At 53.3% G+C, this 49,844-nt stretch carries 46 protein-coding genes, 1 tRNA gene, 1 pseudogene and 1 riboswitch; of the genes and pseudogenes, 2 read left to right on the plus strand and 46 right to left on the minus strand.

The window, feature by feature from the left end:
- Nucleotides 1–18: 18 nt before the first annotated feature.
- From H8S44_RS10400 to H8S44_RS10435, 8 genes are all read right to left on the minus strand, one after another.
- Nucleotides 19–789 (minus strand): cyclase family protein, encoded by a 771-nt coding sequence (locus H8S44_RS10400; RefSeq protein ID WP_186873619.1) that lies wholly within the window; start codon nt 787–789, stop codon nt 19–21.
- 283 nt (nt 790–1,072) lie between these two features.
- Entirely contained in the window at nt 1,073–2,083 is a 1,011-nt protein-coding gene (locus tag H8S44_RS10405) for a GGGtGRT protein (protein WP_158364324.1), read from the minus strand.
- A gap of 19 nt (nt 2,084–2,102) precedes the next feature.
- Nucleotides 2,103–2,795: an iron-sulfur cluster assembly scaffold protein gene (locus H8S44_RS10410; protein ID WP_158364323.1), complete on the minus strand. Its 693-nt coding sequence runs from the start codon at nt 2,793–2,795 to the stop codon at nt 2,103–2,105.
- 229 nt (nt 2,796–3,024) lie between these two features.
- Nucleotides 3,025–4,434, minus strand: a complete 1,410-nt coding sequence (locus H8S44_RS10415; RefSeq protein ID WP_186873620.1) for an NAD(P)/FAD-dependent oxidoreductase — start codon at nt 4,432–4,434, stop codon at nt 3,025–3,027.
- Nucleotides 4,435–4,485: 51 nt separating this feature from the next.
- A riboswitch (purine riboswitch) is annotated at nt 4,486–4,581 on the minus strand.
- Between the two features lie 68 nt (nt 4,582–4,649).
- A complete protein-coding gene (locus tag H8S44_RS10420) occupies nt 4,650–5,396 on the minus strand; it encodes a TraX family protein (RefSeq protein WP_186873621.1) in 747 nt (248 codons plus the stop codon).
- Nucleotides 5,393–6,058 carry an acyltransferase gene (locus H8S44_RS10425; protein ID WP_186873622.1) on the minus strand — a complete coding sequence of 222 codons (666 nt, stop codon included), beginning with the start codon at nt 6,056–6,058 and terminating at the stop codon, nt 5,393–5,395. Before H8S44_RS10425 ends, H8S44_RS10420 begins: the two co-directional genes overlap by 4 nt.
- Entirely contained in the window at nt 6,055–8,142 is a 2,088-nt protein-coding gene (locus tag H8S44_RS10430) for a DNA topoisomerase (protein WP_186873623.1), read from the minus strand. Before H8S44_RS10430 ends, H8S44_RS10425 begins: the two co-directional genes overlap by 4 nt.
- Nucleotides 8,143–8,165: 23 nt before the next feature.
- Nucleotides 8,166–9,080: an RluA family pseudouridine synthase gene (locus tag H8S44_RS10435; RefSeq protein WP_186873624.1), complete on the minus strand. Its 915-nt coding sequence runs from the start codon at nt 9,078–9,080 to the stop codon at nt 8,166–8,168.
- Between the two features lie 110 nt (nt 9,081–9,190).
- Between H8S44_RS10435 and H8S44_RS10440 the strand changes: the two genes are divergently transcribed.
- Nucleotides 9,191–10,510, plus strand: coding sequence for a tRNA(Met) cytidine acetate ligase (locus H8S44_RS10440; protein ID WP_186873625.1), 1,320 nt, complete (start codon nt 9,191–9,193; stop codon nt 10,508–10,510).
- Here H8S44_RS10440 and H8S44_RS10445 read toward each other — a convergent pair.
- The 31 genes from H8S44_RS10445 to miaA all read right to left on the minus strand — a co-directional run bounded on the left by H8S44_RS10445 (nt 10,497) and on the right by miaA (nt 39,581).
- Complete coding sequence (locus H8S44_RS10445; RefSeq protein ID WP_186873626.1) at nt 10,497–11,150, minus strand: HAD family hydrolase; 654 nt, start codon at nt 11,148–11,150, stop codon at nt 10,497–10,499. The genes H8S44_RS10440 and H8S44_RS10445 overlap by 14 nt on opposite strands.
- 10 nt (nt 11,151–11,160) lie before the next feature.
- Nucleotides 11,161–12,525, minus strand: coding sequence for a PFL family protein (locus H8S44_RS10450; RefSeq protein WP_186873627.1), 1,365 nt, complete (start codon nt 12,523–12,525; stop codon nt 11,161–11,163).
- Between the two features lie 18 nt (nt 12,526–12,543).
- Nucleotides 12,544–12,813, minus strand: coding sequence for an ACT domain-containing protein (locus H8S44_RS10455; protein ID WP_186873628.1), 270 nt, complete (start codon nt 12,811–12,813; stop codon nt 12,544–12,546).
- An 87-nt stretch (nt 12,814–12,900) separates the two neighbouring features.
- A complete protein-coding gene (locus H8S44_RS10460) occupies nt 12,901–13,698 on the minus strand; it encodes an MBL fold metallo-hydrolase (RefSeq protein ID WP_186873629.1) in 798 nt (265 codons plus the stop codon).
- Nucleotides 13,695–14,327 (minus strand): dephospho-CoA kinase, encoded by a 633-nt coding sequence (gene coaE / locus H8S44_RS10465; protein ID WP_186873630.1) that lies wholly within the window; start codon nt 14,325–14,327, stop codon nt 13,695–13,697. The genes H8S44_RS10460 and coaE overlap by 4 nt, the downstream gene beginning before the upstream one ends.
- Nucleotides 14,328–14,354: 27 nt before the next feature.
- A complete protein-coding gene (gene polA / locus H8S44_RS10470; RefSeq protein ID WP_186873631.1) occupies nt 14,355–17,042 on the minus strand; it encodes a DNA polymerase I in 2,688 nt (895 codons plus the stop codon).
- Complete coding sequence (locus H8S44_RS10475; RefSeq protein WP_186873632.1) at nt 17,039–17,368, minus strand: anti-sigma factor family protein; 330 nt, start codon at nt 17,366–17,368, stop codon at nt 17,039–17,041. Before H8S44_RS10475 ends, polA begins: the two co-directional genes overlap by 4 nt.
- A 199-nt stretch (nt 17,369–17,567) precedes the next feature.
- Nucleotides 17,568–17,650, minus strand: a tRNA-Leu gene (locus tag H8S44_RS10480).
- Nucleotides 17,651–17,816: 166 nt separating this feature from the next.
- Nucleotides 17,817–18,752 carry an RluA family pseudouridine synthase gene (locus H8S44_RS10485; RefSeq protein WP_186873633.1) on the minus strand — a complete coding sequence of 312 codons (936 nt, stop codon included), beginning with the start codon at nt 18,750–18,752 and terminating at the stop codon, nt 17,817–17,819.
- The gene (lspA, locus tag H8S44_RS10490) at nt 18,745–19,257 is read right to left on the minus strand and encodes a signal peptidase II (protein WP_186873634.1); all 513 of its coding nucleotides are present in this window, start codon (nt 19,255–19,257) and stop codon (nt 18,745–18,747) included. Before lspA ends, H8S44_RS10485 begins: the two co-directional genes overlap by 8 nt.
- Nucleotides 19,254–20,360, minus strand: coding sequence for a 3-dehydroquinate synthase (aroB, locus tag H8S44_RS10495; protein ID WP_186873635.1), 1,107 nt, complete (start codon nt 20,358–20,360; stop codon nt 19,254–19,256). Before aroB ends, lspA begins: the two co-directional genes overlap by 4 nt.
- 28 nt (nt 20,361–20,388) lie before the next feature.
- A complete protein-coding gene (locus tag H8S44_RS10500) occupies nt 20,389–21,144 on the minus strand; it encodes a YlmH family RNA-binding protein (protein WP_186873636.1) in 756 nt (251 codons plus the stop codon).
- A gap of 4 nt (nt 21,145–21,148) precedes the next feature.
- On the minus strand, nt 21,149–21,664 hold the full coding sequence (locus tag H8S44_RS10505; protein WP_186873637.1) for a cell division protein SepF: 516 nt from the start codon (nt 21,662–21,664) through the stop codon (nt 21,149–21,151).
- A 26-nt stretch (nt 21,665–21,690) separates the two neighbouring features.
- Nucleotides 21,691–22,389, minus strand: coding sequence for a YggS family pyridoxal phosphate-dependent enzyme (locus H8S44_RS10510; protein WP_186873638.1), 699 nt, complete (start codon nt 22,387–22,389; stop codon nt 21,691–21,693).
- A gap of 17 nt (nt 22,390–22,406) precedes the next feature.
- Nucleotides 22,407–23,876, minus strand: coding sequence for an HlyD family efflux transporter periplasmic adaptor subunit (locus H8S44_RS10515; RefSeq protein WP_408609382.1), 1,470 nt, complete (start codon nt 23,874–23,876; stop codon nt 22,407–22,409).
- A 75-nt stretch (nt 23,877–23,951) separates the two neighbouring features.
- Nucleotides 23,952–24,371, minus strand: a complete 420-nt coding sequence (locus H8S44_RS10520; RefSeq protein ID WP_186873640.1) for a twitching motility protein PilT — start codon at nt 24,369–24,371, stop codon at nt 23,952–23,954.
- Between the two features lie 132 nt (nt 24,372–24,503).
- Nucleotides 24,504–24,899 (minus strand): methylglyoxal synthase, encoded by a 396-nt coding sequence (mgsA, locus tag H8S44_RS10525; protein ID WP_186873641.1) that lies wholly within the window; start codon nt 24,897–24,899, stop codon nt 24,504–24,506.
- A gap of 15 nt (nt 24,900–24,914) precedes the next feature.
- The gene (locus H8S44_RS10530) at nt 24,915–26,021 is read right to left on the minus strand and encodes an FtsW/RodA/SpoVE family cell cycle protein (RefSeq protein WP_186873642.1); all 1,107 of its coding nucleotides are present in this window, start codon (nt 26,019–26,021) and stop codon (nt 24,915–24,917) included.
- A gap of 22 nt (nt 26,022–26,043) precedes the next feature.
- The gene (gene minE, locus H8S44_RS10535; protein ID WP_178038175.1) at nt 26,044–26,325 is read right to left on the minus strand and encodes a cell division topological specificity factor MinE; all 282 of its coding nucleotides are present in this window, start codon (nt 26,323–26,325) and stop codon (nt 26,044–26,046) included.
- Nucleotides 26,326–26,343: 18 nt separating this feature from the next.
- Nucleotides 26,344–27,129 carry a septum site-determining protein MinD gene (gene minD, locus H8S44_RS10540; RefSeq protein WP_186873643.1) on the minus strand — a complete coding sequence of 262 codons (786 nt, stop codon included), beginning with the start codon at nt 27,127–27,129 and terminating at the stop codon, nt 26,344–26,346.
- A gap of 70 nt (nt 27,130–27,199) precedes the next feature.
- Nucleotides 27,200–27,892 carry a septum site-determining protein MinC gene (minC, locus tag H8S44_RS10545; RefSeq protein WP_186873644.1) on the minus strand — a complete coding sequence of 231 codons (693 nt, stop codon included), beginning with the start codon at nt 27,890–27,892 and terminating at the stop codon, nt 27,200–27,202.
- Nucleotides 27,893–27,903: 11 nt separating this feature from the next.
- Complete coding sequence (locus tag H8S44_RS10550; RefSeq protein ID WP_243167559.1) at nt 27,904–30,771, minus strand: penicillin-binding transpeptidase domain-containing protein; 2,868 nt, start codon at nt 30,769–30,771, stop codon at nt 27,904–27,906.
- 35 nt (nt 30,772–30,806) lie between these two features.
- A complete protein-coding gene (mreD, locus tag H8S44_RS10555; RefSeq protein WP_186873646.1) occupies nt 30,807–31,376 on the minus strand; it encodes a rod shape-determining protein MreD in 570 nt (189 codons plus the stop codon).
- 4 nt (nt 31,377–31,380) lie between these two features.
- Nucleotides 31,381–32,247, minus strand: coding sequence for a rod shape-determining protein MreC (gene mreC, locus H8S44_RS10560; RefSeq protein ID WP_186873647.1), 867 nt, complete (start codon nt 32,245–32,247; stop codon nt 31,381–31,383).
- A 12-nt stretch (nt 32,248–32,259) separates the two neighbouring features.
- Nucleotides 32,260–33,267 carry a rod shape-determining protein gene (gene mreB / locus H8S44_RS10565; RefSeq protein ID WP_186873648.1) on the minus strand — a complete coding sequence of 336 codons (1,008 nt, stop codon included), beginning with the start codon at nt 33,265–33,267 and terminating at the stop codon, nt 32,260–32,262.
- Between the two features lie 29 nt (nt 33,268–33,296).
- Nucleotides 33,297–33,998, minus strand: a complete 702-nt coding sequence (radC, locus tag H8S44_RS10570) for a RadC family protein (protein WP_186873649.1) — start codon at nt 33,996–33,998, stop codon at nt 33,297–33,299.
- Between the two features lie 71 nt (nt 33,999–34,069).
- Nucleotides 34,070–34,321, minus strand: coding sequence for a DUF4321 domain-containing protein (locus tag H8S44_RS10575; RefSeq protein WP_186873650.1), 252 nt, complete (start codon nt 34,319–34,321; stop codon nt 34,070–34,072).
- A 120-nt stretch (nt 34,322–34,441) separates the two neighbouring features.
- A complete protein-coding gene (locus H8S44_RS10580; protein ID WP_186873651.1) occupies nt 34,442–36,061 on the minus strand; it encodes an NAD(P)/FAD-dependent oxidoreductase in 1,620 nt (539 codons plus the stop codon).
- Nucleotides 36,058–37,299 (minus strand): BaiN/RdsA family NAD(P)/FAD-dependent oxidoreductase, encoded by a 1,242-nt coding sequence (locus H8S44_RS10585; protein WP_186873652.1) that lies wholly within the window; start codon nt 37,297–37,299, stop codon nt 36,058–36,060. Before H8S44_RS10585 ends, H8S44_RS10580 begins: the two co-directional genes overlap by 4 nt.
- 52 nt (nt 37,300–37,351) lie before the next feature.
- Nucleotides 37,352–38,635, minus strand: coding sequence for a methionine gamma-lyase family protein (locus H8S44_RS10590; RefSeq protein WP_186873653.1), 1,284 nt, complete (start codon nt 38,633–38,635; stop codon nt 37,352–37,354).
- Nucleotides 38,628–39,581, minus strand: a complete 954-nt coding sequence (miaA, locus tag H8S44_RS10595) for a tRNA (adenosine(37)-N6)-dimethylallyltransferase MiaA (RefSeq protein ID WP_186873654.1) — start codon at nt 39,579–39,581, stop codon at nt 38,628–38,630. Before miaA ends, H8S44_RS10590 begins: the two co-directional genes overlap by 8 nt.
- A gap of 158 nt (nt 39,582–39,739) precedes the next feature.
- Here miaA and H8S44_RS10600 point away from each other — a divergent pair, with 158 nt between their 5' ends.
- Nucleotides 39,740–40,702, plus strand: coding sequence for a Gfo/Idh/MocA family protein (locus H8S44_RS10600; protein WP_186873655.1), 963 nt, complete (start codon nt 39,740–39,742; stop codon nt 40,700–40,702).
- Nucleotides 40,703–40,738: 36 nt separating this feature from the next.
- Here H8S44_RS10600 and deoC read toward each other — a convergent pair whose 3' ends face one another.
- From deoC to H8S44_RS17020, 7 genes and pseudogenes are all read right to left on the minus strand, one after another.
- Nucleotides 40,739–41,437, minus strand: a complete 699-nt coding sequence (gene deoC / locus H8S44_RS10605) for a deoxyribose-phosphate aldolase (protein WP_186873656.1) — start codon at nt 41,435–41,437, stop codon at nt 40,739–40,741.
- 61 nt (nt 41,438–41,498) lie between these two features.
- Entirely contained in the window at nt 41,499–41,693 is a 195-nt protein-coding gene (locus H8S44_RS10610) for a DUF6472 family protein (protein ID WP_186873657.1), read from the minus strand.
- On the minus strand, nt 41,690–43,099 hold the full coding sequence (locus H8S44_RS10615) for a glycosyltransferase (protein ID WP_186873658.1): 1,410 nt from the start codon (nt 43,097–43,099) through the stop codon (nt 41,690–41,692). The genes H8S44_RS10610 and H8S44_RS10615 overlap by 4 nt, the downstream gene beginning before the upstream one ends.
- 12 nt (nt 43,100–43,111) lie before the next feature.
- Nucleotides 43,112–45,163: a DNA mismatch repair endonuclease MutL gene (mutL, locus tag H8S44_RS10620; RefSeq protein ID WP_186873659.1), complete on the minus strand. Its 2,052-nt coding sequence runs from the start codon at nt 45,161–45,163 to the stop codon at nt 43,112–43,114.
- A 4-nt stretch (nt 45,164–45,167) separates the two neighbouring features.
- Nucleotides 45,168–47,774: a DNA mismatch repair protein MutS gene (mutS, locus tag H8S44_RS10625; RefSeq protein ID WP_243167561.1), complete on the minus strand. Its 2,607-nt coding sequence runs from the start codon at nt 47,772–47,774 to the stop codon at nt 45,168–45,170.
- A gap of 28 nt (nt 47,775–47,802) precedes the next feature.
- On the minus strand, nt 47,803–49,551 hold the full coding sequence (pyk, locus tag H8S44_RS10630; RefSeq protein WP_330593573.1) for a pyruvate kinase: 1,749 nt from the start codon (nt 49,549–49,551) through the stop codon (nt 47,803–47,805).
- Nucleotides 49,552–49,725: 174 nt separating this feature from the next.
- Nucleotides 49,726–49,844 (minus strand): annotated as a pseudogene (locus tag H8S44_RS17020) (transposase); the annotation flags it as partial.

Below are 49,844 nucleotides of genomic sequence, written 5' to 3' on the forward strand. Positions count from 1 at the left end.
AATAAAATTCCTCCTGATTTAGTCTTCGGGACAGATTGCAAAACATCTTGCCGGGAAGCCGGTACCGTCTTTCAGCTTTGGGAATGCACATACGATCATGGCTCCCACGGCCGGTACCTGGTCAAGATTTCTCATAACCTCGATCTGAATGCGGTCGGTCTCCAGGATGTACTGCTCACCCGGGTACGGATACGCGTCTTCTTTGGTGGTTACATAACTGGGATCTGTATCTGCGGGCTCATGCCCGATGGCGCCGATGTTACGCTCCTCTACCAGCCACTTGATGGCATCTACACTCCAGCCCGGGTAATGAGGATTGCCATTCTCATCTGGGTTGTCCAGGTTAGACTTCTTATACCAGTCGGAACGGAATGCCACGAATGCGCCTTCCGGAATCCTGCCGTTCTCGCTCTCCCACTTCTCCAGGTCTGCTACAGTCATGGTGAACTCGGCGTTCTCCGCGCACTCTTTGGACTTATCTACGACTACCAGAGGATATACCAACTCTTTTACGGTGATTTTGCTCATGTCACGACCGTCCCCCCAGAAATGAAGGGGTACATCTACATGGGTACCGTACTGGCTGGCTACGCTGTACTGGATACATCTCATGGGAGCCATCATGTCGTCCGGAGTTCCTTCTCTATAGTCGAACAGGAGCTTTCCCTCCAGCGGTTTGAAACCGTACCAGTGGGGAGTCTCCGGGCTCAGCTCATGTGTCAGATCTACCCATTTGTAACCTGTCCCTTTTACTTCTTTCACAAAATCCCATAATTTAAGGTTTGCCATATTATTATCCTCCTTTAATTAAAAAAAGTCAATACAAGACCTGTTCACCTTGTCCTCTTTGGTCTCCATTGACTCTTATTTTTTCACTATGTAACTATGTTTTTTATAGTTGCTTTACTATACCACAGGATTGTTTTTTTGTCAATACCTTATTTTATATATAGGAATTATAGGTTTGACACTTTAATGTGACACGGTGTTTCCTATAGACAAAAAAGAAAGCACCCACCAAAACTCTCCGGTGAGTGCCTTCTTACTTTATCTGTCGTTATTCAGCTTTTATTTAGAACTTGCCAGCGTCGGCTGCTTCCTGAACAGCTACTGCAACTGCAACAGTCATACCAACCATCGGGTTGTTACCAGCGCCGATGAGACCCATCATCTCTACGTGAGCCGGTACGGAGGAAGAACCTGCAAACTGAGCGTCAGAATGCATACGTCCCAGAGTATCGGTCATACCGTAGGAAGCCGGTCCTGCTGCCATGTTGTCCGGATGAAGGGTACGTCCTGTACCGCCGCCGGATGCTACGGAGAAGTACTTCTTGCCTGCCTCCAGGCGCTCCTTCTTGTAAGTACCTGCTACCGGATGCTGGAAACGGGTCGGGTTGGTAGAGTTACCGGTGATGGATACGTCTACATTCTCCTTCCACATGATAGCTACGCCTTCCGGAACGCTGTTTGCGCCATAGCAGTTAACCTTTGCGCGAAGTCCCTCGGAGTAAGCCTTGCGGAATACTTCCTTAACCTCGTTGGTGTACGGATCGTACTCAGTCTCAACGTATGTAAATCCATTGATTCTTGCGATAATCTGAGCAGCATCCTTTCCAAGACCGTTCAGGATAACACGCAGCGGCTTCTGACGAACCTTGTTTGCCTTCTCTGCAATACCGATAGCGCCCTCTGCTGCTGCAAAGGACTCATGGCCTGCCAGGAATGCGAAACACTCAGTCTCCTCTTCCAGAAGCATCTTGCCCAGGTTACCATGTCCCAGACCTACCTTACGTGTATCTGCTACAGAACCCGGAATACAGAAAGCCTGAAGGCCCTCTCCGATAGCTGCTGCAGCGTCTGCTGCCTTGCGGCAGTTTTTCTTGATTGCGATGGCTGCGCCTACGATGTATGCCCAGCAAGCGTTCTCAAAACAGATCGGCTGGATGCCCTTGATCTGGTTGTATACGTCCAGGCCTGCATCCTTAGTGATCTTCTCAGCTTCCTCGATGGAAGCGATGCCATAGCTGTTCAGAACAGCGTTAATCTTATCAATACGTCTTTCATATGATTCAAATAATGCCATTTTTCATCTACCTCCTCGATTACTCTTTACGCGGGTCAATGATCTTAACCGCATCTGCTACACGGCCATACTGACCTTTCGCCTTTTCCCATGCAGTGTTCGGGTCATCACCCTTCTTGATAAAGTCTGTCATCTTGCCAAGAGAAACGAACTGGTATCCGATAATCTGGTCTTCTGCGTCCAGAGCGATGCCTGTTACATAGCCCTCTGCCATCTCCAGGTAACGGGGTCCCTTCTTCAAAGTACCGTACATGGTACCAACCTGAGAACGAAGTCCCTTTCCAAGATCCTCCAGACCTGCGCCTACTGCAAGTCCATCCTCAGAGAATGCGGACTGGGAACGTCCGTATACGATCTGCAGGAACAGCTCACGCATAGCGGTATTGATAGCATCACATACAAGGTCTGTGTTCAGAGCCTCCAGTACAGTCAGGCCCGGCAGAATCTCGGACGCCATAGCTGCGGAATGGGTCATACCGGAACATCCGATAGTCTCCACCAGTGCCTCCTGGATCACGCCTTCCTTTACATTCAGGGTCAGCTTACATGCTCCCTGCTGCGGTGCACACCAGCCAATGCCGTGTGTAAAGCCGGAAATATCTTTAACTTCCTTCGCCTGTACCCATTTTGCTTCTTCCGGAATCGGAGCGGCGCCATGGTGTACGCCCTGTGCTACCGGACACATCATCTCGACTTCATGTGAATAAATCATTTTAAAACTCCTTTCAGAATGGATTAATAGCGACCCGGGGTGGCTTAAGTCCCGCATTGTCGCATTTGGTTATATTTTCGCACATTCTGACGGATTCGTAAAGTCCTTTTTTCATAAAAAACACAGGAGCCATGAAAAATATTGCAAACGGCCCGCCGGAGTTCTCCCGGCAGGCCGCTTTTCTTCTGCAGTTCTTCCTTGTATCTGAATTTTCTGTAACTGAAGTTTCTCACTTCTCTTCTGCCAGCTTCCGTCCCATGAGCACGCCCATGACAGAAGCCATCATCAGACCTCTGGTCCATCCGCTGGAATCACCCAGGCAGTACAGGCCCTTGACGTTGGTCACAAAGTCCTCGGTCATCTTGATCCGGTTGCTGTAGAACTTAAGCTCCGGAGAGTACAGCAGGGTCTCATTGGCCGCAAAGCCCGGTACCACATGATCTACAGCCTGGATAAAATTGATAATATTGGTCATGGCACGATAGGGCATGGCCGCGGTAATGTCACCTGCCACCGCATCCGGCAGGGTAGGCCGCACGTTGGACTGGGACAGTTCCTTCTGCCAGGTTCTTTTGCCGCTTAAGATATCTCCGTAGCGCTGCACCATAATCTTTCCGTCTCCCAGCATATTCGTCAGCTCGCCCACTTTCTGTGCGTAGGCGATGGGCTGGTTGAAGGGATAGGTAAAGTTATGGGAACAGAGAATCGCCAGGTTTGTGTTATTGGACTTCAGATCCTTGTAAGAATGTCCATTTACCACCGCCAGATCGTTGTCGTAGTTCTCCTGACTTACAAAGCCTCCCGGATTCTGGCAGAAAGTACGCACCTTATTCTTAAAAGGCAGGGGATAGCCGATGAGTTTGGACTCATAGAGCACCTTATTCACATCCTCCATGATCTCATTACGGACCTCTACTCGCACGCCGATATCCACGGTACCCGGCTGATGGGCGATATCATGCTGCTCACAGAGCTTCTCCAGCCAGTCTGCGCCCTTGCGGCCGGTGGCCACGATGACGTGATCCGCGTAAATCACCTGCTGGTTCGTTCCCTTGCCGGAATCCTCGATGACTGCGCCCTTGCAAACCTCATCCTCCACGATGAGATCGCTGCAGTGGCTGTCAAAAAGGATCTCCACGCCGTGCTCCAACAGATACTGCTCAATGCGGAAATAGATCTCCTGGGCCTTCTCGGTTCCCAGATGGCGAATGGGACAGTCCACCAGCTTCAGGCCCGCCTGGATGGCGCGCTTCCGGATATCCTTAACCTCTTTTTCATTGCCGACGCCCTCCACATGGGTATCCGCACCGAACTCCAGATAGATTTGATCCGCGTAATGAATGGTCTCCTGAGCCAGATCCTCACCGATGAGGGCAGGCAGATCGCCGCCCACCTCATAGCTTAAGGACAGCTTTCCATCAGAAAAAGCGCCTGCACCGGAAAATCCAGTCGTAATATTACAATAGGGCTTACAATTTACACACTTCTTCGTCTTTGCCTTGGGACAGGAACGCTTCTCCACCGACTTACCCTTCTCCACGATGGTGATAGTCTTTTTACTTCCCTTTTTCAAAAGCTCCAGGGCGGTAAAGATACCCGCCGGTCCTGCTCCGATAATCAATACATCTCTTTTTGCCATGTAAATACCTCCTTTTACCCACAAAAAAACTGCCCCAGCAGATGGTATACTTCTCCCTTGCGGGCAGCTTATAGTCAACTGTTACGGCAGTTTGTAGAAACATTCATCCAATTATGAATTTATATAAGTCCGAACCTTTTCTATTCTAACGGATCCTGCGTAGTCCTGTCAAGTGTTTTCCCAAAAAAGACAAATGTCTTTTTTGCAGACACTCTTTATAGAATCCACGGAAACAGGTACCGGCCAATGAGCCAGAACAGCAGCAGGTGGGCCGGATAGAACACATAGAAGAAATACCGGTTCTGCCGCCCCCTTTCTCCATTATAGAGAAATAAAATCAGGAAACCCGGTACTGCCCAGAGCTCCATCCTTGCTTCCAGAGCCAGGATCGCCAGAGATAAAAAAGCTGCCAACGGGCGGTTCTCCCGGAGCAGATACATGGTTCCCACCACCAGTACGCCGGCTGCTCCATAGTCGGTATGCAAAAGCTCCGCTGCCAGGGCCGCTGCCCCCAGGGCCGCCATACCCTTCCACTCCCGGCCCGGGTTCTTCTGAAAGACCAGAATCACCAGAAGCCCCAGAGCCAGGGTAAAGAACACATTCTGATGTTCCCACCAGGGCACCTGGTTCCGGAGGGCCAGATCAAAGGGCAGCTCTGAAAGAAGAGCAAAGAGCGCCAGCCTCTTCAGATAGGACTCCCCGCTCCGGGTATGTACCGCTCCTTCCACCAGAAGAAAACAGAACACCGGAAAAGCCGAACGGCCCATGATTCTCAGGATCTGATCTGCCTTCCACCAGAAAGCCGGATCGGAGACCATGCCTGAGGCCGGAGAGTTCCCGTAGCCATTCAGCAAAAATACCTCCAGAAGGCTGGCTCCCACATGATCCAGCGTCATCACCAGAATGGCGAACCATTTCAGGACACTGCCCGGTAGCCCTTTTGCCCGCGCCGCGTTCTTCATCGCTTCTTCGCTACCTCACCCTGCTTTTTATAAATAGAATGGGCCGGAACCACTCCCCGCACAGAGGACAGAGGATAAATATTTGTATGGGGACCGATGACCGTACCCGGATTCAGCACGGAACCGCAGCCCACCTCCACCTCGTCGCCCAGCATGGCGCCGAATTTCTTAATGCCGGTCTCAATATCTCCTTCCGGTGTGTGTACCTTTACCAGAAGCTTGTCGGATTTTACATTGGAGGTGATGGAACCTGCTCCCATGTGAGCCTTATAACCCAGAATGGAATCGCCCACATAATTGTAATGGGGAACCTGTACTTTATTGAACAGGATCACGTTTTTCAGCTCAGTGGAGTTTCCTACCACGGCTCCCTCTCCCACCAGGGCGTTGCCACGGATAAAGGCGCAGTGACGTACCTCGGCATCCTTACCGATGATGCAGGGTCCTGTAATGGAAGCGGTGGGCGCCACCTTGGCGGAGCGGGCGATCCAGATATCTTCTCCCCGCTTCTCATACTCCTCCCCGCTTAAGGTCTCTCCCAGCTCCAGGATAAAGTCATGAATCTTCGGCAGAGCCTCCCAGGGATAGGTTACGCTCTCCAGCAGGGGCGCCGCCTGGGTCTCACTTAAGGTGTACAGTTCCTTTACTTCCCATGTCTTCATTTCTGCTTCGTCTCCTTTTTCTCTGTTTTCTTATTTTTCTGTTTTTTTACTGCTTTTGATTCTTTCTCATTTTTCGGATTTTTATAAAACCGGGCCGCCGCGTCAAAGCAGGGTCTGAGAGCCCGCCGGTAATCCGCAGCCAGAACGGCCCGGGTCTTATCTGTAATATATTTTTCCAGCTTCTGCATATAGTACTCTTCGGTGATGGCTCCTTCCGCCATCTGGGTCAGTCCCTTTTCCCAGCTGGCCGTCAGTTCCGGATTCAGAAGCCCGTAGACAGAGGCCCGCACCACATCGAAAATCATTTCCCCCAGCAAAGTAGGCGTAATGATCTGAGTTTTTTTGTTCAGGGCAATATATTGGTTATTCACCAGTTTTTTCAGGATCTCCGCCCGGGTAGCGCTGGTTCCGATGCCGCTGCCCTTGATCTGAGCCCGCAGCTCCTCGTCCTCGATGAGCTGGCCCGCGTTCTCCATGGCCAGAATCATGGAACCGGAATTATACCGTTTAGGCGGAGAAGTCTCTCCTTCTTTGATATGGAAGCCGGATACTTCCACCTGATCGCCTTTCTTCAGCGCCTTTAAAAGTTCCAGAAACTCCGCGTCCACCCGCACGTCCTCGGTCTCCTCATTGTCCTGGTCGCTCTTTTTCTTTGCCGCCTCGGAAGCTGCCTGGGGCAGCACCCGCAGATACCCTTCGTTCAGAAGCACCTTGAAGCCGGAGAAAAACCGTTCTCCCCGCACCTCGGTTACCAGCTGTACCTTCTGATACTCGGCTGCCGGATAAAAGATGGCCAGAAATCTCCTTGCAATGACCTCATAGATCTGCTCGGAAAGCGGGTTCAGACTCCGAAGGGCTCCTAACCCCTGACCGGTGGGCACGATGGCATAGTGATCGGTGATCTGCTTGTCACTCACATACCGGGTCTTTGCGATACCCTTCCAGGCTGTTCCGTTCAAAACCTCATTTGCATACTCTGACAGCTTTCCATAGGAACGCAGACCCCCGATGTTTTTATAGATCTCCTTGGCCACGGCGGTGGACAGGACCCGGGCGTCGGTTCTGGGGTAAGTGACCAGCTTTTTCTCGTACAGCTCCTGCACCACCCGCAGAGTCTCGTCGGGGCTTAATTTAAACCGCCTGGAACACTCATTCTGAAGCTCCGCCAGATTGAATAGCAGGGGCGGATTTTTTTTCTCCTTCTTGCGCTCCATGCCTGCCAGTATCGCCCGGATCGGCCTTTCTTCCGTCAGATAATGAATCAGTGCTTCCGCGTCCTCTTTTTTCTGATAGCCGTTCTCCTTATAGAGCTTCTGGGGCGCGCAGAATGGGGAACTGGATACGGCCCTCCATTCGCCCTCGAAGCTTCTTCCATGGAGTCCGAAGTCTCCCAATACCCGGTAAAAGGGTGTCTTCACAAAGTCACGGATCTCCCGCTCTCTTCTCACCACCATACCCAGCACGCAGGTCATAACACGACCCACAGAAATAACGGTATAACGGGTGTTCAGATAGTTTGATATCACGTCACCGTACTTGAGACTTAAAAGGCGGGAAAAGTTAATCCCCATCAGATAATCCTCTTTGGCCCGGAGATAGGCTGCGCTGGCCAGGTTGTCATACTCAGACAGGTCTTTGGCCTCCCGGATTCCCCGCAGGATCTCCTCCTCGGTCTGGGAATCAATCCAGACCCGGCGGCGCTCCTTGCCCTTCACGCCTGCCATCTGCTCCACCAGTCGATAGATGTATTCTCCCTCCCGTCCCGAGTCGGTACAGACGTAGACAGTATCCACATCCGGCCGGTTCAGAAGGCCGCTTACGATGGCGAACTGCTTTTTCACCGAGGGAATCACCTCGTACTTAAACTCCTTCGGCAAAAAGGGCAGAGTGGACAGGCTCCACTTTTTCAGTCTTTCGTCATAGACCTCCGGATAGCTCATGGTCACCAGATGTCCCACGCACCAGGTCACCACGCTGTCCTCCCCCTCCAGGTAGCCGTCCCGTCTGGCCGTCTGCAGTCCCAGGGCCTTGGCGAATTCCTGGGCCACGCTGGGTTTCTCTGCAATATATAATGATTTTCCCATAACTCCTCGCTTTCTCAACGGCTCTATTTTACCATAGCTTCCACAAGTCTGGCAATGTCTTTCGGCAGGGGTGCATCCACCCGGATGACTTCCCCGGTGAAGGGCTGACGGAAGGTCAGGGCTGCCGCGTGCAGGGCGGTTCTGCCGATTCCGGACTCCTCCCCGCCTGTTCCGTACAGAGGATCCCCCGCCAGAGGGCAGCCTTTTTCTTTCAGATGGACCCGGATCTGATGAGTGCGGCCTGTCTCCAGCCACAGTTCCACCAGGGCCCGGTTTTCTCCCTTTTCCCGCACCCGGTAATGGGTTTCGGCCGATTTTCCATCCGGAACCGCTATCATGCGGGTCTTATCCTCCGGATCCGGGGCCAGGGGAACACGAATCTCCCCACTCTCCGACTCCGGGATCCCTTCCGTCACTGCCAGATAGATTTTCTTTAAGGTTCCCTGTTCCCTCTGGGCCGTCAACCTGCCTGCAGCCATCCGATTTTTGGCTGCCAGCACCACGCCGGAGGTGTCCTTATCCAGGCGTCCCACAATGCGGATAACGCCTTTCTCACCTTTTTCCCCCAGATAGTACATCAGTCGACTGGCCAGGGTGTCCGCCTCAAAGGTTCTCCTGCCCGCCGGGTGAGTCTGGATCCCCGCCGGCTTATTCACGACGATTACATCGGCGTCCTCATACAGCACCTCCAGGGGCTCCCGGCTGGCTGAAAGCTGAGCGGAGCTTTTGTTCCCGTTCTCCGTCCGCACCTCCACCAGCTGGCCTTTTTTTAACCGGGCTGTCACCTTTTTCTGTTCCCCGTCCACGCAGATTCCGCCCGGCAGAAACTTTGCCCGACTGATTTCCTTCTGGGTCAATCCCATGGCTGCCCGCAGGAAATGCTGCAAGGTACTATCTTCGTATTCTTCTGTCACATACCGGCTGATTTTTTTCTGCATCTGTGTTCTCCTGATCTCTTTCTGCCGCTCCCGTCCTCCGGAGCCCTCCGCGCTTTTGACAGTCCCTGCCCCCTGTGATACACTGAATAAAACGATACAGGGAGATTTTTATGAAAACAGTGGGAATCATCGCGGAATACAATCCTTTTCACAAAGGGCATGCCTATCAGCTCCGGAAAGCCCGGGAGCTCTCCGAAGCCGACTATGCGGTCATCATCCTGAGCGGCGACTTCGTCCAACGGGGCTATCCGGCCCTGGTGGACAAATACGTCCGGGCGGAAATGGCGCTCCGTTCCGGCGCGGATCTCGTTCTGGAGCTTCCGGTTCCCTACGCCACAGGCAGCGCCGAGACCTTCGCCAGGGGCGCCGTCTCCGTTCTGGAAGAGCTGGGCTGTGTGGACACCCTCTGCTTCGGAAGCGAAGTCGGAGATCTGTCCCCGCTTATGGACTACGCCCGGCTCTTTGAGGAGGAACCGCCTCTCTACCGGGAGCTTCTCCAGTCCTTCTTAAAGCAGGGCATAAGTTTTCCTGCTGCCAGAAGCCGGGCCGCCGAAGAGTACCGGAATACCTTTGAACGGATTCTCCCCTGCTCCGCCGCAGACGCGGACTGCAGACGGGAGCCTTCCCTTCTGGATTCTCCCAACAATATTCTGGGCGTGGAATACTGCCGGGCGCTCCTGCACCGGAACAGCTCCATCCGGCCGCTGACCCTTCGCCGGGAATCCGCCGGTTATCATGATCTCAATCTGGATGCTTCCATGGCCTCGGCCTCGGCCATCCGCTATGCCATCATCCAGGGCCTTTCCGGCTTTCCGGATGCCGACTGCCGCAAGGAGGCAGCACCGCTTCCTGCCTCTATCTGCTCCCAGCTGCCTGAGGACTCGGCCGCTCTTCTGGAGCAGGTTCTCCGTGAGGCCGGACCGGTCAGTCTCTCCGACTTTTCCGCCCAGCTTTCCTATCGGCTTCTCTCCCTGTCCCGGGAAGAGCTGGCTGCCATCCAGGACGTGGGGCAGGAACTGGCTGCCCGCATTTACAAAAACCGGTTTGTCTTTACCGATGCGGAGGCTTTCGCAGATCTCATCAAAACCCGCCAGATCACCCACACCCGGGTCACCCGGGCCCTGTGCCATGTTCTCCTGGGTCTCACCCAGGCAGATCTGAACAGCCGTAAAGCCGCCGGCTATCCCGTGTATCTGCGGCCCCTGGGCTTCCGGAAAAGCGCTGCCCCCCTGCTCTCGGCCATCAAAGAGAAAAGCGCCTCGCCGCTTCTTGTCAAAGCGGCAGACGCCTCTTCTGTCTTATCCCCGGAACAGTCCGCCCTGTTTGAACAGGATCTGTTTGCCGCGCATCTCTATGAATCCGTAAAGGCCAGCCGCAGAAAGCAGCCCCTGGTTCACGAATATACCCGTTCGCCGGTTATTCTGCCTTAACCGCGTCAAAATCCGCGAAGGAAAGGATATCCTCCACTTTCTCCACCTGATAGGTGGACTCGATTCCTTCGGGACGGAGACAGCCCCAGAGCACCAGCGCCTGGTCTACCCCCGCACTGCGGGCGCATTCCATATCATAACAGGTATCCCCGAAATACAGAACCTCTTCCCTCGCCGCTCCCGTCTTTTCCAGATAAGCCAGCATGGGATCCGGAGCCGGTTTTCCCTTCTCGGTATCGCTGGAGGTAATGACGGTCTCAAAATAGTTCCGCATACCGTTCCTGGTAAAATGCGCGTCATATTCCTCCTGCAGCTTGGAAGTAATCACGCCCAGATGAATCCCCTTCTTCTGAAGTTCTGCTATCACCTCGCGGATGCCCTGAAACAAGGGCATACCCAGCTTTTCCGCATAGACGTCGTAATGCCTGATCCACTCCTGGGTGGCAGCCATGGGATCTGAAAAGCCCAGCTTTTCCATGGTGGCTACACCCGGAATCCCAAAGGAGAATACCAGATCCTCCAGCGGAATCACTTCGCCACGCAGATCCTTTAGGGTCTCCTGCAGGGACTGCATGTTTACCGGCGCCGAGTCGATCAGCGTTCCGTCAATATCAAAAACCAGATGTGTATACTTCTTCATTGGTTCCTCCCTAATTTTTAAACGAATGAATCGGGGCCGGAATTCTGCCCCGGCGGCTCACAAAGGCCTCACAGGAGAACTGGTTCACCGGCATAATCGGCGCATAGCCCAGAAGGCCGCCGAACTCTACAGTCTCACCCACACCTTTTCCGATGACCGGAATCAGCCGGACAGCTGTGGTCTTCTGATTGATCATTCCGATGGCCATCTCATCCGCAATGATGCCGGAAATGGTGCTGGCTTTGGTGTCACCCGGAATGGCGATCATATCCAGACCTACGGAGCAGACACAGGTCATGGCTTCCAGCTTCTCGATGGTTAGGGCGCCTGCCTTTACTGCGTCGATCATGCCCTGATCCTCGCTGACCGGGATGAAGGCTCCGCTTAAGCCGCCCACATAGGAAGACGCCATGACGCCGCCTTTCTTTACCTGATCATTTAAGAGGGCGAGGGCTGCCGTGGTACCCGGCGCTCCGGCGCGCTCCAATCCAATCTCCTCCAGAATCTCCGCCACACTGTCGCCGATGGCCGGCGTGGGAGCCAGAGAAAGATCAATGATGCCAAAGGGAATCCCCAGCCGTCTGGAAGCTTCCTGAGCCACCAGCTGGCCCACACGGGTCACCTTGAAGGCAGTCTTCTTGATGGTTTCGCAAAGCACCTCGAAGCTCTCGCCCCGCACCTTGCTCAAGGCATGCTTTACCACGCCCGGTCCGCTGACGCCCACGTTGATGATGGCATCTGCCTCGGTGACGCCGTGAAAAGCGCCCGCCATGAAAGGATTGTCATCGGGAGCGTTACAGAATACCACCAGCTTGGCGCAGCCCAGGGAATCCTGCTCTTTGGTGTACTCGGCGGTCTTTACCACCATTTCTCCCATAAGACGCACTGCGTCCATATTCAGGCCGGTTTTGGTGGAGCCCACGTTGATGGAGCTGCAGACCCGCTCGGTCTTTGCCAGGGCCTCGGGAATGGAGCGAATCAGATTCTCCTCCCCTTTGGTCATGCCCTTGGACACCAGTGCGGAATAGCCGCCGATGAAGTTCACGCCCACTTCCTTGGCTGCCCGATCCAGAGTCTCCGCCAGGGTCACATAGTCCTCCGGCTTCTTGCAGGCCGCCTCGCCGACGATGGCGATGGGAGTCACGGAAATACGCTTGTTTACAATGGGGATTCCGTAGTCGCACTCGATCTCTTTTCCGGTCTTCACCAGATCTTTGGCTACGGTGGTGATTTTATCGTAAATCTTCTGATTCAGACGCTCCAGATCGGAATCAATACAGTCCATCAGGCTGATACCCAGCGTGATGGTTCGCACATCCAGATTGTCCTGCTCAATCATCTGATTGGTTTCTTTTACCTCGTATAAGTTTATCATGACTGCTCCTTTCACCTGTCAGATCCGGTGCATTTTATCAAAAATTTCTTCCTGCTGGCATTTGATCACCACGCCAATGGTTCCACCCAGCCCGTCCAGTTCCCGGACCAGCTTTTCAAAGGACTCCGCCTTTTCGGTATCCACGATCATCATCATGTTGAAATAGCCCTGTACGATGGTCTGGGAGATATCCAGAATATTCACGTTATTTTCTGCCAGGTAAGTACATACCTTTGCGATAATGCCTACAGTATCCTTTCCTACTACAGTGATAATGCTTCTTTTCATAACATCCTCCTTGTGAACGTAATATAATAAAAATATGATAAAATGAGAGCGGCTCTCACTTTTTCCACAATCTGACCCGCCTGGATTTCAGACTGCCACGCAGGCGGAACGTTCCTCTCTGCTGGCCACGCTTAAGGGCAGCTCCTCCGCCCGATAGGGACTTTCTCCCAGCAAAAGCTCCAGCTTAACCGTCTCATAGGCCAGCTCCGCGTAATTGTTCTCTTTGCTGAGATGTCCTAAAAAAATCCCCTTCATATTCTCATGCAGCACCTGACACAGAAGCTTTCCGGCCGTCTCATTGGAAAGATGGCCCCGGTCTCCGGAGATTCTCTGCTTCAGGTAGTAAGGATAGGCTCCCACCTCCAGCATGTGAATATCATGGTTTGCTTCAAGCAATAATACATCAAGATCCTGCAAATGGTCAATAGTGTAATCCGTATAAACTCCCAAATCTGTGGCCACCGCCATCTTTTTTCCGCCGCATTCCACCCGGTAGGCCACCGGCTCCGCCGCATCGTGGGAGATGGTAAAAGGGGCTATCTCCAGATCTCCTATCTGAAAATTCTCATCTGCATGAATCTCATGAAAAAGCCCTTCCTCGATCTTTCCCAGGTTCGTCATGGCCTTTACAGCCGCCGTGGTACCCGGCGTGGCGTAAATGGGAAAGCCGTATTTCCGGGCAAGTACGCCCAGTCCTTTGATATGATCGGAATGTTCATGGGTCAACAGGATACCGTCGATGTCCTGCCCGGACAGCTCCAGACTGTTCAGTCCTGCCTCCACCCGTTTTCCGCTGATTCCCGCATCAATCAGAATATGATGCTGTTCGGAACCTATGTAAATACAGTTTCCGCTGCTTCCGCTGGCAATACTGCACATTCTCATCTGTCTGTTTCTCCTTTCTCCTCCAGGAGTCTGTCTATCTGCCCGTAAACCTCTTCCTTGGTGCCGTTATTCTCAATGACCCGGGCGCAGTGCTTCCGGTATTCCTCATCGGGCTTCTGGTTGGCGAAGATAGCGTCGATCTTCTCATCCGAATAGCCGCGGGTCTCCTTTAAACGGGCCCGGCGTACTTCTTTTTCTGCGGCGATGTACCAGAACTCGCTACAGATCTCCTCGTAATGATCCTCGATCAGAAGAGCAGCCTCCACCACAAAGAGGCGGCAGTTTCCCTTTGTCCGCTCCTCTTCGATGGCTTCCCGGATCCACTGCTTCACCGCCGGGTGCATAAGCCCGCTCTGCCATGCCAGTTCCTTTTCGTCTGAAAATACGATCTTCGCCACTGCAGCCCGGTCCAGGGTTCCGTCCTCCCGGATCACCCCTTCGCCGAAGTGCTCCCGGATCCTGCAGAAGCACTCTGTCCCGGGCTCCATCAGAAGATGGCCTACCTCGTCTGCCTCCACGACGCGCACTCCCGGCTTTTCTGCCAGATACTTCAGCACAGCGCTCTTTCCTGCACCCACTCCGCCTGTTATTCCGATTACTTTCACCCCGGCTGCTTCCTTTCCTCTCATCTTTCTGGTTATTGTCCTGCTTTTATCCTAATGGGCCTCGTACCAGTTTTTTCCCTGCTTCATATCAATCTCCAATGGCACGGACAGCTCCGCCGCGCCGCACATTTCCTCGGCCAGAATCGTTTTCACCCGTGTAAGCTCATTTTCCCGTGCCTCGATCAAAAGCTCATCGTGTACCTGCAGCAGCAGTCTGGATGCCAGTCCTTCCTCCCGCAGCCGCCGGTCCACTCGAATCATGGCGATTTTAATAATATCCGCCGCGGTTCCCTGGATGGGCGCGTTCATGGCCACACGCTCTCCGAAAGAACGCTGCATGAAATTCGAGGACTTCAGCTCCGGCATGGGACGTCTCCGGCCAAACATGGTCTTCGCGTACCCTTCCGTCTTTGCCTCCTCCACGCACCGATCCAGGAACTCCTTGATCTTCGGATAAGTCTCAAAGTACTTCTGAATATACTCCTGAGCTTCTTTCCGGGTGATACTCAGATCCTGGGAAAGTCCGAAGGAACTGATACCGTATACAATACCAAAGTTCACGGCCTTGGCGTTCCGCCTCTGCAGATCCGTCACCTGATCAAAGGGAATATGAAATACCTGGGACGCTGTCAGTCTGTGAATATCCTGTGCCTCCCGATAGGCCTTGATCAGATTCTCATCTCCGGACATGTGGGCCAGAACCCGAAGCTCAATCTGGGAATAATCCGCATCCACCAGCACGCAACCCTCCGCCGGGATAAAGACCTTCCGGATTCGTCTGCCCAGCTCCACGCGAATGGGAATGTTCTGGAGATTCGGCTCCGTACTGCTTAAGCGTCCCGTGGCCGTGATAGTCTGCTGGAAGGTGGTATGAATCCTCTGATCTGCTCCGATGTAGCCCGCCAGGCCGTCTGCATAGGTGGACTTCAGCTTGGTTAACTGTCGGTACTCCAGGATATCTGCCACGATTTTGTGTTCCGGCGCCAGCTTCTCCAGCACTTCCGCTGAAGTGGAGTATCCGGTCTTGGTCTTCTTGCCGCCCTTCATGCCCATCTTTTCAAATAAAATCACTCCCAGCTGCTTGGGAGAGTTGATATTGAAGGTCTCGCCTGCCTCTTCGTAGATCTGCTTCTCCAGCTCTCCGATCCGCACAGCCAGCTCGTCTCCGTAACTCTTCAGGGCTTCTGCGTCCACCCGGACACCTTCCCGTTCCATACCGGCCAGGGTAAAGACCAGCGGCATCTCCATATCCCGGTACAGCCTCTCCATACCTGTCTCCTGAAGCTTCTCCTCCAATACCGGTGCCGCCTGATACAGCACATAGGAAGCATAGCCCGCATAAATCCTATATGCCTCCGGATTTTCATCCTTCACCTTCGTAAGCTTGTCCTTACCAAACAACTCGGTTCTGGACGGAATGGTTAGCGCCAGGTATTCCTTTGCCAGCTCCTCGGTTCCGTAGCTGTCCTTCAGGGGATTCAGAAGATAGGCCGTGATCTCTTCGTCCGAAAAGGCATTCTGATGCTCCAAACCTGCCAATCTCTGTATCTCTTTCTGTCCTTCCCCGTCCATTCGGCTCTCCAGATACTTGAGTGTCTCCTTCAGGCCCAGACAGCTGATATGCTGTGCCTCTGCCAGCACCCGGACCAGTCTGCCCAGCAGCCAGTTCTCTGTCACAAAGCCCTCCACCGGGATGATAAAGGTCCGCTCCTGGCCCAGGGTCAGGGACAGGGACAGAAGCTCCTCACCCTCTCTCTGGAGAGCAAAGGCCAGGCGCTCCGTCTGTTCCGCCCTGGACAGCAGGTTCTCCGCCTCGCCCAGGTCCTCCACCAGACGGAAGGACTTCTCGATCTTTTCATTGGCCGGGGCTTCCACAGAAAACCGGGACAGCATATTTTTGAACTCCAGACGCTTCAGGAAGCTGTAGGCCTCCGGCGTGTAGATATCGCCCAGCTTCGCTTTTTCCCAGTCGTAATCATAGTCGCAGTCGATATCAATGGTAGCCAGCTTCTTGCTCATCTCGGCCATATCGTAATGGGTTTTCAGAGCCTCCTTTGCCCGGTTGGGTTTAATCTCCTCCACATGCCTGTAGGCATTCTCGATGCTTCCGAACTGGACGATGAGGTTCGTGGCGGTCTTCTCTCCGATCCCCGGCACGCCGGGAATATTGTCCGCCGTATCCCCCATCAGAGCCTTCAGCTCGATGATCTGAAGGGGCGTCACCTGATACCGATCGATGACGTCCTGAGTGTGGTAGTTCTCTGTCTCCGTCACACCGCCCTTGCTCTTCGGAATCCGGATCCGGATATGCTCAGTGGCAAGCTGCAAAAGATCCCGATCACCGGACAGCACCGTCACCTCCAGCCCTCTGGCCTCGCTGCGCTTCGCCACGGTACCCAGCAGATCGTCCGCCTCCAGTCCCGCCTTTTCCATGGTCTCGATGCCCATGGCATGGAGCACGTCCTTCAGCACCGGCACCTGCTCATGGAGCTCCGCCGGCATGGGCTTTCTGGTCCCCTTGTAAGCGTCGTACATTTTATGCCGAAAAGTAGGTGCCTTCACATCAAAAGCCACCGTCAGATAGTCCGGCTTTTCTTCGTCCAGCACCTTAAATAATGTATTCAGGAATCCATAGATGGCATTGGTATGCAGCCCCTCGGAATTCGTCAGATCTGTTACTCCGTAAAATGCCCGGTTGATGATGCTGTGACCATCCACCAGAAGTATCTTTTCCCTCATATTTTCCATATCTCCATCACTATAATCGCCACCAGGGCTGCCATGGCCAGGGCCTGGGTCACCACATAATAGACGTTAAACAACAATCTTCCCCGAACCCGCTGCTCTGATGCGTGCAGCGCCTCCTGCAGAAGATTGTGCATATCCTGTCCTTCATTCTCGCCGTCCAGCTGAGACAGGCCCGCATACAGGGTATAATAAATCTCCAACTCCTCATAGCAGCTCTTACAGCTGTACACATGCTCCAGAAACGGCCCCAGCTGCCGGTCCGTCAGTTCGTCATTGATATATGGCATAATCATCTGCTCGACTTCCTTGCAGGTCATAGGCCCTCTCCTTTCCAAAAACAAAAGCCGCGGACAGCTCTGTTTCACTTCCGCGGCTCACAGACTAGGGTTATTATAGCACATGGGGGGAGGGTTGTACAAGGTTACTTCTTTATCAAGTCAGAATCCTGTGAAATAAAACATCACCCATGAAATTCCCATGGGTGATGTTTCTTAAAGGCTCTTGAAAGTATTTTAATGCCGGCGGCGGGACTTGAACCCGCACGCGGTTACCCGCAACAGATTTTGAGTCTGCATCGTCTGCCATTCCGACACGCCGGCTTGTGTTGCTGTGAACTCCAGCAACTTACTTATTTTATCATAGCCATCCTTAAATAGCAAGGAGAATTTTTCGATTCTCACACGATTCTCACCCGCAGGCAGTTGGCTTCCCTTTTCCATATCTGGCTTTTCCTGCCTGCTCCGCTTCCATGGCTCTGCGGAGGTCTTATCTCCCGCTCTGCTTCCGCAGCTTCTGAAGCAGTTCCTCGAAATATGCGGGCAGCGGTGCCTCGAACTCCACGTACTCGCCGGTGGTGGGATGCTGAAAGCCCAGAACCATGGCGTGGAGGGTCTGGCCTTCCAGATGGAAGGGCGACTTGGTGCGGCCATAGACCTCATCGCCAAGCAAAGGATGGCCCAGGCTGGCCATGTGGACGCGGATCTGGTGGGTCCGGCCTGTCTCCAGCCGGCACTCGATATAGGTATAGGAACCGAAGCGTTCCAGCACCCGGTAATGGGTCACAGCCCGTCTGCCACCCTGGCGGACGATGGCCATCTTTTTCCGATCCTGTGGATGGCGTCCCAAAGGCGCGTCTACAGTGCCCTCGTCCTCTTTGAGATTGCCGCAGACGATGGCCCGATACCTCCGGGTAATGGTGTGCTCCTTCAGCTGCTCTGCCAGAGCATTGTGGGCTTTATCGTTTTTGCAGACCACCAGCACGCCGGTGGTGTCCTTGTCGATCCGGTGTACGATGCCCGGGCGCAGCACGCCGTTGATGCCGGAAAGACCGTCTCGGCAGTGATACATCAGAGCATTCACCAGTGTGCCGCTGTAATGGCCTGCCGCAGGATGAACCACCATATCTTTTGGCTTATTCACCAAAATCACGTCCGCATCCTCATAGAGGATATCCAACGGAATATCCTCCGGCAGAATCTCCGGCTCCTCCGCCTCGGGAACGGTCACCTCAATCTGCTCTCCGGCCAGAGTTTTTGTTCCGTTCTTCACAGGCTTTCCCTTCTGAAGCACAAAGCCCTCTCCGATAAGCTTCTGCAGATAGGATCTGGTCAGATCCGGCAGCTTTTCCGACAGATAACGGTCGATCCGCTGTCCTGCCTCGGAAGGCTCCACCTGAAACGACAGCTTATTTTCCTCACTCATGCGGTTTCCTCAGGCTCAGAAAGCCAAGCTCGTCCTCTTTGTATACAAACAGAATCGCCGCGGCCAGAAGTACCGCTCCCACGGTCACGTAGCAGTCTGCCACGTTAAAAATAGGAAAATCAATCAGCTTGAAATACAGGAAGTCCACCACATAGGAATGCTGCATTCGGTCGATGAGATTCCCCACGGCGCCTGCGCTCAGCAGTACGCCCACCAAACGCAGCAGGCGGAACCGCCCGGTCACAGGCATCCGATTGTAATAAAAGGCCAGCACCACCAGCACCAACGCGGTGCAGAGCAGGAAGATCCCTTTCTGTCCCTGAAGGATCCCGAAGGCCGCGCCCCGATTTTCCAGATAATGCAGTTCAAATACGCCGTCCAGGATGGGAACAGCCGCCTGTCCCATCAGATGCCGGACCGCCAGCAGCTTGGTCCACTGGTCAAGCGCTACCAGCAACACTGTCCCAATGAGACCTGTCAGATTATATTTTACACGCTTTGTCATTCTTTTTCCCCTAATATCCACTGAATTGCGTCCAGAAGCTCCTCGTCGGTCACAGTCCGATCCACGTAGGCGTCTCCCGTCCGGCGAAGCAGGATAAACTTGATACTGCCCGCGTCCATCTTCTTATCGGACTTGGTGGTCTTAAGAACCGCCTGCGCATCCAGTCCTGTGGTTCCCGTGGGAAGCCCGTAGATCCGTAATCCCTCACAGATACGCTCCAGTTCTTCCTTTGTAATCATTCCCCGGCGCATGGAGAGATAAGCTGCTGCCGCGGAACCGATGGCTACGCACTCCCCATGCAGAAACTCAAAGTTCTTCAGCTTCTCCACCGCGTGACCAATGGTATGACCAAAGTTCAGAAGAGCCCGGTCACCCTGCTCTGTGGGATCCTCCTCCACCACGGCCCGTTTCACCTTGCAGCTTTCCTCTATCATGGTCAGCAGAGCATCCATATCCAGGCCGCAGACAGCCTTTTTTTCATCCAGAAGCCACTGGAAATAGCCCTCATTCTTAATCAGGCCATGCTTCAGGATCTCTGCCATACCGGAAGCAAACTGACGCTCCGGCAGAGTCTTCAGCACCGAGAGATTCATATACACCAGGCGGGGCATATGGAAAGCTCCCACCATATTTTTGTAGCTGTCGAAATCCACACCGGTCTTTCCGCCGATGCTGCTGTCCACCTGGGAAAGCAGGGTAGTAGGAATCTGGATAAAACCGATGCCCCGAAGATAGGTGGCCGCCGTAAAGCCGGTCAGATCCCCGACCACACCGCCGCCCAGAGCTGCCAGCAGATCCTTCCGGTCAAAATGCTCCAGAATCAGATGCTCATAGACACCTCGGACTGTATCCAGGGTCTTGTGCGCCTCTCCCGCGGGAATGGTGTACACCGTTACCCTTCTGCATACCTTCTCCAGTTCTTTTTTCACCTGATCCGCGTACAGCGGGCCCACCTGGCTGTCTGTCACGATACAGATCTTTCTGCCCTCCACCTGTAACGCGCAAACCTGCTCTGCCAGCTCCTCAAAGCTCTGCTCAAGCACGATGGAATAACAAAATGCTCCGTCCTTCCGAACCGGAAGAACTCTGCCCTTTTCACTCATAGTCTGCTCCTCTTTTCCGTCTGTTCTCTCAGATATACCGCTGCAGTATCACGTACTCCCGGCCCTTTCTGGACTGTCCGCCGCCTCCGGCGTAGCGGAACCTTCCCATGCCCCGCACGGATACCAGATCACCCTCCTTTGGTTCATAGCCATTGGAAGTCACCAGTCTGCCGTTCACGAATACCTTACCACCCTCGATGAGACCGGTCAGGCTGCTCCGGGAAGCCCCGAAAGCCAGCGCCAGAAGCCGATCCAGCCGCACCGACGCCACGGTTCCCGTGATTTCCTTATACTCCGGCTCATAATCAAAGTCTCTGGCCTCCACCCGCTCCACAGTCACGCTGGTATGACGGATCCGGGTCAGATTCTCACAGATAAAGTCCGCCATCCGCTCCAGGCAGAACAGATAGGTCGCTTCTTTCCCCACCAGAATATCTCCCAGGCAGGAGCGTTCCATGCCCAGATTCAGGATGGAGCCCAGATAATCCCGGTGACTCAGATCCTCTGCAAACTTCCTCTGCAGGGGCGCTATCTTAAGACACACGATGGGATAGTCTGCACAAAATACAGGAGCCTCAGGTCGAAAAACCGCTATCTGACGCTCCGCCAACTCATATCCGCCCCAGCCCTCCACCTGTACATAGGAGAGCTTCTGACCGATACTCTGCAATATATTCCGTTCGTTCAGATTCAGAAAATCTGAAAATGTCATAATCTCCCTCTGGTAAGCCATCCTGGCCAGATCCAGAAAATGCTTCTCCAGCTGCTGCTCTTCTTTCGTCATACCCTTAGAACTTGCTGTATACGGAGGGAATGTCAATGGATCCGCTTAAGATATCCTGCAGATCCCCCGAGATATCCACGCTCTTGGGCGTAGCCAGGAAAATATAACCGGACACCTTCTGCAGATTTCCTCCGATGGCAAAACAGGAACCGGAAGTAAAGTCAATAATTCGCTGGGCTACTTCCACATCCAGTCCCTCAAAATTCAGGACCACTGTACGATTGCTGAGCAAAGTCTCTCCGATCTCTCTGGAATCGTCAAAGCCTGTGGGTTTAATGACGCAGACCTCCATCCCGCCTCCGGATCTTCTCTGGGGCTTCCGAATAGGCGTCACCTTCTGGGAGCCGGACTTGGGTTCCTCATCCTCGTAATCGTCCTCATCCTCTTTCTTCCGTTTAAACAGGCCCTTTTTCGGCTTGTCCTCATAATCATCATCGAAATCATCATAGTCGTCATAGTCGTCGTAGTCATCATCGCCTCCGAGCTTCATGACATCCAGAAATTTATCGATTACACTCATGATTCAGTCTCCATTCTCTTCTTTCATTAAGCTTGCTTGCTATAATCTCTTTCGCCAAAGATACCCGTTCCCACGCGTACCATGGTAGCGCCCTCCTCGATGGCGACCTCATAGTCTCCGGTCATACCCATGGACAGGACATTCATAGATACATTATCAATGTTTTTCTTTTTTATGTCAACAGATAATTTCTTTAAACTGGAAAAATGAACCCGATTCTCCTCCGGATCCTCCACATAGGGCGCAATGGTCATCAGACCCCTGACGGAAATGCCCGGAAGCTGGGCGATCTGGCGTACCAGTTCTTCGGTTTCCTCCGGCTTTACTCCGAACTTGCTCTCCTCGCCGGCCACATTGACCTCGATGAGAACAGGCACGTTCACGCCCTTCTTCCCAGCCTCCTCGCTGATGGTCTGAGCCAGACGCAGGGAATCCACCGAATGGATCAGGCAGACCTTATCCACCACATATTTTACTTTATTTCTCTGGAGATGGCCGATAAGATGCCAGCGGATATCCTTGGGCAGCTGCTCGTACTTGTCGCAGAGCTCCTGCACCTTATTCTCGCCAAAATCCCGCGTGCCGCCCGGAAGCAGCTCCTCTATCATGGAAACAGGCTTGGTTTTGCTGACCGCAATCAGAGTCACCTCATCCCGCTGTCTGCCTGCGCGCTCACAGGCTGCCTTCACCCGCTCTTCTACCTGTTTCAGATTCTCCACTACCATTTCTGTCTTCCTCCTGTCTAGTATACTACCTGGTCTTCCTCCACCGTATCCGCGTTCAATACGATCTGATCATATACGGAAAGACCGTAACTGGTTCCTTCACTGACAATGCAGTATTCCTCGTTTTCATAAAGGACCTGAATCTGCCGGAACACCGTATAGCCTTTATTGATATTGTAGACGCCCTGAAGCTTTTCCGTCTGTCCTACCTGGTAGAACTCACCGGAATCACTCTTGATCAGCAGATCGCCGCTCTGAAGCTTTTTCTTTGAAGTACTGAAATCCTCTTCCTCCGGATCCACATAGGCGTACTGATCATCCTTATAGTAAATGGTGGGACTTACGAACTCCACCGTACTGCTGCCGTCCTCCAGGGTGGTCTGCTTCATGAAGCCCGTTCTGTCCTCCGACTGGGTCAGATAATTCACGTCAATCACATAGAATTCCTTCTCGGTCACAGCGCTTTTGGGAATCTTCAGGCCCTCCGTCTCGCTGCGAAGCACCTCAAAATCCAGATACCTCTGCCCTGCGTAGCGGACCATGGAATTGATAAAGGAAAGTACGCCGTAGGCCTGTCCATCCCGGTACTCCACAGTTACCGACGGCCACACTGAAGCGTCATCCTTATCAAACTGAATCTCTATGTAAGTCTTTCCCTGGGTGACGGTTCCATCCTCCGCTGTCCGTTGATTGGCCTCCATCTTGCCCAGGATATAGCTTTCCATCTCCTCGTCCAGAGGAAATATCAGCTGCCACTCCTCGCTGGTCACCAGCTTGTACACCGGATCGCCGCTGCTTACCAGGGACTCCGCCCTCAGATCCTGACGGCTGTAATTCTCCCTGTCGAACCAGGAGGCGTCGAGGCCGTCCACTGTGGCAGTCTCAAAGCCGTCCACATAGTATTCCACCACTCCTGCCGTGGCCGCATTGTAGCGGGTAAACAGGGCATTTCCGGTCTCGGTGGCCGAATCCAGCTGTTCGATCAGATTCTGGTTCACCAGATCCAGAATGACCGTATTCACATCCGATTGAAACTCATATACTTTCTGAAATTCCATATCCGAGGCATTGCTCAGATAGGAACTGATTTCCGATCTGATTTCATTATAATCATTCTCACCCAGGTTCAGCTCCCCGGAATTCTCCTGAAGCAGACTGGACATCTCTCCGTTTTCATCGATGGTGTAAACGGTGGAAAGCACGGAGACCTTCTCTCCCTCCGCCGCGTAATAATTCACATATCCGGCTTTGTCCGCATCGTAGACCTGCTCGGTCCGAAGGGCGATCCCCGTGTAATGGTGATCAGTGGCCAGATTTCCCTTTATCACTTCATAGCCTGAGATATGTTCTGAGGTAAAATACATATAAACACAGACTATTAGATAAATGGCGATAAACCCAAAAAATACAACGCCGATATTCATGCCATTTCCTATCGGGCGCCGGTATTTGATAATCTTTTTATTCTTTTTTCGCGAACCCGACAATGGCTTCCACTCCTCCAGTTAAAACTTGAGGACATCCCTTACGGGATATCCTCTTATGTACATGTTCTATACATTTTAGCAGGAAATGATGACCTGCTCCTTTGCAAAGTCCGGAAGATCCTTCTCTTCCACTGAAATGCTTACACAGAACCCAATCTTGAACTGCTCGCTGATCTGATTCAGCTGTGTCAGGGCATCTGTCAAATCCTGTCCTTCCAGATGCGCAATCTTTAAAAAGCTGTCCAGATACATCTGCTCCAAATCATAATCCTGTGAAATGATTCCGCAGATAAATCCGATAAACTCATCACAGTTCTTTAACGGATAATCCGTTACATTGATAAGGCGAACTTTGTTGTCCAGCTCATGCATGTGCTTTGCGCTCTTATCAAGATATACGATATTTCCTGACGCTGTTTTGATCTGACTGTTAACTCTGTCCAGTAAATGTTTTGTCTTTCCGTCTCCCTTGCTTCCTACAATTAACTGTACCATGGTCACGTCCTCCTTGGGTTCCTGTATTTTATTTTCTAAATCGCTGCTGTCCTTTGCAGATAAGAACATTATAGTGCATATCTGCAAAAAAGACAACTCTTATTTCGGTTTTCTTATACTAATTATACAATATCAATTATATAATTCCCGCCACTCCATATCGCCGCGCTCCATGGCCTTTACCAGAAGCTCCGCCGTGGCCAGATTGGTCGCCAGGGGAATATTGTACATATCACAGAGCTTTACCACGTTATTCACGTCGGGCTCATGCACCTTGGGATTCAGGGGATCCCGCAGGAAGATCACCATGTCCATCTGATTGTGCTCAATCTGCGCCGCAAGCTGCTGTTCTCCACCCAGATGTCCCGCCAGATAACGGTGTACATTCAGATTTGTAACCTCCGCTATCAGTCTTCCCGTCGTACCGGTTGCATACAGATTATGTTTGCACAATATTCCTCTGTACGCAATACAAAAATTCTGCATCAGTTTTTTCTTTGCATCATGTGCAATCAATCCAATGTTCATGTGAACACCCCCAAGTTAGTATTTTTTCGGCTGCAGGCCCACATTCAGCACAAAGCCTATGGCCATGAACAACGTCACCAGGGACGTGAGTCCATAACTGACAAAAGGAAGCGGTATTCCCGTATTCGGCATAATGCCTGTGGCCACGCAGATATTAACAAAACTCTGGAATCCGATATAGCCTGCCACCCCACAGCAGATCAGAGTTCCCGAGAAATCTCTGGCCCGTCTGCCTATCCAGATACATTCTAACACAATTAAGGCCAATAGTAAAATAATTGTTGCGCAGCCGATAAAGCCCAGTTCCTCGCCGGCCACCGCGAAGATAAAGTCTGTCTGGGGCTCCGCGATGAAGCTTCCGTTCTTTACGGATGAGACCAGGTTATTGTTCAGGCCCTTTCCCACCAGCTGGCCGGATCCGATGGCCATGATGGAATTCTGCTGCTGATAGGCATTGTCCGCATACTGGGTGGGGTTCAGCCAGGCCATGATACGCAGCCATGCATAGTGATCGAGAATTTTCTGATCCGGCTGCATGATCAGGCTGATGAAAATCACCGCCGCCGGGATACCCACAGCCAGCGCACCGCCTATGAGCTTATAGCTCAAACCCGAGACAAAAAGCAGAATTACGAAGGTCATACAAATAGAAATGGTGGTGGACAGATCCGGCTGACTTTTGATCAGCGCCGCCGGGATGACAAAGAACGCCGCCATCATTCCCAGAACCTTCCAGGTGTTCAGGTTCTCCTTGTACTTCTCCAGAAGCTTCGCAAAAAACAGAATCAGCAGAAGCTTGGACAGCTCCGATGGCTGAAACCGGAAGCCTCCGATCTTCAGCCACCGGACCGCTCCGTTGGCATCGTCACCCAGAGGCGTCTTCACCAGCAGGAGCAGCACCAGGTTAAAGGCGTATATCAGCCAGTAAAATTTCAATACCCAGATATAATCAATCAATGAGATTACCAGCATCACTGCCGTCCCCAGAAACAGTCCCAGTATCTGCTGGCCCTGTACAGACTTCTCCGCGCTTCCGATGACCAGAATTCCAATGATCGTAATCGCGTACACATAACACACCAGTCTGAATCTGTAATCCCTCAATCGATATTGTTTCAACATAGTTTTCCTCAATCTGCCAGGTCTATCTCAGCTGATCCTTATGCTTCAGATCCTTGATGGGGATATTTGCGCACAAGGCCGGCACATGGCCGTTCTGGCCGTCGGATTCGGTCTGGGTAATCTGGATATCCAGATTCTCGCAGTCGATCTCCATATACTTTGAGATAACCTTTATAATGTCATTCTTAATCAGTTCCATTACTTCAGGGGAACAATTTGCCCGGTCGGAAATCAGCAAAAGCTTCAGACGATCCTTCGCCACATCTCCCGAGCTCTTTTTCCGGAAAAAATCCATTAACGCCATCTTCTTCTCCCCCTTCGTTTATTTGAACAGCTTTGAAAGCTTCGCGAAAAATCCGTTGTTCACATCCAGGTTCATCAGCGGCACCTCTTCGCCCATGATTCTCTTACAGATATTCATGTAAGCTGTTCCTGCTAAAGAAGAATCTCCTGCCAGCGGCTCGCCCTGGTTCGTGGCGATAACGATATGTTCGTCATCCGGCACGGCGCCGATGAGATCGATAGCCAGAATGTCGATGACGTCCTCGATGGACATCATATCGCCCCGTTTTACCATATCCATACGCAGACGGTTTACAATCAGGTTGATCTTATGGATATCATTGGCCTCCAGAAGTCCGATAATACGATCCGCGTCACGAATGGCGGATACCTCCGGCGTAGTGACGATGAGAGCCCGATCCGCTGCCGCAATGGCGTTCTTGAATCCCTGCTCGATGCCTGCGGGGCAGTCCAGCAGTATGTAATCAAACTCCGGCTTCAGCTCATCGATGAGCTTCACCATCTGTTCCGGTGTCACAGCTGTCTTATCTCTGGTCTGAGCCGAAGGAAGAAGGCTCAGGTTCGGATAACGCTTGTCCTTGATCAGGGCCTGCTTCATTCTGCAGTTTCCTTCTACCACATCTACCAGATTGTATACAATCCGGTTCTCCAGCCCCATAACCACATCCAGATTCCGCAGTCCGATATCTGTGTCGATCATTACCACGCTCTTACCCAGCTTGGCAAGTCCTGTTCCTATATTCGCTGTGGAAGTGGTCTTTCCCACACCGCCTTTTCCGGATGTAATTACGATTACTTCACTCATACCTTTTTCCTCCAACTTTTATTTATTATAAATGTATTTATTATAAATGTATTTTATCAGAAATTCCTGCTTACACGTTAATATCGTTCAGCACATCCTTGGTAATGGGCTCGATATAAATATTCCCATTTTCCACAAAGGCAATCTTCGGCGTCTCGTCCGCTTTTTTCTTCCGTCGGGCCGCGCCGTCGGAACTGCGGGCAATCACATCCCCGATGCGGATCTGCATGGGAGCCATGGACAGGGCCGCCACAAAAGCGGATTCATTACCCGCAGCGCCCACAAAGACATTGCCCTTCAGGGCTCCCAGGACGATGATATTCCCCTTGGATACCACCCGGGCTCCCGGATTCACATCTCCGAGAATGATGATGCTGGTCTCAGATTCCAGGACCTGGCCGGAACGCAGGGTTCCTTTATAGAAGCGTCCATCCTGTAAATTCGCCAGATCATGCTGCTCCACCGGACGACGACTCTCCACAGCTGCTTTCATAGCCTGCTCCTCTGCCGTATTCTCTTCTACCACGCAGACGATCTGAATTCTGCAGCTTTCTCCGATAATCTTCAGAAGTTCAGCCTCTTCCTCAGCGGAAAGCTTTCTTCCCTGGAAACTCAGGGCCATCTGAGCGTCTCCGAAAAACTTGTCTGAGGAACGGAACTTCTCCGCCACCTCATTCTTTATGGTATCCCAATCGGGCTGATCATCCAGAAGGACTACAAGCCCGTACCGGTTACTTTTTATGATAACTGACTGGTTTGACATCACTTTCACTCCTAATCACCTATAGTCTGTCCGCTGGAGCCACTGGCGGTTCCGCTTAAGATCTCCTCCTCATCGGTGAGTTTGAAATAATATTTGAATACATCAGAAGCCGCCTCCGCACAGTTGGCGGAAGTATATCCGTTGGCGATACGCACCGCAACGGCGATCTCCGGCTGCTCATAGGGTGCAAAGCCCACAAAAAGCGCATGGTTCGGATGGCTCTTACTCTGCTGGGCCGTACCGGTCTTTCCAGCCACGTTCAGCCCCAGATCACTTAAAACTTTCAGAGAGCTGGTATTCTCCGCCACCAGACGCATGCCCTGATGGACTGCGTCCCAGCTGCTGTTTGCGATCTCCACCTGGTTATGAAGCTTCGGCTGGTACTCCTCTATCAGAGTCCCATCTGTCTCTGTCAGCTTATCCAGAAGCGTCAGATCATAACAGGATCCCCGGTTTGCCAGGGTCGCCACATAACGGACGATATGGGACAGAGAGTAACTGTTGGTACCCTGTCCGATGGAGGAACGGACTGCGTCCTCATCGGAAATCCGGGGCTCGTACTCGGAAAGTTCCAGTCCGGACTTGTCTCCCAGGCCAAACATCCGAGCGTACTTCTCCAGAATGGACAGACCCTTTTCCACATTGTAGCCTCCGGCGCTGCGTCCGCCTGCCAGCCGGTAACCCACCTCATAGAAGAAGCAGTTACAGGAATCCCGGATAGCCGTAACGACAGTTTCATTGCCGTGATGTCCCCCGTACTGGTTAAAGATCCAGCAGGTGGGCGATGGCGTAATCTCCGTAAACTGTCCGGAAGCATAAATTACGGTGGACGGTGTAATGGCCCCCTCTTCCAGTCCCGCAATCGCCGTAATAGGCTTAAATGTGGAACCGGGCGCCAAATTCTCCTGGGTCACACGGTTAACAAAGGGTGAAGACAGATCTTTCTGCAAGCTGTTATAGTAATTGGAATCCATCACATTGGTCAGACGGTTATTATCATAGCTGGGATAGGTCACACTGGCCAGGGTATCTCCCGTATCTGCGTCCACAATGATGATACCGCCACTGCAGGGCTCCAGTGCCAGCTGAGCCGGCGTAATCTCCAGTTTCTGAATCTTGTCAATCATGAAGCTGTAAGAGCTTAACGCGCCGGAATTCAGCCTCGAAATCGTATCCTCATCATATTCTAACACATTCTGATCATATAATAAAAGACAAATTTCTCTTCCGGACATCTGATCGTCCAGCAGCATGTACTTGTACAGCATCTTGCCGAACTCCATATCCTCCATCAGCGCCGATTGGATGTAATCCAGCACCGACTGATAGATCTCCTGGGAATCCAGGTAGGGATTATCCCCGGATATCTTTGTCACATCGATCCAGTTCTGGGAAATGGCATACTGCAGATACTCCCGGAGGCTGATGGTTTCGTCATTGGTCCACGCGATATAGGTGGCGTCCGAGGTATCCACCTCGCTCTTCATCAGAACCTGATTGTCTCCCATGAGCACATTGGCTACAATATAGCTCATGTAGTTTTTCATCTCCCGGGAGAGGTTCTGATAGGCTGTGGCACTGTCGGAATTCAGCTGGGCCATGATAGCGGCCACCGCCTGCTCCCGCTTTGTCTGAAACCGCTGACTGACGCTCTTTTCCAGTTCCGTGGCGTCGTCCGCGCCAAAATGGGTGATATCGATGATGTGATTGTCGATGAGCGCGTAATATACATCGTAAATCGGTATCATGATCTTGGCGGCGCTGGGATTGGGCCCCGGGTTGTATTCCTTGGTATTCTGAATCTTGGAGATCAGAATGCCCGCCAGTTTCTGCTCCAGAATATTGTAGCAGGCGATCTGAAGATTCTTGTCGATGGTCAGGTAGACATCGTTGCCGGGAACCGGCTCCTTCTGCTCGGCCACCTCGATAATCCGGCCCACGCTGTCCACATACATCTTCTCATAGCCCTTGGTTCCCTGAAGCTCCGTCTCCATATACTGCTCGATTCCGGCCTTTCCCACGATATCGTTCAGTTCGTAGTCCTCATTTTTCTCCTGCAGGCTCTCCAGCTCATCCTGGGAAGCCTTACCGATATAACCGATGATGGAAGAAAAGTATACACTGTCCGGGTACACTCTCCGGCTGCTCTCAGCCACTTCCGCACCCTGCAGACTGTCCTGATTCTCCAGAACGGCTGCCACGGTCTCCTCGGACACATCCGTCGCCACGGTGGTGGCCACATAGCGCTTGTAGCTGTTGGCGTCCATACCATAGCGGATGGTGGCGATCTGAAGCTTCTGCTCCGGTGTATAACCGTCCACAGCGATTCCGTACTTGGTCTTCTCCGCCTCCGTATAGGAATCGGGGATGTTGTACTTCTTCGCTTCGCACAGATACTTCATCAGCTCATTGGCGGAAGCCAGCTCCTGACTGGGCGTCAGTTCGCTTGTTTTATTCTTCCCATAAATATCCGCTTTTAATCGCAGAAGGGCTCTTCCTTCCAGGGTGTAGGCGTAATTTCCGTTTTCATAGACAATGCCCAGATCGTTCACCACGCTGTCGCCATTGTTCTCCACCAGCTGAATCAGCCGGTAGATGGTCTCGTTTAGCCGGGCGTTCTTGGTGCTCTTATTGGCATAGCTTCCGTTATCCTGGATGGTTACAGAATAAGACAGCTCGCTGTAGGCCAGGACCTCGCCGTTTCGATCGTAAATCTTTCCTCTGGTACTGGACAGGGATACATCCCGCTCTGTCTTCAGAGAAAAGGACTCCAGGTAGTCGGACCCCTTTACAATCTGCAGATAAAACACCCGCTGCAGTAAAATTCCGAACAATACAAGAAAGCCGACACTGAGAATGAAGGTCCGTGACTTTATCAAATTCCACAAGGTATCTCTGAACTCTCTGAACAAACCTAAAGCTCCTCCGTCTGTTTATCTGTCTCCGCCGGGCCGGCCGTATAGGCCGAATAATCTGTGGCCGCAGTGTCCTCATCCAGACGATCCAGAAACCGGTTCAGCCTCTGAATCAGCCGGTATAAAAGCAGGGTCAGCACCACCGTATAAATCAGCTCCGGCAGAATAATATGCAGGAAATAATAGGCGAAATCAAATCTGCTGCGCATCAGGAACATAAAAAAATAAACGCTGAGTCCGTATACCAGCTCCGACAGCGCGATCCATGTCATGGGCAGCTTGATGTCGTCGTCATAAAACATCATGTGAAACAGTCCGCTTCCGTATCCCAGGAACAGATACAGCAGAGTGTAAAAGCCGAACAGCTTTCCGAAAAACACATCCGTCAGAAGGCCGGAAAAGAATCCCACGGCCATACCCTCCTTCTCTCCCCGCATAAAACCCATGGAAGAGGTCAGGATCACCAGAAGATTCGGTGAAATGCCGCCCAGCGCCAGGGTCTGAAACACCGTACACTGCAGCAGAAATGTTATGATTATCAAAACTGCCATGACTGCTTTCCGCTTCATCTTCCTACTCTTCCTCCTGCTCTGCGCCGTTCTGCTTCAGATCCGTGATTACCAGAACCGAATGCAGATGCTCAAAATCCACCGCCGGAGTCAAGGTGCCTGACCGGGTCAGGTTATTGGCATCCAGCGACAGCTCGTTGATATAACCGATCAGCAGACCGGAATGATACTTTTCGCTCACATGGGAGGTCACCACCGTATCGCCGATGGACGCCCGTCCTTCCGTGTCCTGCAGCTGATAGAGCTGGATCATGCCCTGATCAATAAGCTGCAGATCGCCCTTCACAAAGCACAAATCTGATGTGGACAGAACCTGGGCGCTCACATTACTCATATCGTCGATGATGGAGCGAACCTGGGCCCAGTTGCTGCCCGCTTTGGTGACAATTCCTACCAGGCCGCTGCCTGCGATGACGTTCATATCCACATCCACGCCATCGGCTGTTCCCTTGTCAATGACAAAGGTATTAAACCAGTTGCCCGCGTCGCTGGCGATAATATTCGCCGCCACCTTATTATACTCTCCATAGGTCTGATCCAGGGCGTAGAGCTCCTCCAGCTCCTGCAGTCGATACTGATTCTGCATCAGACGGCTGTTCTCCAGGGTCAGTTCATCCACCTGAGCCTGCAGCTCCTGGTTTTTCGCCTGGGTCTCAGCCAGATCGTCCAGGGTGTCCTTCTTGCTCCGCGCCCAGCCGCCTACCTGATTGATTCCCTTCTCAAACGGTACAAATACATATCCGCAGATCCTGCTTAAGGTCTTTCCTGCGAAGCCTGTGCTGTAGGAAGCGAACATGGTTCCGATACACAGAAGGACCAGCGCCGCAAATATGTACTTGGAAGGTACTGAAAATCGATTTCTTTTCTTCATATTTCACCCGGATTAATTATAAGCCTGCTCTTTTGTTGCAAATGTAAGACTCCGGAACTCCTTTTCCTTGATCACGCGGGCCAGACCTCTCGCTACGCACTCCTCCGGTCTTTCCACCTGATTGACCCGGATATTGGTGGCCTTGGCAATCAGGTCGTCCAGTCCGGTCAGGTTCGCCACTCCGCCGGTGAGGAAGATACCGTTGCGGATGATATCCACACCCAGCTCGGGCGGCGTGCGCTCCAGAATCATTTTAATGGCGTCCACGATGGACTTCAGCTGCTCGGAAATGGCGTTTGCCACGAAGTCCGCGGTGATCTCCAGCATGGCCGGAAGTCCCAGTGCCATATTTCTTCCGCAGATCTCTCTGCTGTCTGTGGTATTGCCCGGCTGGTAGCCCAGCTCATTCTTCAGAATCTCAGCGGTCTTATTGCCGATAAAATAGCCGTACTCCCGGCGGATGGCATTGGCAATGGCTTCGTCGATCTTATTGCCGCCCACCTTAATAAGCTTGCTCGTGACCGTTCCGCCCAGAGACAGAATGGAGATCTCCGTGGTGTCCGCTCCCACGTCCACCAGCATGACGCCCTGCGCCTGGGTTACATCCAGTCCCAGTCCCAGTCCTGCCGCCACAGGCTTATCGATGAGCGCCACATTCTTGGACTTCAGCCCGGTGCCCTGAATCAGGGTGGTAAATACCCGATCCTGTACGTCTGTGGGAAGGGCGATGACAAATTCCGCTCCCTTCAGGTTTCCTTTTGTATGGCTCTCCAGAAAGGCCCGCAGGAACTCCTGCATATAGGTAATGCTGGCCACGGTTCCAAAGGACATGGGATAAAATACGTCGATATTGGCCGGAGCCTTCTCGTGCATGTCGAAAGCCTCGTCTCCGTAGGCGATCATCCCCTTCTTTTCTTCGATAGCCACCATATTCTTTTCGCTGTAAATGGTGTCGCTCTCCTTGCTGTAAATCTTAATACTGCTCGTTCCAAAGTCACAACCAAAACTCTGTGCAGACATCTTGCTTCCTCTCTTTCTTCTGTTCCTTTTTATGTTCTCTCTGTTAGTATTCCCCGCTCCCGCAGAGAAGTATAACAGCAGTCTCCGATAATTACGTGATCCAAAAGCCGGATTCCCAGCAGTTCTCCCGCCCGGTAAATTTTCCGGGTCATCTGGATATCCTCGGCACTGGGCGTGGGATCTCCGCTGGGATGATTGTGTACCAGTACCAGGTTCACTGCATGAACCTTCAGAGCCTCCAGGAAAATCTCCCGGGCGGAAACCGGAGCTGCGTTCACAGTTCCCCGGAACAGTTCTTTTTCCGCCAGAACCCGGTTCCCGGTATTTAAAAACAATGCCATCAGATGCTCCTGCTCCTCATGCCGCAGCTCTTCCATAAAGTAATCGGCGATGGTGGCCGGTGAATCCAGACAGAGCCGTTCCCCGGCAGAGGCCTTTGCCATCCGGGCGGCCAGCTCTCCCAGACATTTCAGTTGGACTGCCTTCACCTTTCCCACGCCCCGGAGCTCCCGGAGCTTCTCCAGGGGAATCCTGCGAAGCCCCGGCAGGCCCTCGTAGCCCGGCAGGCTTAAGATCCGCTCCGCCAGGCGGCAGGCCGACTCTCCGTAGGTACCTGTCCGGATCATGACCGCCAGAAGCTCCGTATCCGTCAGCTTCTCGGGGCCTCCCGCCAGGCATTTCTCATAAGGGCGTCCCTCTTCATACAGATCCTTCATAGTCGTCTCGCTCATATACCCTCCCGCGCTCTCCAGGCAGCTTCAGGCTTTCGTCCGACAACTCTCTTCCAAATAACAGTATCTGTTTATAACTTCCGATAAATGATAATCGCCAGTACCACGCCGATAATGCTGGCTATGGATATCTGAATCTGCAGGCCGAAAGTCAGAACCAATAGTCCCAGATCCAGGACTATGGGACTCTCCAGGCCGAAGCTCTGGCCGTAGTTCAGCCAGCTAAGCCCCGACACATTCGCCGTCAGCATTCCGATAAAGCCGCCCAGCACGATGCCGGAAAGAAGCATCACCAGCAGTACCCAGCCGTTTTTTGATCTCATAACACCCTCCGTCTTTTGTGATCCCGGCTGGGCAGAATCCACCCGTTTCCGGTTTACATATCACACTTTATCATAGCACAAAGGCTTCTGCTTGTATACCAGAAAAATCCTAAAGTTCTCTTAAGATATCTCCTGATTTCTACAATATCTTCCTGCAATCGCCTCGGCGGTTTTCACGCCGTCCATGGCGGCCGAGGTGATGCCTCCCGCGTATCCCGCGCCCTCGCCGCAGGGGTAGAGCCCCCGGATGGCGCTCTCCTGGTCCTCTCCCCTTATGATCCGTACCGGAGACGAGGTCCGGCTCTCCACGCCGGAAAGCACCGCGTCCGCCCGGGCAAAGCCGGGAATCAGATGCTCGCAGCCCGTGATACCCTCTTCCAGGGCTGCGGAAAGCTCCTCCGGGAATATTCCCCGCACATCACCGAACTCCCAGGCTCCTTTGATACAGGGCTCCACTTCTCCCAGGCCCGTGCTCATACAGTTCTGCCGGAAGTCTCCCAGAAGCTGTACCGGCACCTTTCCTCCTGCTGTCTGAAAGGCCGCCCGCTCCAGCCTTCTCTGGAACTCCACACCGGCCAGCAGGCCATCGCTCCCGAAGTCCTCGGGCCGTACGGTCACGATCATGGCGCTGTTGGCGTTACGGCCATCCCGCGCCTGGTAGCTCATGCCGTTGACCGCCAGGCCTCCTTTCTCGGAAGAGGCATTAACCACATAGCCGCCGGGGCACATGCAGAAGGAGTAGACGCCTCGGTCTCCGCTTACCTTCCGGGTCACCTTGTAGGCTGCCGTGGGGAGCCCTGCGGGATACTCTTCTCCGTACTGGCTCCGGTTTATCATTTCCTGGGGATGCTCGATCCGCACGCCCACCGCAAAAGCCTTCCGTTCCATGGGAATATCCTTTTTTCCCAACATAGCAAAGGTATCCCGGGCGCTGTGGCCGATGGCCAGCACCACCACTTCTGTCTCCAGATACGATGCCTCCGGCTCTGCTCCATCTGTTCTTTTTATATGCACGCCCCGCACCTGGCCGTCCCGGATATCCAGATCCGTAAGCTGCGTACAGAAACGCACCTGGCCGCCCAGTCTTTCGATCTCACACCGGATATGCTCCACCACACCGATGAGCACGTCCGTACCCAGATGGGGCTTGTTCCAGTAAAGAATCTCTTCCGGCGCTCCCGCTTCCACGAAAGTCTGAAGCACCAGACGGCCTCTGCCCGCCGGATCCTTCACCAGGGTATTCAGCTTTCCGTCGGAAAAGGTGCCCGCTCCGCCCTCGCCGAACTGCACGTTGGAGTCGGACTGTAAGGAGCCGCCATTCCAGAATCGATCCACGGTCTCTTTCCGCTTTCTCGCGGTTTCTCCCCGCTCCAGAAGGATGGGCCGGTATCCCGCCCGGGCCAGCATCAGGCCGCAGAACAGGCCTGCCGGGCCCGTTCCCACGATCACCGGACGATGCTCCAGCCTCTCGCTGCCCGGCTCCGGGAACTGATACCGTTTCTTTTCTGTCCTTGTCACATTCCGGTTATGAAGCTTCTTTAACAGCTTTTCCTCCCCTTTGACCTTCACATCCACCGTATACACATAGGAAATAGGCTTTTTCCGGGCGTCGATGGACTTTTTCTGAATGGTCAGGCGCTCTATCTTTTCCGAAGGAAGCTTAAGCTCCCGGGCCGCCGCCTGCAAAAGGGCCTGATCGTCGTGATCCACCGGAAGCTTGATCTGACTGATTCGTATCATACTGCTTTCTCCTCTCCGGAGGCTGCGGCGCTCACTCCCGCCAGCCATCCGCTGCTCCAGGCCCACTGAAGGTTATAGCCGCCGCAGGCTCCGTCCACGTCCAGCACCTCCCCTGCAAAATAAAGTCCCGGAATTATTCGGGATTCCATGGTCTCAGGCCGTACCTCCTTCAGCTCCACGCCGCCGGAGCAGACCTGGGCCTGGGTAAAGTCCCCGGATCCCGTAATCTCTGTTTCAAAAGCCAGGATAGTTTCCAGAATTTTCCCAATTTCTCTTTCTGTCCAGTCTCCCGCTCTTTTTTTACTCTTTCCCAGGCCGCTGCGCTCCAGGATACAGGAACCCATCTTGGCCGGAAACAGGCCCGTCAGGAACTGTTCACCTGTCTTATACCCGTTTTTTTCGACGCGATCCCTTAAAAATGTCAGAAACTGCTCTTCGTCAAAAAGAGGCAGCAGGTTCAGCACTGCCCGCACCTGTTTTCCTTCCTCCAGGGCCCGCACTGCGTAGCGGCTCACCTGAAACACCGGAATCCCGGAAATGCCGTTTCTGGTAAACTGCACTTCTCCCTGATCCGAAACCAGAAGCTCTTCCCCCACAAAAATATCCACCTTTGCATCCATCCGCACACCTGCCAGTTTTTCGTAGAATTTCTCCCTGCACCGCAGCTGTACCAGGGCCGGCAGGGGCTTTGCCACCTGATGGCCCAGTTCTTTTGCAAACTGATACCCGCTTCCATCGGATCCTGTCTCCGGGGCTGCCTTGGAGCCCGTCGTCAGGATCACCGCGTCTGCAGGATAACTCCAGCCTTCGGTTTTCACCTGAAAGCCCTCTTCTGTCCGAAGGATCTCCAAAGCCTCTGTATTCAGGGCCATCTTCACGCCCAGCCGCTCTGCCTCCAGGCGCAGAACCTCCGCCACGGAAGCTGCCTGGTCGCTGTAGGGATAGAGATAGCCGTTCCGGCTTCTGGTAAAGATGCCCCATTCCGTAAAAAGGCGCAGAGTATCGTACATGCCGACCTGTTCCAGCACCCGGGCCACGAAAGACGGATCCGAGCTCCGGTAATGCTCCAGGCTCTGATCCCGGTTGGTCAGATTGCAGCGGCCGTTTCCGGTCACAAGAATTTTCTTTCCCACCTGCTTATTTTTCTCCAGAAGCGTCACTTTCCCGCCGCTTTTTGCCGCGGCGATGGCCGCCATCATTCCGGAGGCCCCGCCTCCCACGATCAGAATCCGTTTCACGCCTGTCTCTCCTTATAACTCTGTTGTTATAATTATTTGCGATTACTATTTTCTATAACTGTACCAGTCCCGCATCTGCCATTTTCTGCAGGGACATGAGAATCCCCAGCTTCGCATGGGGCCAGGTCAGACCTCCCTGGAAGTATACCGCGTAGGGGGGCTTAATGGGGCCGTCTGCGGAAAGCTCGATAGAGGAGCCCTGCACAAAGGCTCCCGCAGCCATGATTACATCGCTGTCATAGCCCGGCATGGCCCAGGGCTCCGGGGTCACATAGCTGTCCACCGGCGCGGCCGCCTGAATACCCTGACAGAAGGCAATGACGCCTTCGGCCTTTCCGAAGGTCACGGCCTGAATGATATCGTGACGGCTCTCGGTGCTGTTCGGAACCACTGCGAAGCCCAGCTTCTCATAGATGTTTGCCGCGAAGATGGCGCCCTTTAAAGCCGCAGCCGTCACTGTGGGAGCCAGGAAAAAGCCCTGATAAAAGCTGGTCATAACGCCCAGGGACGCGCCCACCTCTTTTCCCAGTCCGGGAGAAGTCAGACGATAAGCCGCGTTTTCCACATACTCTTCTTTTCCCACGATATAGCCGCCGATGGGTGCCAGTCCGCCGCCCGGATTCTTGATAAGGGAACCCACGCAGAGATCCGCTCCCACGTCCGTAGGTTCTATGGGCTCCACAAACTCGCCGTAACAGTTATCCACCATGCAGATCACGTCCGGTTTTCTCTCTTTGATAAAGGCAATCAGTTCGCCGATCCGCTTCACCGACAGGGTGGGCCGGGTCTGATAGCCCTTGGACCTCTGAATGGTCACCAGCTTTGTGCGCTCATTCAGGGCCGCCTCGATGGCCGGATAGTCAAAGCTTCCGTCCTCCTTCAGATCCACCTGACGGTAAGTGACCCCGTACTCGGCCAGAGAGCCTTTGGAGGGCCGGATACCGATGACCTCCTCCAGAGTATCGTAGGGCTTTCCCACCGGGGAAAGCAGTTCGTCGCCGGGGCGCAGGTTTCCGGACAGAGCCACCGCCAGGGCATGGGTGCCACAGGCGATCTGGGGGCGTACCAGGGCAGACTCCGCGTGGAACACCTCCGCGTAGACCTCCTCCAGTTTGTCTCTTCCCAGATCATTATAGCCGTAGCCGCTGGTGGCCGCAAAGCAGGCAGCCTCCACCCGGCTCTTCTGCATGGCTCCCACCACCTTCAGCTGATTGTATTCCGCCGTCTCGTCGATGGCCTCAAAGCGGCTCTTCAGCCCCTTTTCGATCTCCTGTCCAAACGCGTATACCGCAGGACTGATGCCCAGTCCCTCGTACATTTTTTCTGTCTCATTCATGATATGTTATCCCTTTCTCTCTCAGTATCTCCAGCATAAATGCCAGTATGTTTTCATCCTTATAGGAAAAATCCTGCTTGAGAACCCAGATCACGTTCCGTTCCCGCCGGAACCAGGTCAGCTGTCTCTTGGCGAAATGTCTCGTATCCCGCTTCAGGATCCGCACAGCCTCCTCCAAAGACTGTTCCCCGTCCAGATAATCCAGAATTTCCTTGTAACCCAGTCCCTGCATGGAGACCATGCCTCTGCGGCAGCCCTCTTTTTGCAGGGCTTCCACCTCGGCCACCAGGCCCTCCTTCATCATCTCGTCCACCCGGGCGTCGATGCGCCCGTAGAGCCGTTCCCGTTCATCGTTCAGGACAAAATAGGCGAAGCGATAGGGGGATTCTTTCTCCCGCTGCTTCTCATTATGGGCGGAAATCCGCTGTCCGGTCTGTTCGTAGTACTCCAGCGCCCGGATCACCCGCTTCACATTATGAGCGTGAATCTCCTCCGCAGCCTTTGGGTCCACCGCCGCCAGGCGCTTATGGAACCGCTCCGGCCCCTCTTCGTTTGCCAGGGCCTCCAGCCTTTCCCGAAGCTCAGTCCCTTCTTCATTCTCCGTAAAATCGATATCATAAAGCAGGGCCTGGATATAAAAGCCGGTTCCTCCGGTCACAATGGGAATCCGCCCCCGTCTCCAGATCTCTTTCATGGCCGCTTTCGCCAGTTCCTGAAAGCGAACCACGTTAAAATCCTCCTCTGGATCCAACACATCAATAAGGTGATGGGGGATTCCTCCCATCTCTTCTTTTTTTATCTTCGCAGATCCGATATCCATCCTCCGGTATACCTGCATGGAATCAGCGGAAATAATTTCTCCGTTCACGGCTTTCGCAAGCTCGATGGAAAGCTTCGTCTTTCCCACAGCCGTGGGACCTGTCAATATGATCAATGGCTGTTTCACCGGGTCTCCTCCTGTCCTGTTTTGCTGAATCTTTCTTATTTTAATATCAATCCCTCTCTTTTTCAACCGAAACTTTCCAAAGTTTCCCCGGCGCTCTTGACTCCCGCCCGGCTTTCCTCTATGCTGTACTTAAATTCGGAAAGGAGTGTCACACCATCATGCAGAATCTTCGTATCGGTATTTTGAGTACCGCATCCATCGTTCCCCGTTTCATAAACGCCTCCCGTCAGGTGGAGGACTGCACCGTCACGGCCATCGCCTCCCGGAACCCGGAAAAGGCGCGGGAAAAAGCGGCCCTCTGGCAGATTCCGGGCGTTTTTTCTTCCTATGAGGAGCTTCTGGCCTCTCCGGACATCGACGCGGTGTATATCGCCCTGATCAACAGCGCCCACTACGCCTTTGCCCGCCGGGCTCTGGAGCAGGGAAAGCACGTGCTCTGCGAGAAGCCTCTGGCCCTTGACCCTGCCGAGATCCGGGAACTCTTCTCCCTGGCCCGGGAGAAAGGCCTCTTCCTCATGGAAATGCAGAAATGCGTCTTTCTTCCCGTGATTCAGCAGTTGAAAGAACGCATCCGCTCCGGCGAATTCGGGACCATTACCATGGCTGATTTTTCCAATTCCTTTGACGCCGGTTACAACAGCTGGATGTTCGACGCCTCCAAGGGCGGCGGTCCCCTCTTTTCCCACGCCATCTACAGTCTGCAGCTGATGCAGTATCTCTTTGATTCCTTCGTGGTGGAGCAGACAGGCCTCTGCACCCGCAGCGTTTCCGCTGTGGAAAATCAGTTTTCAGCCGTGATGCTCCTGGAGAACGGCATTCTGTTCACCAATAAAACCAGCACCGCTTCCGACACCATCCATACCGGTTATCTCTACGGAGAGCGGGGTTATATCGAACTTCCGGATTACTGGAAAGCCCGGAAAGCCATTCTCCATTTTAAAGATCGGGAACCGGAGGTTCTGGAGATTCCATGCGACTATGAGCTTCAGTATGAAACCCGGCATGCGGTCTCCTGCATCCGTCAGGGACTGACGGAAAGCCCGGTCATGACTGAGGAAATGTCTGCCCGGGCCGCGGACACCCTTCTTCAGCTCCACAGACAATGGAACGGCGGGAATTGACTCCCCGCCGTTCTTTTTAACCCCGCTTTTGGGTTCCTATTTTCCGCTTCGCTCCGCGTCGAACTCTTCCAGAATCTTCAGCATGCTGCTGGTTCCGATGCGCTCCGCTCCGGCGTCCAGCATGGCCTTACAGTCGGCCCAGGAACGGATGCCGCCCGCGGCCTTCACCTTTACTTCTTCTCCCACGGTCTGCTTCATCAGACGGACCGCCTCCACGGTGGCTCCCGAGGTACCGAAACCGGTGCTGGTCTTTACGAAATCCGGTTTTACCTCCCGGGCGATTTCGGCGATGCGGACGATCTCCTCCTCTGTCAGATAGCAGATCTCGAAAATCACTTTACTAATCACCTGATGCTCCCGGCAGACCTTTACGATGCTCTCCATCTCCCTGCGGATGTAATCGTAATTGCCGTTCTTCACCTCGCCCAGATTCACCACGTAGTCAATCTCGTCCGCGCCTTTTCGGATGGCGTCCTCCGTCTCGAACACCTTGGTCTCAATGGTGGTCTGTCCCAGCGGGAAAGAAATGGCCGCGCCCACATGGATGTCCGTGTCCTTCAAAAGCTCGTGGCAGAGGGCCACCGGCGCCGAATTGATGGCTACCATGGCACAGTGTACGAATTTTGCCTCCTCACAGAGCTTCTCAAACATTCCCCGATCCGCGAACGCCTTCAGGTTCGTATGGTCAAATACTCTGCACAGTTCCTCTCTTGTGATGGTATCTCCTTGATACATTTATCTTCTCCTCCTTTTTATAAAATCCACTTTGATACTAATTCTGCAAATATTGCTTCCGTTACATCTGATGTCTTACGATCCGGTATTCGTCTCCGTACTGGAAATAGGGGCATCCATGGAAGCTTCCCTGGATGAAAAGACGCATCTCATCCTCGTCCAGATCCATTTCACAGACATAGTAGCCGTAATCGTCGTCATAGACATAATTTCCGCATACCTCACAGTTAGTCATTTTCTGTTTCTTTTTTGTCATCCTCTCATCTCCTCACCGGGCGGCGCCAGAAGCTTCTGCATGTTCCGCTTCATCTTTTCCGACAGCCGGGCATACTGAATCAGATCTTCCTCCTCGAAGCCCGCGAACCGTGCCTCGTCGTAGTCCCGCTGAACAGTGGCTAGCTCGCGCAAAACCAGCCCGGCCTCGGGCTGGAAGGTGACGCGCACCCGTTTTTCCTGGAGCTTCTGCGGAATTTCATCCTTTTCCGCGCCCTTCTCTTTCTTCTGGCGCACAGGCTTCGGAACCGGAATATCTTCCAGCTTAACCAGACCACGCAGTACCAGCTTCTGAAGCTGCATGGTCAGGGCTCTTTTGGACACGTCCGCAAAGTCCGCCAGTTCCTTCTTATTCACGATCTGGCCCAGGTGGCTCAGGCACAGGAGCAGATAGGCCTCCTCCGGCTTCAGGTCATTCTTCAGGGCGGCCACTTCCAGATAGCGCTGCATCAGCTTCCGCTCCCGGTAGAGATCTGAAAGCATACCTTCCCCTGCCAGGGCCGCCGCACTGACTCCGGCCCGCTCATCACCCAGCTTCTTCGTACCAGGCAGGAGCGGAATGCCCACCAGGCCGTCGCTGGCCGCATCCACCAGGAACCGGTAAACCTGCAGCCGGTTTTTCTCGTATTCTTCCTCGTCCAGCACATGTTTGTAAAAATTATGATAATACTCAAAGACGCTGAGCTTCATCTGAATGGTTTTGGAGAGACTGGTTCCCTGACTGGTCACCAGCGACCCCTTCCGTTTCACATAGTAGTAAATGGGTGCATGCAGGGCTGTGATGCGCTCCGTGAAACGGATATATTCCAGGTTGAACATGAAGTCCTCGCACCAGCTGATTTCCGCGTTCATGCGCAGTGTATGTGCCTCGATGATGGAGCGGCGATACAGCTTGTTCCAGAGTACACCATAATAGTAATCTGCCGGGTTCTCCATCATATGAGCCGCGAATTCCTCCCGGCTCATGACGCCCTCTTCCTCAATGTCGCCTTTCCGGGACACACGCTCGCCGACCACCCGGTAAAAATCCGCGATGACCAGATCACAGCCGTTCTCTTCCGCCGCCCTCACCAGAAGCTTGGTGGAGTCCGGCGTCATCCAGTCGTCACTGTCCAGAAACTGGATATAGGTTCCCTGCGCCTCGGACAATGCCTGGTTCCGGGCTGCTGAGACGCCTGCGTTTTCCTTGTGAAAGACGCGCACACGGGAATCAGAGACTGCATAGGCATCGCACAGGGCACCGGAACCGTCTTTGCTGCCGTCGTCGACGAGCAGCAGTTCAAAATCCGTATATTCCTGTCCCAGCACGCTGTCCACGCAGCGGGCCAGAAAGCTTTCTGCATTGTATACCGGAATGATAATGGATACGGTCGGGTTCTTTTTATTCACGATACCACCCTCCTACACAATTCGCTTGAATTTTTTCTCGATCTCCTGCTTCGTCATGGAGATAATCGTGGGCCGTCCATGGGGACAGTTATAGGGATTCTCCAGAGTCAGCAGCTCTTTGATAAGTTCCCGGGCCTCCGCTGTGGAAAGCCGCTGGTTGCCCTTAACCGCAGCCTTGCAGGACATGGAAGCGATCTTATCCAGAATCATCTCACTATTCTTACCGCTCACATATTCCAGATCGTCCAGAAGCTCCAGAAACAGATCCTTTTCCGCCAGGCCGTACAGGTTCGCCGGTACGGCGCTGATGGCATACTCTTTTCCACCGAAAGGTTCGATCTCAAAGCCGAGCTCTGAAAAATAATCCCGATATTCCGCAAGCTTCGCCTCTTCCTGCATATTCAAACTCAGGATCAGGGGCGGACTCACCATCTGAGAGGTAATTTCTTTGTCGGCCAGTGTTTTCACCGTCCGTTCATAGAGTACCTTTTCATGGGCCGCATGCTGGTCAATCATATAAAACTTATCTTCAAACTGCACCAGCCAGTAGGTTTCAAAAAGCTGGCCGATGATAATAATGTCGGACTTTGTCTCCGGGTTCAGGAGACGGTGGTCGAAAAGTGTCAGCTGCTCGGGCGTTTCCTCCGGCGCAGCTTCCTCTTTTTTCTGAGATTCGGCTGTTTTTTCCTCCGTCCGGTACACGCCGGTTTCCCGCAGAACCTCTGTTTCCGGTTTCTCCTCCGGCTTTTGCTCTGGCTCCAGCATTTTCAGCTCTTCGTTGCTGAAAATGGACTCGGACTTTACATGCTCCTGCTTCGCTTTTTTCTCCTCAAACTCCGCGTTTACCCGCTGCTTCATCCGGGCCATAAAATACTCCAGGTTCCGCTCCCGGGGCGTGGATGGCGCTGCGGGCGCAGGTGTCGGCGCAGGCGGCTCAGTGGACGCAGATGTCGGCGCAGCGGCTTTCTCAGGCTCCGCTTTTCCCGGTTCCGAAAGGCTCTCCCGCCGGGGACTACCCGGGTTCTCACCATGAGCCTGCTTCGGCTCCTCCGTAAGCTTCACCTCCGGAATCAGCTCCCGGTCCATAAGGCCGCCCTTCACTGTCTCCCGCACAAAACGGTACAGCTCTTCCTGATTGGAGAACCTCAGCTCCATCTTAGTGGGATGCACATTCACATCCAGAAGCTTCCCATCGATGGTGAAATGCAAAGCCGTAAAAGGATACTTATGCTGCATCATGAAGGTCCGGTATCCCTCCTCGATGCCCCGGGCAATCACATTACTCTTAATGTATCTTCCGTTTATAAAATAATTTTCATAAGCCCGGTTTCCCCGGGAAATCACCGGTTTTCCGATAAAGCCCGTGATTCGCACCGGCCCCTGGGCCGCGTCGATTTCTGAAAGGTTAGCCGCGATCTCTCGGCCGTAGATGTGATAAATCACATCCTTCAGATTGTGATTCCCGGAGGTATGCAGACGGGTCTGTCCGTTATTGACAAACTGGAAGGAAATATCCGGATGAGACAGGGCCAGCCGTTCCATCAGCTCGCTGATATAACCCGCCTCGGTCATGGGGGACTTCAAAAACTTCCGTCTGGCCGGTGTATTGTAAAAGAGGCTCCTCACCAGGAAGGTGGTGCCGTCCGGCGCAGCCATATCCTCCAGCTTCTTCTCCACACCGCCTTCGATGACGTAGCGCACGCCCGCGTCGGCGTCCCTGGTCTTTGTAATCAGCTCCACCATGGCGATGGAGGCGATGCTGGAAAGAGCCTCACCCCGGAATCCCAGAGATGAGACGTGAAACAGATCCTCCACTGCCTGGATTTTACTGGTGGAATGGCGCAAAAAGGCAACCGACACCTGGCTGCGGTCGATTCCGCTTCCATTGTCAGTCACCCGGATAAAAGAGATACCGCCGTCACGGATCTCCACCGTGACCGCCGTAGCTCCCGCGTCTATGGAATTCTCCACCAGCTCCTTGACCACGGAAGAAGGCCGCTCGATGACCTCTCCCGCCGCGATCTGGTCGATTGTCTTCTGATCCAGTACCTGAATATTCGCCATCTGCTCACCACCTGTTCCTGATCTTGTTCTGCAGCCGGTAGATGGTGTTCAGCGCATCCAGCGGCGTCATATTGCCCAGATCCATATCCCGGATTTCCGTGATAATATCGTCGTCCTTCACCGTATCAAAAAGGGAGATCTGCTCCGCCTCCATATCCGGCTCCGCAGCCACAGCCCGGGGCTTCAAGGAAATATCCGCGGCGCTCAGCTCCTCCACCAGCTCCTTGGCCCGGCTGATGACCGGATCGGGAACCCCGGCCAGCTTGGCCACCTGGATACCGTAGCTTTTGTCCGCGCCGCCCCGGATGATTTTCCGCAGAAACACGATATCGTCGCCCTTTTCCTTCACGGCGATACAGTAATTATTTACCCCGGCCAGAGAGCCTTCCAGCTCGGTCAGCTCGTGATAATGGGTGGCAAACAGGGTCTTGGCCCCGAGAATCTTCGGATTACTGATGTACTCAATGACCGCCCAGGCAATAGCCAGTCCGTCAAAAGTACTGGTTCCCCGTCCGATCTCGTCCAGAATCAGAAGGCTTTTGGAGGTGGCATTCCGGAGAATATTCGCCACCTCGGTCATTTCCACCATAAAGGTACTCTGCCCGGAGGCCAGATCATCCGATGCGCCCACACGGGTAAAGATCCGATCCACGATGCCGATCCTGGCGCTGTCCGCCGGGACGAAGCTTCCCACCTGGGCCATGAGCACAATGAGGGCTGTCTGGCGCATATAGGTGGATTTTCCGGCCATATTGGGACCTGTAATAATGGAAATCCGGTTAGAACCATTATCCAGATAAGTATCGTTCGGGATGAACATATCATTGTCCGTCATCTGCTCCACCACCGGATGACGTCCGCCCCGGATATCGATGACGCCCTTCTCATTCATCACCGGACGCACGAAGCGGTTCCGCTCCGCCACAAAGGCCAGGGAGGTAAATACATCCACCATGGCCACTGCTTTGGCCGTCCGCTGAATCCGCAACACCTGGGAGGCGATCTGCTCCCGGATCTCGCAGAAGAGGGCATATTCCAGGGCCGTCAGCTTCTCCTCAGCCCCCAAAATGGTATCCTCCAGTTCCTTCAGCTCCGGAGTAATATAACGTTCTGCATTGGTCAGGGTCTGCTTACGCATCCAGGTATCCGGCACCAGATCCTTGTAGGAGTTCGTCACCTCCAGATAGTAACCGAATACTTTATTATACTTGATTTTCAGATTCTTAATCCCTGTTTTTTCCCGTTCTTCCGCTTCCAGCTTTGCCAGCCAGCTCTTGCCTTCGGTTTTAGCTTTCCGGTAGCGGTCCACATCCTCGTGATAACCATCCCGGATTATATCCCCATCCCGGATGGAAATGGGCGGATCCTCCTGAATAGACTTCTCGATCAGCGCCTGCATATCCTCCAGCACATCCATTTCCTCCCGAAGCTCACTGAGCAGCGGGGAAGAAAACTCCTCCAACAGGGTATGGATATGAGGCAGCATTTCCAGAGAGGTCCGAAAGGCAATAAGATCCCGGGGATTGGCCGTCTGATAGCTGATACGTCCGATGAGACGCTCCAGATCATAGATGGGATTCAGGTATTCCCGCAGTTCTTCCCTTGTAATAACGTGATCGTTCAGCTCCGCGATGGCCTCGTGCCGCTTCTCGATCTCCGCCCGATCGATGAGGGGCTGTTCCACCATATTCCGCAGGGCCCGAGCTCCCATGGCCGTCCGGGTCTTGTCCAGCACCCACAGCAGGGAACCCCGTTTCAGCTTCTCCCGCAGGGTCTCGGTCAGCTCCAGATTTCTCCTGCTGGAACTGTCGATGATCATATATTTGCCGATGGTATAGGTCTGCAGATGGGTCATATGAGTCAGGGGCTGCTTCTGGGTCTCATAGAGATACTTCAAAAGAGCGCCTGCCGCGATCATCCCGCAGTTTAAGTCCGTAAGGCCCAGCCCCTGGAGGCTGGCCACCTGAAAGTGCTCCAGTAAAGTCTTCCGGCACAGCTCGTCGTCAAAATACCAGGATTCCAGCGGATAGACAGCGATATTCAGCCGAAATTTCAGATCCTCCAAATCCACTCCGCTCATGGAAAAGGCCTCGTTGCAGATGATTTCCGCCGGGGCGAATTTATTGATCTCATCCAGAAGCTTTCGCTCGGAATCCACCTCAGTCACCAGGTAATCTCCGGTGGTGATATCCGCTGTGGAGATCCCATAGTGATCCGACAGGCATACGATACACATGAGATAGTTATTTCGGGTCTCATCCGCGGTACTCAGATTCGTACCAGGCGTCACGATCCGCACCACTTCCCTGGCCACCAGACCCTTGGCCTCCTTTGGATCCTCCACCTGCTCACAGATGGCCACCTTGTAGCCTCTGGAAACCAGCCGGTTTAAATATCCCTCTACAGCATGATAAGGAACGCCACACATGGGTGCGCGTTCCTCTAATCCACAGCTCTTTCCCGTCAGGGTCAGTTCCAGTTCCCGGGACGCCACCTTGGCGTCCTCAAAGAACATTTCATAAAAATCGCCGAGGCGATAAAATAAAATACAGTCCTTGTACTCCTCTTTTGTCTTCAGGTACTGCTGCATCATGGGTGTCATTTCCGCCATGAATCTTCCTCCCGGTGTCTTTTCCGTCCTAGCTGTTGCTGGAAACGGTTCCATTCTCCGCATCCACCTCTACCACAGCTCCATTCTTCAGTATTTCCGTCGCGTTGGCCGCATTGACGATAACCGGAATCTCCAGAGTCAGGCCTACAATGGCCGCATGGGAATTGCTTCCGCCCTGCTCCGCGATAACAGCCTTGGCACTCTTCAGCTCCGGCAGCATCTCATTGGTGGTCTCCGGTACCACAACGATATCGCCGGCCACGAAATTCTTTTTCAGTTCTTCCATATCCTTTGCCACGCAGATGGGCCCGCAGACCTTCTTTTTGGTATAGCCCTTTCCCTCGACCAGAATCTTGCCTGCCACCTGTACCTTGATAAGGTTCGTGGTTCCGGTCACACCAAGAGGCACGCCGGCGGTCAGCACGGTCAGATCTCCACGGAATACCAGGCCTGCATCCTCCGCGGCAGTTACCGCACTGTTGAACAGAGCGTCCGCATTCTCCTCCTTCGGGAGAAGCAGCGGCTGTACGCCCCAGTACAGGTTCAGCTGTCTGCATACATAATCATCCATACAGCAGCCGATGATCATACAGCCCGGATGATGCTTCGCTATCATACCTACGGTACGACCGGATTTGGTGACAGTGATAATCGCCGCCGCATGCAGGTCTACCGCCGTGGTACAGGTCGCATGGGAGACCGCGTTGGTAATATCCGTACGATCCTCGATGCTCCGGCGTTTGAATCGTTCGTCGTAATCGATATCTGCCTCGGTACGCAGAGCGATCTTTACCATAGTCTTCAGAGCCTCCACCGGATACTGGCCGGAAGCGGTCTCGCCGGACAGCATGATGGCGCTGGTCCCCTGGTAGATGGCATTGGCCACGTCGGAGGTCTCCGCACGGGTAGGTCGCGGATTCTTCATCATGGAATCCAGCATCTGGGTAGCGGTAATAATCGGCTTGCCCGTCTCAAAGGCCTTGCGGATCAGCTTTTTCTGGATGCTGGGCACCTCTTCCAAAGGAATCTCCACGCCCATGTCGCCCCGGGCAATCATAACGCCGTCTGCCACACGCAGAATCTCGTCCACATTTTTGATACCCTGATCATTCTCTACTTTAGCAATAATCTTGATATAATCACAGTGATTCTCCTCCAGAATCCGGCGAATCTCCAGAATATCGTCCGCGGTTCTGGTAAAGGAAGCCGCAATATAATCAAAGCCCTCCTGCACTGCGAACTCAATATCGTCTTTGTCCTTCTTGCTGATAAACGGCATCTTCAGCTCCACGCCCGGAACGTTGATACCCTTTTTATTGGAAATGATTCCGCCATTCTCCACGCTGCAGATAATCTCTTTTTCCGTTACCTTTACCACCTTCAGGCCGATCAGACCGTCGTCGATCAGGATGGAATCACCCGGCTGTACGTCCTTTACCAGATTCTTATAGGTAATGGAGACCTTACCCTCATTGCCCATCACATCCTCGGTGGTCAGCACAAAAGTCTGTCCCTTTTTCAGTTCTACCTTGCCTTTTTCAAACTCGCCGGTCCGGATCTCCGGGCCCTTTGTATCCAGAAGCAGCGCAACAGGCAGTCCCAGTTCTTCCCGGACCTTCTTTACCCGTTCCAGCTTTCCTCTCTGCTCCTCATGGGTTCCATGGGAGAAATTCAGTCTTGCTACATTCATACCTGCCAGCATCAGTTCCCGAATCACTTCTTCGGATTCGGAGGCAGGTCCCAGAGTACAGATAATTTTCGTTTTTCTCATCGCCATAGTCATCTTCTTTTCACTCCTGTTTTTTCTCTATCTTTTCCATTTTACCCGCCCATTATAACACCGGGAAAGAAGAGCCGTCAAGGAAAGGGCCTGTAAAAATTTCCTCTTGCAGTTGTAAAATTTCTATCTAAATCTTTCTGAAAAGGGGAAATCGGCTAATGCCGATTTCCCCCAGATGAATGCCAGATCTCTTTTATATAGTTCCACAATGCGGTCTATCTCGCGAATGCCACGCATGTTTGCATATGTAAGGACTCCATACTTCATGATTGGGTTAAACCCGTGTTTTC

It is taken from the genome of Anaerosacchariphilus hominis, assembly GCF_014290175.1.
Lineage (GTDB): Bacteria > Bacillota > Clostridia > Lachnospirales > Lachnospiraceae > Laedolimicola > Laedolimicola hominis.

Coding starts and splice junctions, on each gene's coding strand:
- H8S44_RS10415 (WP_186873620.1), bottom strand. CDS start 4,434: ATGGCAAAAAGAGATGTATTGATTATCGGAGCAGGACCGGCGGGTATC.
- H8S44_RS10505 (WP_186873637.1), bottom strand. CDS start 21,664: ATGAGTGTAATCGATAAATTTCTGGATGTCATGAAGCTCGGAGGCGAT.
- H8S44_RS10520 (WP_186873640.1), bottom strand. CDS start 24,371: ATGGTACAGTTAATTGTAGGAAGCAAGGGAGACGGAAAGACAAAACAT.
- polA (WP_186873631.1), bottom strand. CDS start 17,042: ATGAGGGAAAAGATACTTCTGGTGGATGGTCACAGCATCATCAACCGG.
- H8S44_RS10460 (WP_186873629.1), bottom strand. CDS start 13,698: ATGAGAATGTGCAGTATTGCCAGCGGAAGCAGCGGAAACTGTATTTAC.
- H8S44_RS10475 (WP_186873632.1), bottom strand. CDS start 17,368: ATGACCTGCAAGGAAGTCGAGCAGATGATTATGCCATATATCAATGAC.
- mutL (WP_186873659.1), bottom strand. CDS start 45,163: ATGGCGAATATTCAGGTACTGGATCAGAAGACAATCGACCAGATCGCG.
- H8S44_RS10485 (WP_186873633.1), bottom strand. CDS start 18,752: ATGAGTGAGGAAAATAAGCTGTCGTTTCAGGTGGAGCCTTCCGAGGCA.
- minE (WP_178038175.1), bottom strand. CDS start 26,325: ATGGCGTTAATGGATTTTTTCCGGAAAAAGAGCTCGGGAGATGTGGCG.
- lspA (WP_186873634.1), bottom strand. CDS start 19,257: ATGACAAAGCGTGTAAAATATAATCTGACAGGTCTCATTGGGACAGTG.
- H8S44_RS10590 (WP_186873653.1), bottom strand. CDS start 38,635: ATGAATGAGACAGAAAAAATGTACGAGGGACTGGGCATCAGTCCTGCG.
- H8S44_RS10455 (WP_186873628.1), bottom strand. CDS start 12,813: ATGAAAAGAAGCATTATCACTGTAGTAGGAAAGGATACTGTAGGCATT.
- H8S44_RS10440 (WP_186873625.1), top strand. CDS start 9,191: ATGAAAACAGTGGGAATCATCGCGGAATACAATCCTTTTCACAAAGGG.
- mutS (WP_243167561.1), bottom strand. CDS start 47,774: ATGGCGGAAATGACACCCATGATGCAGCAGTACCTGAAGACAAAAGAG.
- H8S44_RS10575 (WP_186873650.1), bottom strand. CDS start 34,321: ATGAGATCAAAAAACGGCTGGGTACTGCTGGTGATGCTTCTTTCCGGC.
- H8S44_RS10600 (WP_186873655.1), top strand. CDS start 39,740: ATGCAGAATCTTCGTATCGGTATTTTGAGTACCGCATCCATCGTTCCC.
- H8S44_RS10400 (WP_186873619.1), bottom strand. CDS start 789: ATGGCAAACCTTAAATTATGGGATTTTGTGAAAGAAGTAAAAGGGACA.
- H8S44_RS10450 (WP_186873627.1), bottom strand. CDS start 12,525: ATGATAAACTTATACGAGGTAAAAGAAACCAATCAGATGATTGAGCAG.
- mreC (WP_186873647.1), bottom strand. CDS start 32,247: ATGAAGAAAAGAAATCGATTTTCAGTACCTTCCAAGTACATATTTGCG.
- mreD (WP_186873646.1), bottom strand. CDS start 31,376: ATGAAGCGGAAAGCAGTCATGGCAGTTTTGATAATCATAACATTTCTG.
- H8S44_RS10435 (WP_186873624.1), bottom strand. CDS start 9,080: ATGCAGAAAAAAATCAGCCGGTATGTGACAGAAGAATACGAAGATAGT.
- deoC (WP_186873656.1), bottom strand. CDS start 41,437: ATGTATCAAGGAGATACCATCACAAGAGAGGAACTGTGCAGAGTATTT.
- radC (WP_186873649.1), bottom strand. CDS start 33,998: ATGAGCGAGACGACTATGAAGGATCTGTATGAAGAGGGACGCCCTTAT.
- mreB (WP_186873648.1), bottom strand. CDS start 33,267: ATGTCTGCACAGAGTTTTGGTTGTGACTTTGGAACGAGCAGTATTAAG.
- H8S44_RS10410 (WP_158364323.1), bottom strand. CDS start 2,795: ATGATTTATTCACATGAAGTCGAGATGATGTGTCCGGTAGCACAGGGC.
- H8S44_RS10405 (WP_158364324.1), bottom strand. CDS start 2,083: ATGGCATTATTTGAATCATATGAAAGACGTATTGATAAGATTAACGCT.
- aroB (WP_186873635.1), bottom strand. CDS start 20,360: ATGAGTGAAAAGGGCAGAGTTCTTCCGGTTCGGAAGGACGGAGCATTT.
- H8S44_RS10430 (WP_186873623.1), bottom strand. CDS start 8,142: ATGGGAAAATCATTATATATTGCAGAGAAACCCAGCGTGGCCCAGGAA.
- coaE (WP_186873630.1), bottom strand. CDS start 14,327: ATGAGAGGAAAGGAAGCAGCCGGGGTGAAAGTAATCGGAATAACAGGC.
- H8S44_RS10445 (WP_186873626.1), bottom strand. CDS start 11,150: ATGAAGAAGTATACACATCTGGTTTTTGATATTGACGGAACGCTGATC.
- H8S44_RS10510 (WP_186873638.1), bottom strand. CDS start 22,389: ATGGTAGTGGAGAATCTGAAACAGGTAGAAGAGCGGGTGAAGGCAGCC.
- mgsA (WP_186873641.1), bottom strand. CDS start 24,899: ATGAACATTGGATTGATTGCACATGATGCAAAGAAAAAACTGATGCAG.
- minD (WP_186873643.1), bottom strand. CDS start 27,129: ATGAGTGAAGTAATCGTAATTACATCCGGAAAAGGCGGTGTGGGAAAG.
- pyk (WP_330593573.1), bottom strand. CDS start 49,551: ATGGCGATGAGAAAAACGAAAATTATCTGTACTCTGGGACCTGCCTCC.
- H8S44_RS10500 (WP_186873636.1), bottom strand. CDS start 21,144: ATGACGAAAGAAGAGCAGCAGCTGGAGAAGCATTTTCTGGATCTGGCC.
- H8S44_RS10420 (WP_186873621.1), bottom strand. CDS start 5,396: ATGAAGAACGCGGCGCGGGCAAAAGGGCTACCGGGCAGTGTCCTGAAA.
- H8S44_RS10610 (WP_186873657.1), bottom strand. CDS start 41,693: ATGACAAAAAAGAAACAGAAAATGACTAACTGTGAGGTATGCGGAAAT.
- H8S44_RS10530 (WP_186873642.1), bottom strand. CDS start 26,021: ATGTTGAAACAATATCGATTGAGGGATTACAGATTCAGACTGGTGTGT.
- minC (WP_186873644.1), bottom strand. CDS start 27,892: ATGTCAAACCAGTCAGTTATCATAAAAAGTAACCGGTACGGGCTTGTA.
- H8S44_RS10580 (WP_186873651.1), bottom strand. CDS start 36,061: ATGATACGAATCAGTCAGATCAAGCTTCCGGTGGATCACGACGATCAG.
- H8S44_RS10425 (WP_186873622.1), bottom strand. CDS start 6,058: ATGAAGACATGGGAAGTAAAGGAACTGTACACCTTAAGTGAGACCCAG.